We start from the raw sequence: 41,145 nt of genomic DNA, 5'->3' as shown, positions 1-41,145 counted from the left end.
GTACATCACAAGGCGGAACCCACCGCCCTGGAGGCTACCCCGTAAAGCACAAAGCGAGCAACTTTCAATTGCTCGCTTTATTTTTACCAGTAAATGCGCTGTCAGGGTATGCCTACGCCTTCTCCTTCTCAAAATCGGCCTTCATGGCCTCAAGTTTCTCGGGATGGCTTTTTGCCAAATTGTTTTTTTGTCCGGGATCGTCCTTTAGATTGTAAAGTTGGTATTCTGTATCCCTTCCCGTCTCTATGTTTACCAATCGCATTAGCTGGGTACCATTATGTGGTGGAATAAGCACCCAGTCTCCTTGACGGAAGGCAAAAATATTCCGCTGCCCCAAAATAAGCTGCTCCCTACCCTGCTCCGATTTTCCTAAAAAGGCATCCAAGATATTCTTACTGTCTGGCGTAGCGTTCTCTTGTCCGGTAAGTGCAGCAAAAGAAGCGGTAAAATCCATTTGCGATACCAAGGCATCGGAAACGCCAGGCTCAATAGTTCCTTTCCAACGCAGCATAAAAGGCACATGGGTCCCTGCATCAAACAGGCTATACTTGCCTCCCCTAAGCGGACCCGCTGGGGTGTGGTTCCCGTTTTTGGTTACCGCATCATCGTGATACCCATCATCCAACACCGGTCCGTTATCACTGGTAAAGACAACAATCGTATTTTCTGCCAACCCAAGCTCGTCCAAGGTGTCTAGGAACTGACCTACGGACCAATCTGCCTCTACAATAACATCGCCACGCGGACCCAAACCAGAGGCCCCTACAAAACGGGGATGCGGTACCCTGGGAACATGGGGCTGATGTAGGCTATAGAATAAGAAAAAGGGCCTATCCTTGTTTTCGGTCACAAACTTTATGGACTCCCTAAGGAAATCGTCGTTCATATCCTCATCTATAAACAGGGCCGATTCTCCCCCTTTCATATAGCCAATCCTGGAAATTCCATTGTGGACACTCATATCATGGCCATGGCTGGGATGCATTTTTAAGAGTTCTGGGTTTTCTTTACCCGTGGGCTCCCCTTCAAAATTCTCGGTATAGCTCACCTCCAAGGGATCATCGGGCGATAGCCCTACCACCCGGTGGTTCTCTACATATACGGAGGGCACCCTATCATTGGTAGAGGCCATGATAAAAGCATGGTCAAAACCAACTTCCAAGGGGCCTGGTTTAATTTCTCCATTCCAATCCAACTCTTCACCGCCAAGGCCCAAATGCCATTTACCTACTACCCCAGTGGTATAGCCGGCCCCTTGCAACATGGAGGGAAGGGTTTGCTTCCCAAGATCGAACAACAAGGGGGCATTGCCCGGTAAAATTTGTGCTTTGGTATGGCGAAAGGGATAGGTTCCCGCAAGTAAGGAGTACCTACTAGGGGTACAGGTGGGGGAAGTGGCATAGCCATTGGTGAATTTAATACCTTCATTGGCAATCCTATCCATATTGGGCGTTAAGAGTTCTGTAGCCCCGTAACTACTAAGGTCCCCAAACCCTAAATCATCTGCATAGATGATTACTATATTGGGGGTTGCCGCTTTACTGGAGACCGCTCCTTCTTCCTTTTTCCCTGGTTTGCAGCCAACAACTAACAGCAGTAACACCAGGGACCATAAACTAATCACTCTCATAGATCGTATTCTAATTGGTTAAAATTTGTTTGGTTTAGTTCAAAATAAGCAGACTAATCTAAGGAATTAAAATAAATCCAGTTTAAAAACCTGGTGGGGTTCAAAGTTTGTTCACAGCGGACACCCTGAATAAACACTCCCGATACTAGTTCATCGGGAGTATTTAAATTATATGGATTTTTTAACCTGTTAGCTTATCTTATAGGTAACCGTATTTGCGAAGGATATCGTTTTGAGTGATGCACTTTGTTCCTGGCTACCACTCCTTCTGTTTCGTCAAAATTATTTCCACCGGTATTCAAATTACGAGCAAATCGTGGAAAATTACTACTTGAAACTTCTATTCTGATGCGATGGCCCTTTTTAAAATAATTACTGGTTGCCATTGGTGTTAGATCCACTTTGTACACCTTCCCCTCTTCCATAAACACCTCTTTATCGTATCCTTCCCTATAACGCACTCGTTGTATGGTTTCGTCCAAGTTATAGGCAGTACCATCTGGATGCACATCAATTAGTTTAATGGTAAAATCCGTATCCTTAGCATCCGAAGAAACGAAAAGGGTAGACTCAATAAACCCGGTCACTTCTGTTCCTTCTTTAAGAACGTCCGAAGTATAAACAAGAATATCGGGGCGTTCTTCCATCTTCCGCTGATCAAATGCACCTCCTTCCACGGCATTCCCAGTGCAGCATACATTTCCGCCCAAAGAACTTACAGGATTCATTGGATCATAAACAAAGGAATCTGGGTTGTCTCTAGATGGTCTCTTTTTTGTTAATGTCCCACTGCCATTAAGGGTATTTGCATTGCCATCACTGTCTAAATAATAAGTTACCATGTTCGTATCTGCTGGCGGCCACTCCTCGGCAGACTGCCATTGATTGCTACCCATTGTATAGTATTGTACCCTAGGGGTATTTTCCTTAAAGTCGTTACTTTCTCCTTTTAGCCACAGATCCCACCAACCAAAGATCTGCTCCGCGTAATTTAAACGGGCATCGCCAACGCTACGTTGACCAACTACCGTGTTTTCCGTAGCACGTGTAAATGCACAATGTAAGGTAGGTGCAATAACCAAATATTGATTTTCCCGGATTTGGGCGTCCCTGGAATTATTACGTACATGATTAAACAAAGCCAAATTAGGAGTGATTGAAACATCGTACCAAGAAGCAAACCAAAAACTAGGTGCACTAATTTCCATGGTATCATGATAAAGGCCCCCTTCATACCATGCCGGATCGTTCGGTTTTCGAACTACCATTTTATCGAATATTTCTCGCTTCCCTTTGATATTCTTTACAATATCCTTTAGCGGTAAATGCTTTAGGGCTTCAGCCATATCTATGGGTGGATTTTTAGGAGCGAGGTCATAAAATCTAGAAATTCTGATTAAATCCTCTTGCGTAGCCCCTTCGGGGATCCGAGGTTTAAACTTATCATGTTCTACACCATATAGCCATGAGAAAAACAAAAGCTGTTCTACCCCCCCACGATACCAGTTTCCCTGTTCCTGGATACTACCAACCGTGCCAATACCTGCCCCAAATCCCTGTGGTACCATGGCCGCATGGGAAGGATGATCAAGAGCGGACACCGCCATTTGCCACTCGGCTGTTGAAGAACAGCCATAAGTGCCTATTTTTCCATTAGACCAAGATTGATTGGCCATCCATGAAAAAGCGTCATATCCATCGGTGAGCGGAAGTCCCAAAATATCCCATTCTCCTTCGGAGAAAAACCTTCCACGCTCATTTTGTACCACATAGGCATATCCACGTTTAACCGCTTCATAAGCTTGTTCGGCTGTTCGGGTCCGGCGTTCGCCATCTACCCATGTATTAAAATTATACGGGGTACGTGAAAAAATAATGGGCACTTTTTCCTTCGTCTTCGGCCTATAAATATCGGTGGCAAGACGTACACCATCCCGCATGGGCATCATTACCTTTTGATCTACAATAGCGATTTCATCCAGTTTTGAAAAAATGTCGGACGCCTCTTGTCCAAAAAAGATTTGAAAAGAAAATAAAAGGAAAAATACGTAAGGAATTCGATAAAGCTTCATAGGCTAAAGTTTTGCTGGTGGTTTTACCCGTCTTCACTTCCAACGGAATTGGGTGTTTTTAATTGATATATTGCGTTAAAACATTATGGCTGTAAAAGTAAATTTCCTCATTACATGAATAGACTAATTTAAAGAAATTAAATTTCCTAAACACATATACTCCTGAAACTCCATAAAAAAGCCCGACAACAATTCATCGGGCTTTAATTAGGGGCTATTTTATCCCTGTACTATTAAAATTGAAAGATGTGTTAATTGTTCTCGGGCAATGGTATTGGCATTACATTAAACACCTGATCTCCGACTCTATCGATAGGCAACGTATTAGATAGTCCATAACGCCTTAAGTCGAACATCCTATGATTCTCCGACCATAGCGAATACCTACGTTGTTTAAGCAATTCTGCAGTTAGCGCCTCTACGGTCTGTGCACCTGAATAATCTGGTAGGCTGGCCGAATTACGTATTACATTAAGGGCATCTTCGGCATCCTGTAAATTATTCGCCAATATACTTGCTTCTGCATAAACCAATATTAATTCCTCATTGCGAAGAAAATCTATAGGACTTGTATTAGATTCATACAATCGGGATTCATGGGTACCGTTAAGTTCATCTTGAGAGGTTGGATCTGGCCTTAATGCTGCCTTTGCCGCAACTCTTGCGTCTCCAGCCTCTGCCTCTGTAATCCAGCTATTATGGACTATTATCTGATCTCCATTGTTGGGCTTATCATCCGTAGAAGGAACTCTAAACACCGGGTTACTCTGGTCACCACCTCCTAAGCCAAATATGTGTTTTGGTCCCACTTCCAAGTCGCCATCAAGATCTAAATAGGAGCTTGATAAGGCCGTTAATGCGGCATTCCCATCTTTGGCGTACACTGCTGCCAACCCAGCTAGGGCCCTATTGAATTTAGCAAAGGTAGCTGGGGTGTCAAACCCGGTAAAACCAGTACTTAGTTCAAAGTCAAAGTCGCTTCCTGCATTGGAGAGATGTTGTTGGCCTTCCTCCAATAGGGAACGGACCCTGGCCAAGCCTTCGTCGAACTCTACGATTGGCCCCAATTCGTCCGAATTGGCTACGTCTAACCGAGCCTTTCCGTACGACTTTAGAATCTGTATCAACTCCTCAGCCATCATGGTCTTAGCAAAACCCTGATAGCCATTCCGCTCAGCCTCAGTAACTGCATCTGTATTTTCGGCCGCCTCCAACAATAAGTTTATATTTTTTATACACCTGTAATTTCCGTTCCATGAACCTACGCTATAGAAGGAGTTATTATCTAGGGGAATACCGTCTTTTCCCAATACATCACCTGTATTTCGGGGATCGGCATTAAATAGATACAACTCCCTTGCCATAGATCCATTAGCAGTAACCTCTGTTCCCATTCCATTACGGGAAGTAGATTCTATGGCAACTACTAATTCGTTCAACTGTCCCTTAGAAGCTCCCTTTAGAACTCCATCGACACTAGGCCCGTTAGGATCTATTACTTCCTCGAAAGTACAAGAAACCATAAGCGAGACTATTGGAATCATGAGAACCCTGATCGCTAAATATTTTATATTATTTTTCATTTTTTATTTTTTTTAGAAATTAACGTTTAGGCTAAAGAAAAATTGCCGTGAACTAGGGAATGGAGCTACTTCTATACCCGTAGAAAGTCCAGAGCCCCCATTTACGGAAACCTCGGGATCGTAGCTACTATAATCGGTAATAGTGAAAAGGTTTTTTCCCGATATTCCGAATTTAACACCCTCTACCGTACTTCCGAATACATTCTCTACCGTATTCTTTGAGAGAGAATAATGAATTGCAGCCTCACGCAATCTTAGGTACCCGGCAGGTTCCACAAAACGGATAGCATTAGCAGGCATCTCCAATCGTTCCTGACCCCTTGGGGTACCTAAATCAGGAGAAACCTGTCCTAAGTCGGTAAGAAAAGTAGATAGATTTAGGTTCTCCCCGCCATTTTTCCATTGAAATAGGAAAGACACGTCTAACTGCTTATATATTGTAAAATTATTACTCCATGCCATTTGAAAGTCGGGTTCCACATCCCCAACCTTCGTTGGCTTTGTACCAGTACCATCTAAGTTTAGGTTACCCACCAACTGGGTAGCCGACTTGCCTTCCTGAATAAAGAATGTTCCAAGTCCTAAACCAAAACCGGCGCCAGGCTGTGGAAATGCAGGTACTTCCAAACGTGTAATCTCAGAGCGGTTCCTATACCATTGAACCGCTGAATTCCAGCTAAAATTTTCATTGTCGAACACAAAAGCTTTCAAGGCTAATTCTATCCCACTATTTTTTAAATCTCCTAAGTTGGTGGTTTCCTGAGTAAATCCAGAGGAAGCGGGTAGTGCCCTCGTCAAGATTAAGTCCTTTACCTTTTTATCATAATAGGTAGCTTCTAATGAAAGTCTATTATTGAAGAATCCAAGGTCAAAACCAAATTCCAATTCGCTCGCCGTTTCAGGTTTAACCAGGGCATCTCCCTTAATTCCCAATACAGATTGCCCAATGTTCCCCCCTATATTGCTAGCACCCAAACTAGTAAAGGTAGAACCATAATTCGCCGGACTTCCAGTTTCCCCATATGCGGCCCTTAATTTCAGCTGGGTAACAGACTCCATAGTCCAAAAATCAAAATTTGTCATATTAAGCGCTAAGGAAGCCTTTGGAAATCCATAGAACTTATTAGGATCCCCATTTCGGGTAGATTTGTCAAGTCTGTAGCCAACAGTAGCAATTATTTGATCTTGATAATTCCCCTCTATCTGACCAAAATATCCAAAATCTTTTTCCTCCGAACGAAATTGATCGATGACCTGGTTAACGGATTGATCAACACTGGTCTGACCCGCTGCTAATAAGGAGCCTCGGCTATTTACAAGGTTAGATTCTTGATATAGGTACGCTACACCCAATTGGGTAGTAAGATCTAGATCGCCTTCCATAGCATTACGGTTCCACACCCCAATAGCTTGCGCATTGAATTGGGTGAAATTGTTTTTGCCTACCGCTATAAAACCACCAGGTCCAGGCGGCACTTGCGACTGATGCGTTTCGGGCACATATACATTGGTTTGATTCGCTAAATAATCTAGTCCACCACTTGTTACCAATTTTACCCTATCCCTGTCTGCACGTAAAATATGTGTATTCAACGTAATCCCCTGTACCAAACGGTCATTAGAATCATCGTTCAAAGCTTTGTCTCTCACGAAAATCGGGTTCCCAGAATAATTTGGGTTCACCGGATAATTACCATTGGCATCAGGGAATAGATTTACCCAAGGCCTAGTGAAAGCCAAGGTGTATCCGTAACTTAAACCTCCGTCGTTTTCGTTACCAGTAAAACTTCTGCTCGCATTACTTCTACTATAACTTGTGGTTGAGGTAAAATCAAAAACATCCGAAATTTGATGGTCAATATTGGTCCTCAAGGAGAGGCGATCGAAACCAGTATTCTTTATAATACCGCTTTCGTCCCTAAAAGAGCCACCCAAATAAAACTTGGTTTTATCACTACCACCGGTAGCACTTAATCGGGTTTCGGTTATAAAACCAGTTTCCCCGTAAATAATATCTTCAAAATCGTAAAGTTTCCCACGTTCTGCTATGGTTGCCTCATACTTTGCCCTTTCGGCCGCATTGAATACGCTTTCTACGGTATCTGCCGTCCAAGGTCGCATTCCCAAACGATTTGAAATGGTGTTTATGCCTATGTCTTGGCTGAAACTAATTTTTGTTTTTCCTGTCTTTCCACGTTTTGTGGTTATCAAAACTACCCCCGCATTTCCACGCTGTCCATATATTGCAGCTGCTGAAGAACCCTTCAGCACTTCTATGTTTTGAATGTCGTTGGGGTCTAAATCTGCCAAACGGTTTCCAGAATTCTCCTCATTCCCACGGTTAGCACCAGAAGCAAACCGAAGCCCGGTAGGGATTTCTACGTTATTATAATAAACACCATCCACAATAATTAAGGGCTGGTTGTTGCCGTTAATCGATGATATACCACGCAATCTTAATGCAAAACCACCCCCTGGTGCCCCTGAAGTAGAGGTTATATTTACACCTGGTATTTTTCCGTAGAGAGCGCCATCTACCGTAGACTGACTGGTAGTTCCTACTAATTCCTCGGAAGAAACCGTAGCAACCGCATTAGCCAGGTTTTCTCGTTTTACGGAACTGGCCAATCCAGTGACGACCACCTCTTCCAGTCCGGTTGCTGACTCCTCCAGGGTAACATTAAGGCTAGTTTCGCCTGTCACCCTTACTTCTGTATTGGCATATCCAAGAGAAGAAAAGACTAATGTTGCAGGAAAGGAACTAACCCCTATTTCAAAGTTTCCATCAAAATCCGTAGTTGTCCCTGTCGTTGTTCCTTTTACAACTACGTTTACGCCTGGCAGGGGCAATCCCTGCGTTGCTTCAGTTACGTTTCCCGTTATGGTTCCTTGTGCGGCCATGGTGATGGGGACGGCAAAAAGCACAAAAAAAAACGCACTTTTCCAAAAAGTCAATTTTAGTTTCATAAGGTTTGAGTTAGTTATTTGAAGGTCAAGGTAATGAAGATTTTAAATTTTAAAAACTTTTTTTCTCTTTTTACTTATAAAAAATTAACACATTCCTAATTATATAGGTGCTTAATGCCCACTTCAATAATTTAACTATCCATAAATTACACAAATCTCAACCAACTATAGTTATACCAACATCGAAATAGGAGGCTAATTGAATATTTATACGTACAATTATAAAAAGCAGGCATGCCAAGGAGGATTTAAATAATCTAGTTATCATCCAAGAATGTTATCTAAACTCTATACAAGTTAAGGCTTAGATAAAAATTCACCCGCAGAAATTTTAGTCGATAACCCCATTACTTCTTACATTTGCGTTTTCATAGATCAAGTATAACATGTATAGAAGTCATAATTGCGGGGAATTAAGGGAAGCCCATCAGAATACAGAGGTTACCCTATCAGGTTGGGTACAAACGGTAAGAGACAAAGGATTTGTAATTTGGGCCGACCTAAGGGATCGGTACGGAATTACACAACTTATCTTTGATGAGGAGCGCTCTTCCAAAGAGATCATGGATACGGCCAAGTCCTTGGGGCGCGAATTTGTGGTTCAGGTAAAGGGTACCGTCTTAGAGCGAAGTTCCAAAAATCCTAATATCCCAACAGGTAATGTGGAGGTCTTGGTCTCGGAAATAAAAATCCTAAATAAATCCATCACCCCTCCTTTTACCATTGAGGACCAAACCGATGGTGGGGAGGATCTAAGAATGAAATACCGCTATCTAGATATTAGAAGAAACCCGGTAAAAAACAATCTCATTTTTAGGCATAAGGTAGCCATGGAAGTAAGGAAATACCTTTCCGATCAGGACTTTATAGAGGTAGAAACCCCCTATCTAATTAAATCCACTCCCGAGGGAGCTAGGGATTTTGTGGTTCCAAGCCGCATGAACCAAGGTCAATTCTACGCCCTTCCCCAGTCGCCCCAGACCTTTAAGCAATTATTGATGGTTGGCGGCATGGACAAGTACTTCCAAATTGTAAAATGTTTTAGGGACGAGGACCTTAGGGCAGACAGACAACCAGAATTTACCCAGATAGATTGTGAAATGGCCTTTGTAGAGCAAGAAGACATCCTAAATGTCTTTGAGGGTCTTACTAAACACCTATTACAGGAAATAAAAGGGATTACCGTAGACAAATTTCCAAGGTTAACCTACGAGGAGGCCATGAGAAAATATGGTAACGACAAGCCCGATATCCGATTTGGAATGGAATTTGGCGAATTAAACGCCGTGGCCCAGCACAAGGATTTCGGAATATTTAACGAGGCCGAATTAGTGGTGGGAATTGCGGTTCCTGGTATAGCCTCCTATACTAGGAAGCAGTTAGATGCTCTAGTAGATTGGGTGCGCCGACCCCAAGTAGGTGCCAAAGGCATGGTTTATGTAAAGTACAACGAGGACGGATCCTTTAAATCTACCGTAGACAAATTCTTTGACCAGCAAGACCTGGCCAAGTGGGCTGAAGCTACTGGCGCAAAACCGGGCGACCTTATCTGTGTCCTTTCTGGTGATGCCAACAAAACCAGAGCACAATTGAGTGCCCTGCGAATGGAAATGGCAGAACGCCTAAAACTTCGAAACAAAGAAGAGTTTGCCCCGCTTTGGGTGGTAGACTTCCCATTGTTGGAATTGGATGAGGAAACGGGGCGTTACCATGCCATGCACCACCCTTTTACCTCTCCTAAGCCAGGACAAATGGAACTTTTGGATACAGACCCCGGTGCGGTTAAGGCCAATGCCTACGACCTGGTATTGAACGGAAACGAAATTGGTGGAGGATCTATCCGTATCCACGATAAGCAAATACAGTCTACCATGTTTAAACACCTTGGGTTTACCCCCGAGGAGGCCAAGGCTCAGTTTGGCTTTTTAATGGACGCCTTTCAGTACGGAGCTCCCCCTCACGGTGGCTTGGCATTTGGATTGGATAGACTGGTGGCCATATTAGGAGGGCAAGAGACCATCCGTGATTTTATCGCCTTCCCAAAAAACAATAGTGGTAGGGACGTAATGATAGATGCCCCGGCCGCTATAGATCAGGAGCAATTAAACGAATTGTCCCTAAAATTGGATTTAAAAGCATAGTACCGGAGAGAGCAATGGGAAAACAGCTCCACTCTTCAGCATAGATTCATTTAAAAAGGTTGGTAGTGCCTATGGCGCCTCCAACCTTTTTACTATCTTAACCGTTAAGATATTATAAAGCCATTAAAGTTCTTTAGCAAGGGTTATAATAAGCATAGTTGACAATATGGTGTCCCATAAAAACACTTTCTTTAGAAAATTCCTAAGATGGAGATATCGAAATATTTCCGAAAAGAATTTTATTATCATCTTAGGGGTAATTGTCGGTTTACTGGCTGGTTTGGCTTCCGTTACCATTAAAAACCTCACCTTTAGCGTAGCATCCTTGTTTGAGCAAGGGATCGTTTTCTCCCAAAACCAACTGTATTTCATTCTGCCCTTTATTGGCCTCCTCTTGGTTTTTTTGGTAAAGAAGCTACTTTTTCGCAATGGATTTCGCCCCCCAATACCGTCCTTTCTAAAAAGAGCCATCCCCACTTTATTATACGCGCTGCTAAGACAGAACGGAATGCTTTCTTATAAACTAATCTACCACCCTATAATTATGGCGCCACTTACCGTAGGGTTTGGGGGATCTGTGGGATTGCTGGGGCCGGCCATTACATCGGGATCGGCCATAAGCTCTAATCTGGGCCGTTTGTTGCACGTAGATAGTAAAACACGGACGCTGCTTATCGCCTGTGCCACCTCCGGGGCCGTGGCCTCAATGTTTAAAACTCCTATTGCCGCCTTGGTACTGGCCATAGAACTCTTTAGTCTAGACCTCACTTTTGCCTCCCTCTTACCCCTGTTAATGGCGTCCATTTCCTCGGTGCTAACGTCCTATTTTTTTCTAGGCGATGAAACTATCTTTAGCTTCAATATCGTAGACAAATTTGTCATCAACGATGCTGCGCCCTATATCCTCTTAGGCGTGGGAACTGGAATTGGCTCTATTTATTTTACCAAGATTTACTTTGCCGTCTATGCCTTTTTCGATCAATTTAAAACCCCCTTCCTAAAAGTCCTTGTTGGCGGACTTATTATTGGGGTGATGTTGTATTTTATCCCCCCCTTATACGGGGAGGGACTGAGTTTTACCAAGGATTTGTTCGATGGAAACCATTTGCATGCCTTGGGAACCACCCCTTTTGACGATGTTATTGATAATATCTGGGTAGTCATTGCCCTTTTGGTGGGCTTTACCATTTTTAAAGCCTTTGCCATGACCATTACCTTTGCCGCGGGAGGAGTAGGCGGGGTCATTATTCCTACTATGGTGATGGGAAGCGCCCTAGGTAATGTAGTCGCCAAAATCCTCAATAATTTAGGGCTGGGAATAACGGTATCCGAAGCCAATTTTACCTTGGTGGGCATGGCCGGACTAATAGCAGGGGTAATCCACGCGCCTTTAACAGCTATCTTCCTTATCGCGGAAATTACTGGGGGTTATGATCTTTTTATTCCCCTTATGATCACCGTTGCCATTTCCTATTTTATTACCAAACAGGTTATGGAACACACCATTTACACCAAGGAATTAGCAGAGCGGGGCGATCTGCTAACCCATGATCAGGATCAAAATGTGCTTACCCTTATGAAATTGGAAAGGGTGATAGAAAAAAACTTTATACCGGTACACCCAGAAATGACCTTGGGAGAAATGCTGCACAATTGCGTTACCAAATCTACCCGAAACCTTTACCCGGTGATAGACGATAACCAAATTCTGGTGGGCATTGTACTCTTGGACGACATTCGAAAATTTATGTTCGACGCCTCTTTGTACGACAGCATGAAGGTGGAAGATTTTATGCACAATCCGCCTGAACATATTATTTTTGAAAAAGATAATATGAAGACGGTCATGAAAAAGTTTCAACATTCGGAAGCTTGGAACCTCCCCGTCATAAAGGACGGAAAGTACCTGGGCTTTGTTTCCAAGTCTAAACTATTAACGGCCTACCGCAGAAAATTGATTAATTTTACAAGATAATTACCCCATATCATGAAATACCTTATCGTCCTAGTGCTGCTTGCATCCCTAGCCTCAATTATTTACGGCTTCACCATTCAGGAAACCGATGTAATTTTTGCCAATAAATGCATTGGTTTTGGCACAGTAGGCATTTTTTTAATTGCCATGCCCCTATTTCTTATAAAAGTTAGCAAAGGCAAAAACATGAAGGATTATATGCTGAACGAGGAGAACATACGAAAAATGCAGGGAAAGGATAAAAAACAAGAGAAAAAGGAATAAGCTACCGGCAGCCCCCATTTTATTGCATTTTCAAAAAACTATAAGTAGCGAGTACGGCCTTTAGTCCAGTCGTGGTCCTACACTAATTAAGATTTCTTCTCTGAATAAAGAAGCGCTTTAAGATTTCCGAAGCCTCTTCTTCCATAACACCACCTACCACGGTTGTTTTAGGGTGTAGTTTCGTATTCATGGTCTTAAATCCCCTGTCCATATCCCTAGCCCCATATACAATCTTGGAAATCTGACTCCAGTATAGGGCCCCCGCACACATTTGGCAGGGCTCTAAGGTTACATACAAGGTACAATCCTGCAGGTATTTCCCTCCCAAGAAATTGGAAGCGGCCGTAATGGCCTGCATCTCGGCATGGGCAGTAACATCTACCAACTGCTCGGTTAAATTGTGTCCGCGGGCAATGATCCTATTATTAACTACCACAACCGCACCTACAGGAATCTCCCCTTTTTCAAAAGCCATCTCCGCCTCCTGTAAGGCTTTCTTCATAAAGTAAGTATCGTCAAAGGGCGTTATCATAGTCCGGTTTTTAGACTACAATAGTAATCAATAATTAAATTCAATGTAAAGTAAAACCCAATTTATCCCTTAACTCAATTCCTTCAAAACCGCATTTCTACACTTCAAGAAGAAAAAACCAATGCTACTACAAAAAGATAAAACGGCGATGTACCTTGCCATCCCCTTGCCCTGCATTCCTCTAAAATGATTTTACCCTTCCCTAGGTCAATAATCCCATAATGCACCATTCGTAGCGCTCTAATGCAACAAGGGATACCTAAAAACCTTAGTTTTGTACTTTATCTTTATTACATGTCGAAAGCTATATTACCACATATCAACGATCCGCACGACCTTCGGCAAAGAAGCTTGGAAGAATTACCCCAATTGGCCAAGGAATTGCGAAGTTTCATAATAGACATTGTAGCCACCAAAGAAGGGCATCTTGGGGCCAGCTTAGGCGTTGTAGAGCTTACTATTGCCCTACATTATGTATTTAACACCCCCTATGACAAACTTATATGGGATGTTGGCCATCAAGCCTACGGACACAAGATACTTACTGGCCGAAGGGATGTTTTTCACACCAACAGACAACTAGGAGGTATTAGTGGATTCCCTCATCGGGAAGAAAGTGAATATGATGCATTTGGCACCGGGCATAGCTCCACCTCTATCTCGGCCATCTTGGGTATGGCCATGGCCTCCCATTTAAAAGGGGAAAAAGACAAGCAGCATATTGCTGTGATTGGGGATGCCTCCATTGCCAGCGGAATGGCTTTTGAAGGACTAAATCACGCAGGGGATACCAATCCTAATATTCTTATCGTATTAAATGACAATGCCATTGGCATAGATCCCAGCGTTGGGGCCCTAAAAAAATACCTAACCAATGTAAAGAAGGGCACAGCCAAGGATGAGAATCTTTTTGAGTGTTTAAACTTTAACTATACCGGACCTATAGACGGCCATAACCTCCCGCTTTTGATTAAAGAATTGGAGCGACTTAAATCTGTGCCAGGTCCTAAATTATTACACTTGATAACCACTAAAGGCAAGGGACTAAAAAAGGCGGAAGAAAACCAAGTGGTATACCATGCCCCGGGAAAATTTGATAGTATCACCGGCGACCTTTTACCCAAGGCCAATAAAATGGAACCGCCAAAGTATCAGGATGTATTTGGATATACCCTAGTTGAACTGGCCAAAAAAAACCCCAGGATTGTAGGGATTACCCCTGCAATGCCTACGGGTAGCTCTTTAAAGTATATGATGGACCGGTTGCCGGAGAGGGCCTTTGATGTGGGTATTGCCGAACAACACGCTGTAACCATGGCTGCGGGTATGGCCGCAGAAGGAATGGTTCCCTTTTGCAATATATACGCTACCTTTTTACAACGGGCCTATGATCAGGTAATACACGATGTGGCCCTACAAAATCTCTCTGTCATCTTCTGTCTGGACAGGGCCGGAATAGTGGGTCAGGATGGTGCCACTCATCACGGGCTGTTCGATATGGCCCAACTAAGAACCATCCCAAACCTAATTGTTTTTGCACCGATGAACGAGTTGGAGCTAAGGGATATTATGTACACTGCCCAATTGGGGCTACCACATCCCATTGCCATCAGATACCCCAGGGGCAGAGGAGTGGTATTGGATTGGAAACGCAAATTTTCTAAAATCATGATAGGAAAGGCAGAAGAACTGCAAAAGGGCACGAAAATTGCTGTATTGTCAATCGGCCATATCGGAAATATGGTGGCCGACCTATTGCCAACCTTAAAAAATAAAAATGAAATTGGCCATTACAATATGCGATTTGTAAAACCATTGGACCAAGATATGTTACAGACCATATTCCAGGACTACACCCATATCATTACGATAGAGGACGGGTGTAGTGCCGGAGGTTTCGGCAGTGCCATTGTGGAATATGCCAACGAAGTAAATTGTGGGATCCCTATTCGCGTAATGGGGGTCCCCGATAAGTTTCTAGAACATGGAACCGTGGAAGAACTACATCATATTGCCCAAATAGATAAACAAGCCCTAAGAAAACAAATTAATAATCTATTGAACATCGTTTAACATGCGCAGTAAATTTAGCTTCATTATCCTTTTGTTTCTATGTATCATTCCTCTAAACGCACAAGTAGCACCTACCCAAAAAACAGCATCGGACACGCTTAGGGTATCGCCTATCCCGGTAGATACCATGAGGATAGACACTATGCGCGTAGACACCATAGTGATAAGAACACTGCACCAAAAAATTAAAAACGTTGCACGCGGGGCTAATTTAAGCGGACCGGTCATTACCTTTAATAAAACAAAGGCCTTAGACGAGGAGTACCGCCCCTTTAGGATTCCCTCTTTTTGGGATAAGGAAAACAAGCTGAGCGTAAATTTTAACGAGGTAGCTTTTATCAATTGGAATGCCGGGGGAAACAATTCCGTATCGGCCCTAGCAAACATAAAGTTTCTACGTAACTATAAATTCAGGTACGTAAAATGGGACAACTTATTGGAACTCCGTTACGGTTTAAACTCACAGGAGAAGCAAAAATTGAGAAAAACGGACGATGCGATCCGCATCAGCACCAACTTTGCCTATAGACGGGATACCATAAGCAACTGGTACTACTCTATAAGGGCAAACTTTAGAACTCAATTCTCTAACGGTTACAAATACCCCAACAGGGACAATCCCATCTCGAGGTTTATGGCCCCGGGCTACGGATTTATTGGTGCGGGAACCTCGTACATCCCCGAAGGAAAGAAATTTGACCTCTACCTCTCCCCCTTTACGCAAAAGGCAACTTTTGTATTGGATCAGGAATTGGCAGATAGGGGATCTTTTGGAGTAGAACGGGCGCAATACGATGCGGAAGGAAATAAAATAAAAGATGGAGAAAACGTCATCATGGAATTTGGGATTCTAGTGACGAATAACTGGGAGACCGAAATTTTTGAAAACGTATTATTAAAACATCGTTTAAGCCTATATACGGACTACCTCAACAGCTTTGGAAATGTGGATATTGACTCGGAACTCAATATCTCCCTAAAGGTCAATAAAAATATAACAACCAATTTGGGGACCCATATAATTTATGACGACGATATTAAATTTGACCCTATAAAAGCGGATGATGGGACCATTATAAGTGATGGCACCCCAAAAATTCAGTTTAAACAGCTCTTTGGGGTGGGCATCAATTATAATTTTTAAACAGGGCTACAGCTGCTTCCCCATAATCTTGTTGTGGATGTGTACGGCGGCACTGTCCGAAAGACTGGCCACATAGCAGCAGGCATTCAATAATATATTATAAATAGATCCCTCGGTATCTCGGTACAACTCTGGCAGGGTAGAAAGTATCAAGGCGTCGTAATTGGACCTTTTATTTTCTTTCTGCCTCATTAAAGCGGTGGTATAAACTTCCAAAATGTCCGAGATAATCTTGTACCCAGCAATTTCCTTTTCTATAACTTCCTGTGACTGATATACCTTGTCTTTACTTATGGATAAAATATCTTGAATTTGCGCTTTAAACTTACTTTTCTCCAATAAGGAAACGCTAAACTCCCCTTTTAAAATAGCGTCTTCGCTGGCAATAAAAGTAGCTATGGCATCAGAAATTAAGGTGTTTATGGCCAATGCCCGCAAATAACTCATACGATCTTCCATATAGACCAACTCGTTATATTTCTTGACGTTGATGCTGTCTTTTACCAATTTAATCAGATATTCCAAGGCAAAATCCTCTGGAATTAACCCTAGGTTAATCCCATCTTCGAAGTCTATAATGGTATAGCAAATATCATCTGCAGCCTCCACCAAATAAGTTAAGGGATGCCTACAATAGCCAACATCCCCACTTTGGGAAGTTGAAAGCAACCCCAATTCTGCGGCTACTTGTTTAAAGGAATCCACATCTGTCTGAAAAACCCCAAATTTTTTATCCGCTATATGCTTGGTGGGCTTTTTGGGCAGTGATTCCTTGGGATATTTCATAAAGGCGCCCAGGGTAGCATAACTAAGTCGCAAACCGCCTTCTACACCTTTTCTAGATTCGGTTAACAATTTATATCCATTAGCATTCCCTTCAAACTCCAAGATATCCTGATACTCCTTATCGCTAAGTTGCTCCTTAAAACGCTGACCGTTCCCATTCTTAAAATACTCCCCAATGGCCTTTTCGCCACTATGCCCAAAGGGAGGATTCCCTATGTCGTGGGCCAAGGCTGCCGCTGCTACAATAGCTCCAAAGTCGTTAAACCTATACCCATGAATCTCACTTAAATAAGGGTGTTTCTCCAATACTTTTTTCCCAGCAATTCGCCCCAAGCTTCTGCCCACCACGGAAACCTCCAAGCTGTGGGTTAGGCGGGTGTGCACAAAATCTGTCTTGGACAAGGGGATTACCTGGGTCTTGTCCTGCAGGCTCCTAAAAGCCGCAGAAAAAATAACCCGATCATAATCTACTTCGAACCCCAAACGGGTTTCATCCTGTTCTTTTCGCAATCTTTTACTGGTATCCCCAAATCGTCTCAGAGAGAGTAATTGTTCCCATTTCATAGTACATAATTAAAACCCGCAAGATACATTTTTCAGGAATGGCCTTCCCACCAAACCTCCCCCAAATTCTCTTAGCCCCCTATTTTGCTTAACCATTCCTTAATCCCAACTTTACATTCGTCACAAAAGGATTTCCTAATTTAGCAGTTGTTTATAAACAACCTTGTTTCATTATTTTGTTAGTTTTTGTCGACTATAATCTTGAAACTCAGCTACCTTTGGCCAAGGTAGCTTTTCTATTTAAACTAAAATTGTTCTTCAGTTAACGTTAAATTAACGTACAATCCTGTAATTTGCAGTCGACAAAAACTAATGATTACACTTATGAAACAATTAGCATGTTTGCTATTTATTCTATTATTGGCACCCGTATATTCCCAAACCGAAGCCCCGGAGTTTGGTAAGGGATTATTAAATCTGGTGGGGAAGGATAGCAGTTGGACGATGAACCTTGCTACCCGATTTCAGTTTTTGACCACCACTACTTGGGATCAAAACGCCGATGACAAATGGGCAGATCCCCATACCACGGCCTTGGTCCGCAGGGCACGATTAAAATTTAAGGGATATGCCTATTCCCCAAAACTAAAGTACAAGGTAGAACTAGGACTATCTAACCGAGATATGTCCGGAGCCTCCATTTACACGAGCAATGCCCCTAGGTTTATTCTAGATGCCTTTGTTATGTGGAATTTCTATGAAAACTTTGAATTGTGGATTGGGCAGACCAAGTTACCCGGCAATATGGAACGGGTAATATCTTCCGGGAACCTACAACAGGTAGACCGATCGCGCTTAAACAGTAGGTTCACTTTAGATAGGGAAACAGGAATACAGCTTAGGCACCAATTCTACCTCTTCAACAATTTCTTGATTCGCGAAAGGTTTGCACTATCCCAAGGGGAAGGCAGAAATGTCACCAATGGCAATATAGGAGGCGCCCAATTTACCAGTCGTTTAGAACTACTCCCTTTTGGTGAGTTTACCAAAGGAGGGGAATATTCCGGAGCCGATATGGCCCGTGAAGAAAGTCCAAAGCTTATGCTTGCAGCTACCTATGACCATAACAAAAATGCGGTTAAGACTAGAAGCAATCAGGGGAGTTATATGACCAATGATATTGGATTCCATCATACGGATATAAATACCGTTTTTGTGGATGCCATGTTCAAATACCAGGGCTTCTCCTTTATGGGGGAATACGCCCATAGAACTGCCAAAGATCCCATCGCAAAAAATTCTGATGGCAGTCTAACAGGAGATATTGTACAAGTGGGCGATGGCCTCAACCTACAGTCGGGCTACCTTTTTAACAATAACTGGGAGGTTTCCGGTAGGTATACCCATATCGCCTTAGACAAGCTTATAACAGGCAATCCTAAAGAAAATCAATATACCTTAGGCCTTTCCAAGTACATAGTGGGCCATAAATTAAAAGTTCAGACAGATCTAAGCTATATGTCGGTAAATGGAGGAACCGATGAATTAATGTATAGATTACAGTTCGATATACATTTTTAACCAATAACATAACCTTTTCATAACATTAGTGACCAATTCACTTTGGATATTTGCAAACATTTATCTTAACAACTATGGATGATATTTACTTTTTGATGATAATAGCCCTTGTCTTTTTGGCAATTGCCGATTTGATAGTAGGGGTGAGCAATGATGCAGTGAACTTTTTAAACTCTGCCATTGGTTCTAAAGCGATTTCTTTTAGGACTATTATGGTGGTAGCGAGCATTGGAATTGCCGTAGGGGCCATTTTCTCCTCAGGAATGATGGAGGTAGCCCGAAAGGGGATCTTTAATCCCAGCGAGTTTATGTTTAACGAGATTATGATCATTTTTATGGCGGTCATGATTACAGACATCCTACTGTTAGACTTCTTTAATACCATAGGGATGCCCACTTCCACTACGGTTTCTATCGTATTTGAACTATTGGGGGCCTCGGTAGCCATGGCGCTTATAAAAATAGGGGCCGCTTCTGGAAGCTATGTGGAAGTATTCAACTACATTAATACCTCCAAAGCCACAGAAATTATCCTGGGAATTCTGCTCTCGGTGGTCATCGCATTCTCGGTGGGTGCCTTTGTACAGTATATTTCCCGCTTATTGCTCTCCTTTAATTTTAGGAGAAAGGCAAAATGGATAGGCGCCTTATTTGCCGGAACAGCACTAACGGCCATTACCTACTTTATATTGATCAAAGGATTAAAGGGTGCTTCCTTTGTAAGCGACAGTGTATTAGAATTTACCCAAAACCACACTGCAGGCATTATAATTGGGAGCCTTGCGTTATGGTCCCTAATTTCTTACCTATTAACTGCCTTCTTTAAATACGACAGTTACAAACTTATTATTATTGCAGGTACCTTTGCCCTAGCGCTTGCCTTTGCGGGGAACGACTTGGTGAACTTTATTGGGGTACCAATAGCCGCTTGGCAATCTTTTGAGGCTTGGCAGGCATCTGGAATAGCGGCCGATCAATTTAATATGGGTATTCTTGCCAACAAGGTTGCTACCCCTACCTACCTCTTGTTCGGGGCAGGAATAACAATGGTGCTTACCCTTTGGTTTTCTAAAAAGGCGCGCTATGTTACCCAAACAGAAATTAACCTATCCCGTGAAGGGGAATCCAAAGAGCGTTTTCAACCCAACTTTTTGTCAAGAAGTATTGTAAGGGGAGCCATGCTAATATCTGCCGGTGCAGATGCTATTACACCTGCTTCCTTAAAGAAAAAAATTGATGCCAATTTTGAGAAGCCAGTCATAGCCCTTTCTAAGGATAAGACCTTTGAGATGCCCGCTTTCGATATTATTAGGGCAGCGGTAAACCTTATGGTAGCCGGGGTATTAATCTCCATTGCAACCTCTTACAAATTACCGTTATCTACTACTTACGTAACCTTTATGGTGGCCATGGGTACTTCCTTGGCCGATAGGGCGTGGGGTGCAGAAAGTGCTGTTTACCGGGTTGCCGGAGTACTAAATGTAATTGGCGGTTGGTTTTTTACTGCATTGATGGCATTCGTCTCAGCGGCGGTCATCGCTTACCTAATCAATATTCACGTCCCTTCTATGCTGGCCATCCTATTGTTGATTGCGGTACTTTTATTGGTTCGCAACTATATTTCCCACAACAAAAAATCCAAGGAAATTAGTGCTGAGGATAGCTTGAGAAAAGCGGAAAGCAGCTCGATACAAGGAGTTATTGAAGAAAGTGCCAATAATATATCTAATGTTGCCAAAAGAGGTAATAAGATATACACCAATACCATCAACGGTTTAGCAAAGCAAGATTTAGACTTGCTTAAGAAAAACAAGAAGCAGGTGGTAAAACTATCCAACGAGGTAGATGAATTAAGAGACCACATCTTCTTCTTCATTAAAAACCTAGATGAGGCAAGTGTTGGTGCAAGTAACTTCTACATTAATATTTTAGGTTATTTGCAGGATATGACCCAATCCCTGGAGTACCTGTCCAAGATTAGCCACAAGCACATCAACAACAACCACAAGAAGTTGAAGTACAACCAGATAAAGGAAATTAAGGAAATAGATCAGAAGTTAGACTTATTGCTTAGCGAGACCAAGGAAGCTTTTGAAACCCGTAATTTCACCCAGATAGGATCTATATTAGGTAGTAAGCAGACGCTGTTAGATATGGTCTCCCAGAAGATTGAAAAACAGATCGCAAGGACTCGTACAGAAGAATCGAGCCCCAAGAACACTACCCTTTACTTTACCATTCTCTTGGAAACAAAGGATTTTATAAACGCCACTATGAATTTATTGGAATTATACTACCAAGAACATGACAGTACGGTGAAGCCCGCCAAAGTAGAAGTGTAGGCTTCCCAATTTTAAATCAAAAAGGCAACCTGTGCAAGCTTAGCATGGGTTGCCTTTTTTTTATCAACTTCTCTACAGTCCCCCTTTTTTCTTTCTTTGTTTCTAGAAAACTCCAACCAGTCTATACCTTATATAAAATCCTTTTGAGTATAATGGCAGGTTTCTCCTAAACCACCCGCCACTTTTCCCTATATCCTAACTCCGATTACCAACCACAAGTCCCTCCTTAACATTCCCTCAGTATTTTTAAACAATACCTCCGATTACAGCAATAATCCTATTATCTATCCGCAACATTCTCATTATTGGAGTCAAAAAAATACAAAAAAGTGAAAAAATAATATTGCCGTATTAAATCTTTTTCTAACTTCACTTAGTCTTAATTATTTGTTAAAAACTAAAACCAACCACACCCAATGTACTCAAGACCAGCTTTTAACAAAGTAGTTGTAGCAATTATTGCATTGGCGACCCTTACCAACTGCTCGGGCCCCAAACGAATAAAATTCCCAGAGCCGGTAGATACTGAAACCAGGCCAATTACCTATCAAAAAAAGCAGTTGTTAGCAATACCTGAGCTGGGGCTGTATTTGGACAACACTTTTGCTGGGGCAAGACTCAATGGATTTCAAAAAACCAATGATTCTACCATCACCCTATATATTCAACCAGAAAACCAACCTATAAACAATAGTCCCTATTATGCATTTAAAACATGGGCAGACCATCAAAAACCGGTCTACTTTACCTTTCATTACCCAAAGGGATATAAACATCGGTACATCCCAAAACTTAAACAAAACGGAGCACCATGGACCATAGTAGATTCGTCCCAGTACTCCTTTAGGGATTCTATTTTCACCCTTAAAGTGAAGGTATCCCCAGACACCACACTTATCGCCGCACAAGAAATCTATAACAGTAAGCTTACCAAGGACTGGTATACGGGGCTGGCAAATACAAACCCCACCGCGGTACGTTTAAAAAGTGCAGGAAGCACCCCAGGAAATAGAGACATCCCCTATCTAGATCTCTACCAAGGCAGTGCTAAGGGAAAAGACGTTGTAATACTTATAACACGGCAGCACCCACCAGAGGTCACCGGGTTTATGGCCTTTCAAAGTTTTTTGGAAACCATTTTAGACCATTCTGCCCTTTCCAAGTCCTTCCTAAACAAGTATCGGGTCCTGGCCTTTCCCATTATGAATCCCGATGGGGTAGACCTAGGCCACTGGAGACATAATGCCGGCGGGGTAGATTTAAATAGGGACTGGTCCAAATACCGACAACCAGAGATAAGACAGGTAGTCTCTACCATTGAGGAAGTCCTAAAAAAAGACCAAGGAAAGGTACTTCTGGGTCTCGATTTCCACTCCACCTGGTATGATGTATTTTATACCAATGACCAGCGGGAAGGCACTACCATTCCCAATTTTCTACCACAGTGGTTTGCTGGTTTGGAAAATAACATTCCCAATTATACGGTAAATGAAAAAAGTAGCACCAGCACCAAGCCAGTATCCAAGGGCTGGTTTTTAAACAGATTTAAGGCTATAGGAATCACTTATGAAATTGGGGATGATACCCCACGGGACTTTATCGCCTTAAAGGGTAGGGTATCTGCCCAGGAAATGATGAGAATACTAGTAAACATGAATAACTAAAACCATTTCAATGAAAAAACAATTAATTTTTCTAATCGCTACACTATTCCTTGTAGGACTGGGCCAGGCCCAAGTGACCGTAACAGGAAATGTAGGTGATGGAGCAGGCCCCCTACCTGGGGCATCCATCATTATTAAAGGCACCGACCAAGGGACCACCAGTGACTTTGATGGAAATTATTCCATTGATGCAGCAACAGGGGATATCCTGCTCTTCTCCTATGTGGGTTACAAATCCCAGGAAATTGCCGTTGGAACCAACACCACTATCAATGTGGTATTACAGGAGGATGCACAAGCCTTGGACGAGGTAGTGGTATCCGTACTGGGATTTAAGGAAAAACGGGACAATGTGGCCTCTACCTATTCGGTTATTGGAGCAGAAAGCGCCCTGCGCTCTAAGGAACCCACCTTGGTAAACAGTTTGGCCGGGAAGGCTGCAGGTTTAAGCATAACAGGCACCAGTGCCGATCCTGGTGCAGGATCTACCATACAGATCCGAGGAGTGAGTTCCATTAATGGGAGTGCGCCGCTTATTGTAGTAGACGGTATTCCCATTAACAATAGCAATTTGGAAGGCTTGGGGAGTGATTCGGACGGTGGAGTATCCCAGCAATCGCGTTTAAACGACATTAACCCAGACGACATAGAATCTATCCAAGTCTTTAAAGGGGCCTCCGCAGGTGCCATTTACGGCTCTAGGGCACTAGGTGGAGTGATAGTGATCACCACCAAAAGGGGAAAAGAAGGAAAGATGGCGGTTTCTTTGAGCTCTTCGGTCTCTATTGATAAAATAAATAGAAGGCACCCCTTACAGAAAAGTTTTGGACAAGGATCCAATGGCAACTATAGCCCAACCAGTGCCAACTCTTGGGGCGATCGTATCTCGGACCGGTCTGGAGCAGCCGATGTATTGGACACTAGCGGTCAATATTTTGAGGCACAGGACGGCACCTTATATTACCCCATCACCCAAAAGAATAGCAACGCCATCTATTCCGATAGGAATTTTGACAGGGTATTCAATGATGGAATCGCCCAGGACATTAAGCTCAATGTTTCCGGTGGTAGTGAACGCGCCACCTTTTACTTTAGCGTTTCCCATTTAAACCAGGAGGGAATCATAAAAGCCTCGGATTATTACAAGAATACTTTTACCATTGGAAATACGTATAAGTTTAATGATTGGCTAAGCTCCTCGGCCAAGGTTTCCTATACCAACAGCAAATCCAACAGAATACAACAAGGCTCCAACACAGCTGGTATCTACTTGGGATTGTTACGCACCCCACCAGATTTTGATATTTCGGACTACATAGGCACTTATTATGACAGCAACGGGAATCCGGTACCGCTTCGCCACCGATCCTATAGAAGATATTTAGGAAATACCCAAAATCCCACGTACAACAACCCCTTATGGACGGTGAACGAAGTAACTAGTGAAACCGCAGTAGACCGCGTCTTTGGTTCCGTTGATTTTAATATCAAGGCCACTCCTTGGTTAGCCTTTATTCTACGGGGCGGCCTGGACACCTACAATGATGATCGGGTATATTTCTTCCCTATGTTTTCGGCAGATGGAGCCAATAACGGGAGGTACCAAAACGAAATTTTCAACAATACGGAGATATCCGCCGATCTTATCTCCATGCTAAATTTTTCCCTAGGGGATAAAATAACGAATAAAACCACCTTAGGCGCTGCCATAAACGATAGGGACAGAAAGCAGTTGTATGTAGAGGCAATCGATTTCCTCTACAACAGCCGACTACAAAATCCGTCCATAGCCGCCAACAAGGATGTTATAGAAAGGAAAACCAAAATAAGAAACGTACGCTTTTATGGGCAGACCAGTTTTGACTATGACGATCTGTTAAACCTAAATTTGGGACTTACCCATGAGGACGCTTCTTCCAGTTCCGAAGCATTGGTTTACCCCAGTGCAGAATTGGGCTTTAAATGGAGTAACTTACTTAACCTAGAACCTAGTAGCGCCCTTTCTTTTGCCAAGCTTAGATTGGCCTATGGAGAGGTAGGATTGGCACCCGATGCCCATGGTTGGGAAACTGGGTACGAGACCGCCACCTACTCTTCCTATTCCGATGGTATTTCCCTTACTGCCTTTGGTGGGGGCTTTAGATTGAATGACGACCAGGGAAATCCACTGCTGAAATTTGAAAGAAAGAAGGAGTACGAATTGGGAATGGATCTTCGTTTCTTTAGAAATCGCATACGCCTATCCGGAACCTATTATTACAATGAGACCAATGACATGATCTTGAACCTAGACCTTAACCCCTCCTCTGGCTTTGACACCTTCTCCGGGAACGTAGCTTCCTTGGAGAATAGGGGGTATGAAGTGGAATTTGACTATAATTTCCTGAAAAAAGAGCACCTTTCCCTCAGTATCTACGGGAACGTCTTTGGCAATAAAAATGAAGTAACAGACCTGGGAGGAGTTGCTTCCGTAGACCTCACCCCAGGATCTTCCATTAAATCCAGCGCCGTATTGGGAGAGCCCTTGGGCGTTCTCTTGGGAAGTGCGGCCCTAAAAAATCCGGATGGTAGTCTAAACCTGGATGAAAACGGTTTTCCGCAGTTAGATACCTCTGGGGATAAGGTGCTGGGCGACCCCAACCCGGATTGGCGTGGCGCTGCAGGGCTACGTGCAAATTGGAAAGGCCTATCCCTTAATGTATTGTTCGAAACCAGTCAGGGTAATGATATAGGGGAAAGGACAAAGTATGTTCTATACGGTTTTGGTACCCATGCAGATGTTGGCAACGACGTTACCCTTTCCCAAAACCTACTGAATGCGGACGGGGACCTTATTACGGCCGGAAGCACGGTACGGGGCAATGTAATGGACTTTGGCGGCGGGCCGGTACTATTGGACCAAAGCTGGTATACCTCCCTGGGAGGAGGCTTTGGAGGGTCTGTAATTAACGAGTTTGCCATAGGCGATGCCAGCTGGACCAGGTTAAGGGAACTAAGCCTAGCCTATAGCCTGGAGGGCGACTTAATGAAGCGGATAGGACTGGAATCCGTACAGTTCTCCCTCACGGGAAGGAACATTGCCTTGTGGACCAAGGTTAAGGGGATAGACCCAGATGTAAATCAGTTTGGTGCAGGCGTGGGAAAAGGCCTGGATTACTTTACCAACCCTAGCTCTAAATCTGTGGTTATTGGAATTAATATCAATTATTAAAAATATTAGCGATGAAAAAATATATAAAACAGCTAGTGAGCATAACATTGCTTCTATCCCTTGTAGGCTGCGAAAGTTATTTGGATGTAAACGAAGATCCCAATGTAGCCACCGATGTCCCGCCAGAACTACTCCTAAAGGGTATGGAGCTGGCCAATGTACAGATCCAATCCGGACACCTCATGAGAATTTCCCAATTTTGGACGGGCCAGATGAGGGGTGTGGACAACCTCTATGGTAGAATCAACGATTATATTATCTCTCCCGAAGATTCTAACGGCATATGGGCTTTTATGTACCACGGAGTGATGACCCAAAACGACATCATTCAGGAAACCTCCAATGACAACCTTTTAAAAGGAATTTCCAATATTCTGGAGGCACATGCCATAGGTAGTTTTACCTCCATGTTTGGAGATGTTCCCTATAGCGAAGTAGGCGTAGCAGAAAATCCAATTTTTGACGGACAGCAAGCAGTGCTGCAGGCGGCACAATCCGTCTTAAACACTGCTATTTCCCAATTAAACATGGTACCAGAGTCCAGAAGATTTCAGGATGACATCTTTTTGGGAGGAAATCCAAAGGCATGGATACAAGTAGCCCACAGCTTAAAGGCGCGTTATTTTTTAATGACAAGACAATACGACCAGGCCTATCAAAGTGCCCTGTTAGGCGTGCAATCTGCGGAAAACTCCCTACGGTATGCCGCAGCGTACAGTGATTACGGTTCCACGGATGAGAATAGTAGCCTCTACAACCTAATTTTGAGAGGAAGTAGGGCGGGCGACCTTACATCCAATGGTTCATTTCTACAGGACTTGCTGGATAAAGACAACCCCAATTCCCGGAACAATCCCAAGACTGATGAAAGTAGAAGGCGCGATTATCTTATTCTGGATAATGCCGCAATTAATGACAACAGACTAAGCGCCGCACATGCCACCATGCCCTTGGTGACCTATGAGGAAAATTTAATGATCCTAGCGGAAACCGCTTATAGAACGGTGAGTTTTGAGGAGGCTCTAGGCCATTTAAACACCTTAAGACAATATTTAAATACCGGCAATGCCTTTAAAGGAGATCCCGGCCTAACCTTTCAATACGATGCCTATGTTGCGGCCGATTTTGATGCCGGTGGCATGATGAACTCAGACAATATAGAGGCAGGAAAGGCCCTTTTACGCGAAATTATGGAGGAAAAATACGTAACGGGCTTTGGCACCTTAACTCCTTTTGATGATTTTAGACGCATACGGACTACCGATCCGGATATCGCCATGCCGCTTCCTATAAATGCAGGCAATGCTTATCCAGAAAGGTTTTTAATTGCACAGGACGAGATCGATGGGAATCCCAATGCCCCAAGCCCCATACCAGACCTTTTCCAAAAAACTTCGCTAAATCAGTAACCAAAAAAGTAGAACCTAAAAGGCTCCCAAAACCTAGGTTTTGGGAGCCTTTTTATTATGGTTGATAGGAATAGAATACCTTTTCCGGAGGTTGTTTAGCTCGCTGCTACGCCTAGCGATAAAAATTCATATGATCGATATATTTCCAAACAGCTTCAGTTAGCATAGGCCGTATATTTTTACCCTCTTTTATTTGTTTACGAATAAAGGTAGAGGATATCTCCATAATGGGAGCTGCAATATGATGTATCTTGGGATGTCCCTGAAATTGAGTATCCGTTTTCCCTTCAGAAACTCTTGGGTAAACATAGATGTCGTGATTCTCCAGAATAACCTCATAGTTTTTCCATTTATGGAACCCTTTTAGGTTATCCTCGCCCATAATAAGGGAAAAGTGATATTTATCCCCGTACTTTTCGGATATATGAGCCAGGGTATGCACGGTATAATTAGGTTGCGGTAGATTAAACTCGATATCGCTGGGCCGCAATTTGGGATAATCGGTAACTGCCTCATAGATCAATTGGTACCGATGGTGGTTCTCCAATAAGGTCTTTTTGGTTTTAAATGGACTTTGGGGGGTAATTACAAACCACACCTCATCCAAATCCGAAAATTCTGCCATATGGTTCGCAATTACCATATGGCCTATATGTATGGGGTTGAACGTCCCAAAAAACAAACCCACCCGTTTCTGTTTCATGTGTGCTATAAGTCCTTTATCATTTTAAAATAACCGGTTATACCCTCTCCAGTACTAACAGTACTGAGTAATCTATGTAGCTTTTGGGGTTACCCCTACAAAATCGGCCACCAACTGATGTGCTTCCTCCAACGCTACCTCTAGGTCGTAATTCTTTATAATACGGTCAAATTGTGGTGCCGTTGCCAGTTCTACAGAAGCCTTGGCAACTCGCATATTAATTTTGTCCTCGGATTCCGTACTTCGTTTCTTTAACCTTATTTTTAGTTCATCCACGCTAGGGGGCTTTACAAAAACGGCAAGGGTCTGTTCCGGGAACTTCTTTTTAATCCGTAAGCCCCCTACCACATCAATATCAAAGATTACATTCTTTCCTTCGGCCCAGAGACGCTCTACCTCACTCTTTAGGGTACCGTAAAAGTTATCTCGGTATACCTCTTCCCATTCCAAAAAATTGTCCTCCTTTATATGTTGCTTAAACTCGGACAAGTCCATAAAATAATAGTGCTCCCCGTGTTTCTCCTCACCTCGCCTTGGTCTGGAGGTGGCAGATATGGAAAAAGCCAAATTAAGTTCTGGTTGCTTTAAAAGGTGTTTTACTATAGTAGTCTTACCACTCCCGGATGGTGCTGAAAATATAATTAACTTTCCTCCTTTCATTATAATACGTTGAGCATTTGTTCCTTAATTTTTTCCAATTCGTCTTTCATCTGCACCACCAACTGTTGCATGGGCGCAAAGTTAGCCTTGGACCCAATGGTGTTTATTTCCCTACCGATTTCTTGTCCAATAAAGGCTAATTTTTTACCGTTAGAATCCACAGAATTAAGGGTAGTAGTAAAATAATCCAAGTGGTTTTGCAATCTTACCTTTTCTTCGGTAATATCATATTTCTCCAAATAATAGATCAACTCCTGCTCAAAGCGATTGGCATCTACATTTTCCTTTATATCTGCAATCGCCTTCTCCAATCGCTCCCTAACGGTTTGCAATCTATCCTTATCCATTTCCGTGACCTGGGAAAGCAACTCCTTTAAATTGGTGATACGGGCTTCAAAATCGTTTTCCAAGACCCTTCCTTCCTCCGTTCTAAAGGCATTAATTTCCTTTAAGGCCAAGACCAATCCCTCTTTTATAACCTTAAACTCTTCTTCATCTATATCTTCCCTTTCCGTTTTCATGGTATCGGGCATACGCATTGCGATTTCCAACAATGCCATATCATTTCCAGGTACAATTCCACCTAACTGCTGCATATACTGCTTCACTACGGCCTCATTAACCACCGAAGAAGTCTCTACACCCGTGTTTTCAACATATAGACCAAAGTCTACCTTCCCTCTCACTAGTGAACTAGCGATGGTTTTACGCAGCTCTAATTCCTTTTCCCGGTAAGCCGAAGGAATCCTGGTGTTTAAATCTAGACTTTTGCTGTTAAGGGATTTGATCTCTATGGTGATCTTTTTGGATGGAAGTTGTATCACATGCTTCCCAAAACCCGTCATGGATTGAATCATAAAATAAATTTAAATTTTGACAAATGTAATCAAATTAGATTTTTCATCCTCCATTCCAGGGTATAATCAAGGATTGTGCTACTTGTGATACGTCTATCACATGGAACGCTAACAGCCCTATAGATTATGCTTTTAGCAGATTTACAGGGATACCTGGGGGGACCTTCACAAATGCCGTTAGACGCTACCCTCCAAATTTGCCCCACAGAAGCAATGGTAGGTACAGGGCATAAGACTATTAGAAGTAATAACACATACTAAAGCAAAGTAGGTACCTAGGCATGAACAACCTGAAGCACCCACTTCACCTATAACCACTTAAATTCTATACTTATACAAGTCGTTAGGAGGCTAGCGACTTGTAGTATTTTGACCATTATTTGGGAAGGAGCTTTTTACAGCATAACTTTATTTACACTTGTCGGCTATCAAAAAAGCCTAGTTGTTGCTATAAAAAGCTCCCTTATAATTGAATTACAATTCCCTAACCCAAATATTTCTAAAACTTACCCTACTGTTATCCCCATGGTCTTGTAGTCTTAGGGGGCCTTTTCCATGTGGTGGATTTTTAGGCCATCCCACATAAGGAGTAGTTCCCTTTATCTCTACATGGTCTTGTATCACCACCCCGTTGTGGATAACGGTAATAGTGCCAGATTTTGTTTTATCGCCCTGCTCATTAAATTCCGGAGCATGGTAGATGATATCATAACTATTCCACTCCCCACTAGGTACCGATGCCATGGCTAGGGGCGTATGTTGTTTATAAATGGAGCCTACTTGCCCGTTTACATAGGTGTCATTATCGTTATTATCCAATATTTGAACCTCATACAAGCCTTGTAAAAACACCCCACTATTGCCCCTACTCTGTTTTTCACCCTGGATATCCTTGGGAGATTTCCACTCTAGGTGCAATTGAATGCTTCCAAAATCCTGAACGGTCTGAATGTCCCCAGTTTTATCGGCAACCGTCATGCTCCCATCCGAATTCACGTGCCATTTGGCTTTGGAGCCATCCTTGGTACTCACCCAATTATCTAAGTTATCGCCATCAAAAAGCACAATGGCATCACTTGGGGGCTCTAGAAAAGCAGGGGTAGACTTTACCACAGGGGGTATAGGCTTGTACACTTCCGTTTCTTCGGGTGTGGTAGGCTCGGCACCCTTATATTCCTCATGAACCACTCGCTCATTGGATTGCATATTAGATGCAATGGGTTCCATGGCATCTACCGTTACCTTTTCCTTGCAGGCGACGGTAAGCAATAAAAAAAGTGGGATATACGTAAAAGTAAGTTTCATAAAAGTATGGTTATTTGACTTAGTCCAAAGATTTGATCTTTATATTTCTATAGGCAACGATATCTCCATGGTCTTGCAGACCAATTTTTCCGGTTGGATATTTCCCAAAATGATCGGAGCCCTTAAATTTGGATTTATCCACTAAGGCTTCCCATCCTTCCCCATTTACCGGGAAGTTAATAATCTCCTTGCCATTGAGGACCACACTGCCTTCATTGGTTTTGTGGTTTACTGTAAGCACGCAGGTATTCCATTCCCCAGCCGGCTTGGTAACATCTTCACTAGGCCCAACCATATCGTACAAAGCGCCTGCCTGACGGATAGGTCCGTTTTTGGCATCGGGGTGTTTTTTATTGTCCAAGACTTGAATCTCTGGTCCAGAAAGGTAGGCCTCGTTCAAGCTCTCTATTTCTTTCACTCCCCAAAAGATTCCGCTATTTCCCCCTTCAGAGATTCTCCACTCTAGGGAAAGAACAAAATTGGTAAAGCTCTCCTTGGTCACTAGGTTATACTTCTCCCCTTTTTTACGCTCTTTAGGCGGATAGAACACCATTGCGTTATCCTCTATTTTCCAAGCCTCACCAACGCCTTCTTCTAAATATCGCTTCCAAGAATCAAAATTGGTCCCGTCAAAAAGCACCTGCCATTCTCCCGAGTTTTCGGATGCACTGGCAGCTGTTTCCGTATTTGTAGTGACGTCCGAATCTGGCAACGCCCCGTCTTTTTCCTTTTTTTCCTTGCAGCCCATCACCAAAACAGCAATTAAGGCAGTATATAATAAGTTTTTCATAGGTAGATTTTTATAAGTTTTTAATGACCCTATGTAAACTCGCCTAGCGGCAATGAAGTTCACATAGCTTTATTCGCATCCCGAATATATTCCGATACGATTATAGTCCCAATATTTGTTTAAGCATTTCTTTGTCTGTTTTGGCTCCTGCAAAATCATCAAATGTTTTTTCGGTGGCCTCAATAATATGGTCTTGGATGAATTTAGCACCTTCCCTTGCTCCTTGCTCTGGACTTTTTATACAGCATTCCCACTCCATTACTGCCCACACATCACATCCGTACTGGGTAAGTTTGGAAAAAATGGTTTTAAAATCTATCTGTCCATCCCCCAAGGAACGGTATCTCCCAGCTCGATTTCCCCAATCGTTATAGCCCCCGAACATACCTTTCTTTCCTGTAGGGTTAAATTCGGAATCCTTCACGTGGAACGATTTTATAAACTCGTGGTAGTGGTCTATATACGCGATATAGTCTAGTTGCTGAAGCACAAAATGACTTGGATCGTAAAGTATATTTACCCTTTTATGGTTTCCGGTAGCTGCCAAAAAGCGCTCAAAGGTATCCCCATCGTGAAGGTCTTCCCCTGGATGGATCTCATAACAGACGTCTACCCCCTCCTTATCAAAGTGGTTAAGAATGGGAAGCCATCTATTGGCCAATTCCTCAAAGCCCATTTCCACCAAACCGGCAGGGCGCTGTGGCCAAGGGTGCATGGTATGCCATAATAGGGATCCGGAAAAAGTAGCATGCGCTTTTAATCCCAACCTACGGCTGGCGGTTGCCGCCTTTTTCACTCTATCTATTGCCCATTCTGTACGAGCTTTGGGGTTATTCCTCATGTTCTCTGGCGCAAAACTATCGAACATCGTGTCATAGGCAGGATGTACTGCTACCAATTGCCCCTGCAAATGCGTAGACAATTCGGTAATTTCCAACCCATAGGAGTTGATCTTTCCTTTAAGCTCGTCACAATAAGTCTGACTCTCTGCTGCCTTATCTAGGTCTATCAGAAAATCTACCCAGGTAGGTATCTGTATTCCCTTATACCCCAGATCGGATGCCCATTTACATATACCATCCAAAGAATTGAACGGCGCTTTTTCATCTATAAATTGTGCCAAAAATACGGCTGGCCCCTTAATTGTTTTCATGTATATTTATCTATAATTAATTGTTTCCAAAAGCATTGAAGCGAATATGTCCCTTAAGTGAATAATAAGGATGCAACCCAATAAGCTCCCTAATTTACTTCTTAACGCACATCTCCACGATCCAATAATGAGTTTGCCAACATTTCCTTCCGCCTATTTTCTCTTCCCTCTTTATTGTTCTTATCAACTATTAAATTGCCTTTTTAGGTTAATATATTTAATATTTTAACCCTATATTTAAAGAACAATAAACAATTGTTTCGCCAAAGCGAAGTCATAAATATAAGGAAACCCCAAGAATAATCAGAATAATAAAGCATGGAATCAACCAACGATAAAAGTCGGCTTAACACCCACCATGGAAACCAACAGGGTCTTCACACCAACAACCTCCCCCATTAAACTGAACAACAAGACTTTAAACACCTAGGGAGTAAGCGCAATTTATCGATGAAATAAAAAGAAGTGATGCATACAACGATGGAAAATAGATCAGCTAGAAATTTATGGGAAACTTTTGTGGAAGCCCATCCAGAATTTGCCGGTTTGGAAGCAGAGGGCACCCTTCAATTTTTTGAAAACGAACAGGACGCCGACAGGCACGCCTCTTTAGTACTCAATCACGGCAAAACAGCTACTTCGTACTCCTTAGTGGGACTACAATGTAGGCAGGAGTCATTGCCAAAAACCGGATCGTTTTTAATTGTAGTCGATGGCCGGGGCAGCGCCCAATGTGTAGTGCAAATTACGGGCTTCACGCTAAAACCGTGGTACAGTATTACAGCGGACCATAGCAGGCGCGAAGGATTTAGCTCCCTTGAGGAATGGAAAAAGACCTATTGGGATTATTTTTCCGAAGAACTAGCGCACCATGGCCGCTCCCCACAGGAAAGCATGATTATAGTCTGTGTAAATTTCGAAAAAATATATGGGTAAGCGCACAAGTTTGCACAAAAAAAAGGCTGCCTAGTTTGGCAGCCTTTTTTGGTTTTTGAGTGGTAATCCTTATTTAAGATCTACCCAAACATTTCCTTTTTTATTAGATTCCACGGTACTTTCTATAAAATCCATTCCACGGACCGCATCCAACATTGGAGGGAACTCTCCATCATTGTATTCTTCTCCGCGGATAGCCCTAGCTACCCCTTTATAGATATTACCCATAGCATCGAATATTCCTTCTGGATGCCCTGGAGGTAACTTAGTACCGTCCAAGGACAGTTCAGAGTTATAGGCGTGTCCTGGTTTAAAAATCTGCAAGGGCTCCGTATCGCTCTGTACCTTCAGGTAATTTGGATTCTCCTGCTCCCATCTTAATCCGCCTTTGTCCCCGTAGATGGCAATGGCAAGACCATTCTCTTCTCCGGTGGCAACCTGACTAGCACGTACAATTCCCTTTACGTGCTTGTCCATACGCACTAAAATAGTACCATCTACATCCATTTGATTATCATCGTACAGATAATTAAAGTCGGCCAAAATAGACTTTATTCTCAATCCGGTGGTATACTCCACCATATTAAAGGCATGCACCCCAATATCTGCAATACAGGAACTGATACCTGCTTTTTTAGGATCTAAGCGCCAAACAGTGGATCGCTTTTCCTTATCGTGGATAATAGAATTTATCCATCCCTGATAATAACGCACATCTACCTTATGGACTTTTCCAATGGCTCCTGCCTTAATCATTTCTCGCATCTGACGCACCATAGGATACCCCGTATAGGTGTGGGTAATAGCCAATATAGCGTTGGTTTTTGCCTGGGCCTCCTGTAAAACTAGCGCCTCCTCATAGGTGGTGGTAAAAGGCTTCTCACAAATTACATGAAAACCGTTCTCCAATAATTTTTTGGCCATTGGAAAATGCAGGAAATTTGGTGTAAGGATAGAACATACCTGGATACGCTCTTCCTTGGGCAATTTTAATTCTTCCTCCACCAAGGTGTCAAAATCCTTATAAATCCTATTGGTAGGAATATCTATCTCCCTGGCAAAGGCAAGACTCTCTTCGTGGTTGGGGTTAAAAACCGCTCCCACAATTTCATAATTATCATACATTTGAGAAGCTACCCGGTGCAATATTCCGATAAGGGAATCGCCCCCTCCTCCTAAAATACCTAATCTTATTTTTTTAGCCATATGATTATTTTTACTGATTTATTCTTTATACTCAACTTCTTCGTTCTTAAAAAATATGGTGAACAAGATCATCACCCCAAATGCAAAAATAGCAGGAAAGGTCCAAATATCAACCCAGCTATGCACTCCTTCTTCTATAATATAACTATCGGTAATTTCTCCTGCAACCCAGAACCCTATCAACATACCCACTCCGTAGGTAGCCAAGGTAATTAGGCCTTGTGCGGCACTTTTATATCTTTCTCCTGCCTTGGAATCCGTATAGATCTGCCCGGAAACAAAGAAGAAATCATAACAAATTCCGTGTAACGCAATTCCTATAAGCAACATATACGCTTGGTCTCCCGCATCCCCAAAGGCAAATAACAAATACCGAACGGTCCATGCCAACATTCCGGCAATAAGCGTCTTCTTAATTCCAAACCTCTTAAAAAAGTAAGGAAGTAATAACATAAACAATACTTCCGACGCCTGTCCGATGGTCATTTTCCCAGTAGGGTTTTCCATCCCAATTTCGGATAAGAAAGGGTTGGCATTTTGATAGTAAAACGCAAGCGGAATACATATTAAAATAGAAGAGACGAAGAAAATTAAAAAGTTTCTATCCTTTAATAGTTTTAAGGCATCCAACCCCAAAATTTCGGATAGGGAAGGCTTTTCGTTCTTATTAACTTTTGGGGGCGTTTTTGGTAAGGTAAAACTGAAAAGCCCCAACACGGCCGAAGCAATAGCTACCATTAGGAAGGTATTCCTTAACATCCCCGCTTCCCTAGCGGCTTCGGAATCCCACACAAACACATAACTAATAACCAAACCTGCAACAATCCACCCTATGGTACCAAAAACACGAACAAAGGAGAATTCCTTGGCCGGATTTTTCATTTGGTTAAAGGAAATGGAGTTCACCAACGCCAAGGTAGGCATATAGACGATCATATACCCCAGCACATAGGGATAAAAAGAAGCAAAGTCTACCGACGTATACATTTGATACATCAATACCGCCCCCAACAAATGCAGAATCCCCAGGATACGTTCCGCATTAAAATACCTATCTGCAATTAGACCGATAATAAACGGCGCAATTATGGCCCCCCAGCTCTGTGTGGAAAATGCCATGGCCGTTTCGGCACCAGTGGCGTTGAGATTATTGCCCAAAAAGGTGCCCAAGGTAACAAACCAGCCTCCCCAGATAAAAAACTCCAGGAACATCATAAAAGAGAGCTGTGACTTAATTCTTAAATTCATACGTTAATATTTATTAATTTAAATGACGGTCTTAATTTGCCCGCGTCTAACTGCATAGGTTAAACCGGGCTATGGCTGGTTAATTATGGTCCAGGCATGCACGCTCCCCTCCCTATGGAAGCCACCTCTTTAAAACCAAAGAGCGCAATGACCGTTTACGAACTATAATTCAGGTCATTGCACTCCTTAAATTTTATTTTGGTTGCGAACAAACCCCTTAACGGAGTCTACATACCTACTAGGAGTGCTTAATTAAGCTCACTCCCTGCTTTTATAAGCAGATCCCTAGTGGCCAATATACCTTCTTCTTCACTTAATTCACCACCTTCGTACTCTACACCAATATAACCGGTATAGCCAGCATCCTTCACTATCTTCAAAATTCTGCGATAGTCAAGATTTCTCTCGTTCCCCTCCTCGTCAAAAACGTTGGACTTGGCACTTACCGCTAGGGCATGTGGCATTAGTTCTTTCATTCCCTTGTAAGGATCGTACATGTCGGCACATCCAGAAGCAGTTCTTTCGATACAGAAATTTCCAAAATCTGGAAGTGTTCCACAGTTTTCCATACCAACTTTGGTCATTACCTCGGCCAATAAAGCCCCATTGGAAGAAAGTCCGCCATGGTTCTCTACCAGCACGTTGATGTTCTTATCTTTAGCATAAGTAGCCAATTGGGTAAGTCCGTCTACAGAACTAGCTACCCACTCTTCGGGATCGTTGCTTCCAGCAAGATTTACCCTAATAGCATGGCAACCCATGGCTGCAGCAGCATCTACCCACTTGTAATGATTTTCTACTGCCGCTTTTCTCTCTGCCGCATCCGGTGTAGCCAAATTACCTTGACCATCTATCATAATCAGCAGGTTCTTTAAACCGTACTTTTCACTTAGCTCATTATTTTTTGCAACAAAGGCATCCATCGCCTCTTGGGAGAAATTGGATTTTTTCAATTCATCATAATACAATCCGCTTACATACTCCAAACCAGAAAACCCCCATTCCTTCGCTTTTTCGGCAAAAGAGTAAGGATCTACTCCTTCGTTTCTGATCATTCTGTGCATTGACCATTGTGCTAAGGAAAGTTTAAAGAATGGCTCTTCGGAGCTAGCGGTCGCCGCTACGCTATCCTTATCCTTTGCCTGTTCTTTTGGAGCATCTTTACAAGATAGCATCCCTACGAACAATAATGCCATCACTAATTTAAACCCATTGAGCTTCAAGTTTTTACCTTTCATTTTCTTTTATTATATTAAATTTAAGATTCATCGATAACTACAACGTTGTAGTACCGATCTATTAACAAATACAAGGTTTAAATGTAGAAAATTAATTCTATATTTAACAACTATATTAAACAAACAATTTTCCAGATGAGCAAATTTTATTATAACGAAGAGCAAGAGTCTTACGACGCTATCGTCGTAGGTACGGGGATTAGCGGAGGTTGGGCTGCTAAGGAGCTGTGCGAGAACGGACTTAAAACACTGGTGTTGGAAAGAGGGAGAATGGTCAATCACATTGAGGATTACACCACGGCAAATATGGACACTTGGGATTTTCCAAACAATGGGGAACTGACCCCCGAGGAAAAGGCCAAGCAACTTAAACAAGCCCGTACCGGTTATACGGTAAAGAAACCACACAACCATTGGTTTGTCAATGATTTGGAACACCCTTACAATGAAACCAAGCGATTCGACTGGATGCGGGGCTACCATGTTGGGGGGCGTTCCCTCACCTGGGGAAGGCATAGTTACCGCTGGTCGGACATCGATTTTGAAGCCAATAAGAAGGATGGCATTGCCGTGGATTGGCCCGTTAGATACAAGGATATTGCCCCTTGGTACGACAAGGTGGAATCTTATATAGGCGTCTGTGGTGAAAACCTGGGCTTGCCGCAACTTCCGGATGGCCAGTTTTTGCCCATGATGGATTTAAACTGTGTAGAACAACACTTTAGGGAAAAAGTTGCCGAAAATTTTGACGGCAGAGTGGTCACTGCAGGTAGGGTGGCGCATATTACGGGCGACAAAGAGTTTGAGGGCCGTACTAAATGTCAATTTAGGAACCGCTGCATACGTGGGTGTCCTTTTGGCGCTTACTTCAGCAGCAACTCCTCTACGCTTCCGGCCGCCGAACGCACTGGAAACCTTACCTTAAGACCAGATTCCATCGTTACCGAGGTAATCTACGATCCCAACACCAAGAAGGCCAGTGGGGTAAAAGTTATTGATAGAGTGACCAAGGAGACCTATGAGTTTAAAGCCAAGGTGATCTTCCTTTGTGCTTCTGCCATAGCCTCTACAGCAATATTAATGCAATCCAAATCGGACCGCTTCCCCAATGGACTGGGGAACGATTCGGACCAATTGGGAAGAAACATTATGGACCACCATTTAGGTGTTGGAGCAAGCGGTAAATTTGATGGATTTGACGATAAATACTATAAGGGTAGAAAACCAAACGGCATTTATATTCCAAGATTTAAGAATCTCGGCGGAAAATCCAATGCCAAGGATTATATCCGTGGTTTTGGTTACCAAGGAGGTGCCAGCAGGGGGAACTGGGAAGAAACCATCGCCGAGGTTTCCCACGGTAAAGATTTAAAGGAAGCCATTTTGAAGCCAGGGGGCTGGACCTTTGGAATGATGGGCTTTGGAGAAGTACTTCCCTACGAGGACAACCGTATGACCTTAGATTACGATAAGCTGGATGGATGGGGCCTACCCACCGTTACTTTTGACGCGGAGTTTAAGGAGAACGAGTGGAATATGCGTAAGGAAATGAAGGAGCAGGCCGTAGAAATGCTAACCAAAGCGGGGCTGCGGGATGTACAATCGTACGACAACCCGGGAGCGCTAGGGCTGGGCATCCATGAAATGGGAACCGCCAGGATGGGCAGGGACCCAAAAACATCGGTGTTAAACGGCCACAACCAAATACATGCCGTTCCCAATGTATACGTAACGGACGGGTCTTTTATGACTTCTGCAAGTTGTGTAAACCCCTCTTTAACCTATATGGCCTTTACGGCCAGGGCTGCTAACCACGCCGCCCAAGAACTTAAAAAAGGAAATCTATAATGGATAGAAGAAAAGCATTACGGAACATGGGGCTGTCACTAGGATACGTAGTGGCCACCCCCACATTATTGACCCTAGTACAAAGCTGTAAACAAGATACCGCCTTGGTATGGACCCCAGACTTCCTAAGTAAGGAAGAGGGGACGGTACTCACCACTTTGGTAGACATCATTCTTCCAAAAACGGACACGCCTTCGGCCTCCGAAGTGCAGGTGCATCTTTTTATTGATCGCTTTGCAAACGAAATTATGGAGCCCGAACAAAAGGAACTCCTTAAAATGAGCATGGGCAAGTTTATAGACAAAGCCCTAGCAGATTCTGGAAAAACCAGTAAGGACAACCTTAGCGCCGAAGATTTAGAACCGGTATTGGCTGCTGCTCTCAGCACTCCTAAGGAAGAGCAGGCTAAATATTTTGAATTGATCTCTGCCTATACCGAGGCCGTTCGGGAACAAAAAACCGCTTCCTTAGACGACGAAGTATCCAGGTTTGCCTTTGCCAACAATTTACGAGGGTTAACCATTTGGGGGTATAAGACCTCCGAATATGTAGGGGAAAACGTGCTGGCATATATGCCTGTTCCAGGTGAGTATATCGCTTGCGGAGACTTAGAGGAATTAACCGGTGGCAAAGCATGGTCGCTCTAAAATATATTGCAAATTGAGAAGAAGAGATTTTATACAAAAAACCGCCCTCAGCAGTGGGGCGGTTACCTTAGGGGGATCCTTAGCTTACGGTTCCCCGTTTGGCCAAGGACAAAATAAACATACGTTTAACCTTAAATACGCCCCACACTTTGGCATGTTCAGGAACGTTGCTGGCAACGATCCCATTGACCAATTGCATTTCATGGCCGAGCAGGGTTTTACCGCGCTGGAAGACAATGGAATGATGGGTAGGGATGTGGCCCTACAAACCAAGATTGGGGATACCCTGGCAAAGCTTAATATGACCATGGGAGTTTTTGTAATAGACAAAGGAGGCAACATGGCCAATACTTTGGCGGCCGGCAAAAAGGAAAATGTAGATATTTTTCTGGATGGCTGTAGAAGGGCGGTAGAGGTTGCCAAACGCGTTAATGCCAAATGGATGACCGTAGTTCCTGGCGCCTATGACCGAAGCCTTCCCATAGGAATACAGAATGCCAATGTAATTGAAGCCCTAAGAAAAGGCGCCGAAATACTGGAGCCCCATGGTTTGGTGATGGTATTGGAACCTCTTTCAGATTCTCCGGACCTTCACTTACAGACTTCAGAACAAACCTATTTAATCTGTAAAGGAGTAAACAGTCCCTCCTGTAAAATTCTGTACGACATATATCAT

General features: G+C 43.0%; 29 protein-coding genes (1 of these 29 running past the window's edge). 14 read left to right on the top strand and 15 right to left on the bottom strand.

The window, feature by feature from the left end:
* Positions 1-112 precede the first annotated feature (112 nt).
* From F1E73_RS02610 to F1E73_RS02595, 4 genes are all read right to left on the bottom strand, one after another.
* Positions 113-1,630, bottom strand: a complete 1,518-nt coding sequence (locus F1E73_RS02610) for a sulfatase family protein (protein ID WP_150451030.1) — start codon at positions 1,628-1,630, stop codon at positions 113-115.
* A 194-nt stretch (positions 1,631-1,824) separates the two neighbouring features.
* A complete protein-coding gene (locus F1E73_RS02605; RefSeq protein WP_150451029.1) occupies positions 1,825-3,702 on the bottom strand; it encodes a CocE/NonD family hydrolase in 1,878 nt (625 codons plus the stop codon).
* 251 nt (positions 3,703-3,953) lie between these two features.
* Entirely contained in the window at positions 3,954-5,285 is a 1,332-nt protein-coding gene (locus F1E73_RS02600; RefSeq protein WP_086476380.1) for a RagB/SusD family nutrient uptake outer membrane protein, read from the bottom strand.
* Positions 5,286-5,297: 12 nt separating this feature from the next.
* Positions 5,298-8,252 (bottom strand): SusC/RagA family TonB-linked outer membrane protein, encoded by a 2,955-nt coding sequence (locus F1E73_RS02595; RefSeq protein WP_086476381.1) that lies wholly within the window; start codon positions 8,250-8,252, stop codon positions 5,298-5,300.
* 386 nt (positions 8,253-8,638) lie between these two features.
* Between F1E73_RS02595 and aspS the strand changes: the two genes are divergently transcribed.
* From aspS to F1E73_RS02580, 3 genes are all read left to right on the top strand, one after another.
* Positions 8,639-10,393 (top strand): aspartate--tRNA ligase, encoded by a 1,755-nt coding sequence (gene aspS / locus F1E73_RS02590; protein ID WP_150451028.1) that lies wholly within the window; start codon positions 8,639-8,641, stop codon positions 10,391-10,393.
* 166 nt (positions 10,394-10,559) lie between these two features.
* Positions 10,560-12,368, top strand: coding sequence for a chloride channel protein (locus F1E73_RS02585; protein ID WP_086476383.1), 1,809 nt, complete (start codon positions 10,560-10,562; stop codon positions 12,366-12,368).
* A 12-nt stretch (positions 12,369-12,380) separates the two neighbouring features.
* The gene (locus tag F1E73_RS02580; RefSeq protein ID WP_086476384.1) at positions 12,381-12,632 is read left to right on the top strand and encodes a hypothetical protein; all 252 of its coding nucleotides are present in this window, start codon (positions 12,381-12,383) and stop codon (positions 12,630-12,632) included.
* 82 nt (positions 12,633-12,714) lie between these two features.
* Here the strand turns inward: F1E73_RS02580 and F1E73_RS02575 are convergent, their stop codons facing one another.
* Positions 12,715-13,164, bottom strand: a complete 450-nt coding sequence (locus F1E73_RS02575) for a nucleoside deaminase (protein ID WP_086476385.1) — start codon at positions 13,162-13,164, stop codon at positions 12,715-12,717.
* A 294-nt stretch (positions 13,165-13,458) separates the two neighbouring features.
* Between F1E73_RS02575 and F1E73_RS02570 the strand changes: the two genes are divergently transcribed.
* Both F1E73_RS02570 and F1E73_RS02565 read left to right on the top strand, forming a co-directional pair.
* Positions 13,459-15,237, top strand: a complete 1,779-nt coding sequence (locus F1E73_RS02570; protein ID WP_150451027.1) for a 1-deoxy-D-xylulose-5-phosphate synthase — start codon at positions 13,459-13,461, stop codon at positions 15,235-15,237.
* Between the two features lies 1 nt (position 15,238).
* The gene (locus F1E73_RS02565) at positions 15,239-16,381 is read left to right on the top strand and encodes a DUF3078 domain-containing protein (RefSeq protein ID WP_086476387.1); all 1,143 of its coding nucleotides are present in this window, start codon (positions 15,239-15,241) and stop codon (positions 16,379-16,381) included.
* A 6-nt stretch (positions 16,382-16,387) separates the two neighbouring features.
* Here the strand turns inward: F1E73_RS02565 and dgt are convergent, their stop codons facing one another.
* Positions 16,388-17,731, bottom strand: a complete 1,344-nt coding sequence (gene dgt, locus F1E73_RS02560) for a dGTP triphosphohydrolase (protein ID WP_150451026.1) — start codon at positions 17,729-17,731, stop codon at positions 16,388-16,390.
* 324 nt (positions 17,732-18,055) lie between these two features.
* On the opposite strand from dgt, the gene F1E73_RS02555 reads away from it, so the two are divergent.
* The 5 genes from F1E73_RS02555 to F1E73_RS02535 all read left to right on the top strand — a co-directional run bounded on the left by F1E73_RS02555 (position 18,056) and on the right by F1E73_RS02535 (position 27,878).
* Positions 18,056-19,252 (top strand): porin, encoded by a 1,197-nt coding sequence (locus F1E73_RS02555; RefSeq protein WP_086476389.1) that lies wholly within the window; start codon positions 18,056-18,058, stop codon positions 19,250-19,252.
* 74 nt (positions 19,253-19,326) lie between these two features.
* Positions 19,327-21,594 (top strand): inorganic phosphate transporter, encoded by a 2,268-nt coding sequence (locus F1E73_RS02550; protein WP_086476390.1) that lies wholly within the window; start codon positions 19,327-19,329, stop codon positions 21,592-21,594.
* Positions 21,595-22,010: 416 nt separating this feature from the next.
* Positions 22,011-23,258 (top strand): M14 family metallopeptidase, encoded by a 1,248-nt coding sequence (locus F1E73_RS02545; protein ID WP_150451025.1) that lies wholly within the window; start codon positions 22,011-22,013, stop codon positions 23,256-23,258.
* 10 nt (positions 23,259-23,268) lie between these two features.
* Entirely contained in the window at positions 23,269-26,469 is a 3,201-nt protein-coding gene (locus tag F1E73_RS02540; protein ID WP_150451024.1) for a SusC/RagA family TonB-linked outer membrane protein, read from the top strand.
* A gap of 11 nt (positions 26,470-26,480) precedes the next feature.
* Positions 26,481-27,878 (top strand): SusD/RagB family nutrient-binding outer membrane lipoprotein, encoded by a 1,398-nt coding sequence (locus tag F1E73_RS02535; protein ID WP_086476393.1) that lies wholly within the window; start codon positions 26,481-26,483, stop codon positions 27,876-27,878.
* Between the two features lie 112 nt (positions 27,879-27,990).
* Here F1E73_RS02535 and nadD read toward each other — a convergent pair whose 3' ends face one another.
* The 6 genes from nadD to F1E73_RS02505 all read right to left on the bottom strand — a co-directional run bounded on the left by nadD (position 27,991) and on the right by F1E73_RS02505 (position 33,346).
* The gene (nadD, locus tag F1E73_RS02530) at positions 27,991-28,581 is read right to left on the bottom strand and encodes a nicotinate (nicotinamide) nucleotide adenylyltransferase (protein ID WP_086476394.1); all 591 of its coding nucleotides are present in this window, start codon (positions 28,579-28,581) and stop codon (positions 27,991-27,993) included.
* A gap of 72 nt (positions 28,582-28,653) precedes the next feature.
* Positions 28,654-29,241: a guanylate kinase gene (gene gmk, locus F1E73_RS02525; protein WP_086476395.1), complete on the bottom strand. Its 588-nt coding sequence runs from the start codon at positions 29,239-29,241 to the stop codon at positions 28,654-28,656.
* Positions 29,241-30,098: a YicC/YloC family endoribonuclease gene (locus F1E73_RS02520; RefSeq protein WP_086476396.1), complete on the bottom strand. Its 858-nt coding sequence runs from the start codon at positions 30,096-30,098 to the stop codon at positions 29,241-29,243. The genes gmk and F1E73_RS02520 overlap by 1 nt, the downstream gene beginning before the upstream one ends.
* 474 nt (positions 30,099-30,572) lie before the next feature.
* Positions 30,573-31,403, bottom strand: a complete 831-nt coding sequence (locus tag F1E73_RS02515; RefSeq protein ID WP_394349896.1) for a 3-keto-disaccharide hydrolase — start codon at positions 31,401-31,403, stop codon at positions 30,573-30,575.
* A gap of 19 nt (positions 31,404-31,422) precedes the next feature.
* On the bottom strand, positions 31,423-32,193 hold the full coding sequence (locus F1E73_RS02510; RefSeq protein WP_086476397.1) for a 3-keto-disaccharide hydrolase: 771 nt from the start codon (positions 32,191-32,193) through the stop codon (positions 31,423-31,425).
* A 100-nt stretch (positions 32,194-32,293) separates the two neighbouring features.
* Positions 32,294-33,346, bottom strand: coding sequence for a sugar phosphate isomerase/epimerase family protein (locus F1E73_RS02505; RefSeq protein ID WP_086476398.1), 1,053 nt, complete (start codon positions 33,344-33,346; stop codon positions 32,294-32,296).
* Positions 33,347-33,814: 468 nt separating this feature from the next.
* On the opposite strand from F1E73_RS02505, the gene F1E73_RS02500 reads away from it, so the two are divergent.
* On the top strand, positions 33,815-34,282 hold the full coding sequence (locus F1E73_RS02500) for an ASCH domain-containing protein (protein ID WP_086476399.1): 468 nt from the start codon (positions 33,815-33,817) through the stop codon (positions 34,280-34,282).
* A gap of 69 nt (positions 34,283-34,351) precedes the next feature.
* Here F1E73_RS02500 and F1E73_RS02495 read toward each other — a convergent pair whose 3' ends face one another.
* From F1E73_RS02495 to F1E73_RS02485, 3 genes are all read right to left on the bottom strand, one after another.
* Positions 34,352-35,488 (bottom strand): Gfo/Idh/MocA family protein, encoded by a 1,137-nt coding sequence (locus tag F1E73_RS02495; RefSeq protein WP_086476400.1) that lies wholly within the window; start codon positions 35,486-35,488, stop codon positions 34,352-34,354.
* Between the two features lie 18 nt (positions 35,489-35,506).
* The gene (locus F1E73_RS02490; RefSeq protein WP_086476401.1) at positions 35,507-36,736 is read right to left on the bottom strand and encodes a nucleoside permease; all 1,230 of its coding nucleotides are present in this window, start codon (positions 36,734-36,736) and stop codon (positions 35,507-35,509) included.
* Positions 36,737-36,984: 248 nt separating this feature from the next.
* The gene (locus tag F1E73_RS02485) at positions 36,985-37,974 is read right to left on the bottom strand and encodes a sugar phosphate isomerase/epimerase family protein (RefSeq protein WP_150451023.1); all 990 of its coding nucleotides are present in this window, start codon (positions 37,972-37,974) and stop codon (positions 36,985-36,987) included.
* Between the two features lie 135 nt (positions 37,975-38,109).
* On the opposite strand from F1E73_RS02485, the gene F1E73_RS02480 reads away from it, so the two are divergent.
* The 3 genes in view from F1E73_RS02480 to F1E73_RS02470 are tightly spaced (at most 13 nt apart) and all read left to right on the top strand, a layout consistent with a single transcriptional unit that may run on beyond the window.
* Positions 38,110-39,822: a GMC oxidoreductase gene (locus F1E73_RS02480; RefSeq protein WP_086476403.1), complete on the top strand. Its 1,713-nt coding sequence runs from the start codon at positions 38,110-38,112 to the stop codon at positions 39,820-39,822.
* Complete coding sequence (locus F1E73_RS02475) at positions 39,822-40,469, top strand: gluconate 2-dehydrogenase subunit 3 family protein (protein WP_150451022.1); 648 nt, start codon at positions 39,822-39,824, stop codon at positions 40,467-40,469. Before F1E73_RS02480 ends, F1E73_RS02475 begins: the two co-directional genes overlap by 1 nt.
* 13 nt (positions 40,470-40,482) lie before the next feature.
* On the top strand, positions 40,483-41,145 hold the 5' portion of the coding sequence (locus F1E73_RS02470; RefSeq protein ID WP_086476405.1) for a hydroxypyruvate isomerase family protein. It continues 255 nt past the right edge of the window; only the first 663 of its 918 coding nucleotides appear in the window; its start codon is at positions 40,483-40,485; its stop codon lies beyond the right edge, outside the window.

The organism is Arenibacter lacus (assembly GCF_008711145.1).
Lineage (GTDB): Bacteria > Bacteroidota > Bacteroidia > Flavobacteriales > Flavobacteriaceae > Arenibacter > Arenibacter amylolyticus.
Note: the sequence above shows the minus strand (reverse complement) of the source record. Positions and strands in the feature narration are given on the sequence as shown.

What these genes read in the sequence shown, in the direction of transcription:
- F1E73_RS02610 (WP_150451030.1), bottom strand. Translation starts at nt 1,630, where the DNA reads ATGAGAGTGATTAGTTTATGGTCCCTGGTGTTACTGCTGTTAGTTGTT.
- F1E73_RS02605 (WP_150451029.1), bottom strand. Translation starts at nt 3,702, where the DNA reads ATGAAGCTTTATCGAATTCCTTACGTATTTTTCCTTTTATTTTCTTTT.
- F1E73_RS02600 (WP_086476380.1), bottom strand. Translation starts at nt 5,285, where the DNA reads ATGAAAAATAATATAAAATATTTAGCGATCAGGGTTCTCATGATTCCA.
- F1E73_RS02595 (WP_086476381.1), bottom strand. Translation starts at nt 8,252, where the DNA reads ATGAAACTAAAATTGACTTTTTGGAAAAGTGCGTTTTTTTTTGTGCTT.
- aspS (WP_150451028.1), top strand. Translation starts at nt 8,639, where the DNA reads ATGTATAGAAGTCATAATTGCGGGGAATTAAGGGAAGCCCATCAGAAT.
- F1E73_RS02585 (WP_086476383.1), top strand. Translation starts at nt 10,560, where the DNA reads ATGGTGTCCCATAAAAACACTTTCTTTAGAAAATTCCTAAGATGGAGA.
- F1E73_RS02580 (WP_086476384.1), top strand. Translation starts at nt 12,381, where the DNA reads ATGAAATACCTTATCGTCCTAGTGCTGCTTGCATCCCTAGCCTCAATT.
- F1E73_RS02575 (WP_086476385.1), bottom strand. Translation starts at nt 13,164, where the DNA reads ATGATAACGCCCTTTGACGATACTTACTTTATGAAGAAAGCCTTACAG.
- F1E73_RS02570 (WP_150451027.1), top strand. Translation starts at nt 13,459, where the DNA reads ATGTCGAAAGCTATATTACCACATATCAACGATCCGCACGACCTTCGG.
- F1E73_RS02565 (WP_086476387.1), top strand. Translation starts at nt 15,239, where the DNA reads ATGCGCAGTAAATTTAGCTTCATTATCCTTTTGTTTCTATGTATCATT.
- dgt (WP_150451026.1), bottom strand. Translation starts at nt 17,731, where the DNA reads ATGAAATGGGAACAATTACTCTCTCTGAGACGATTTGGGGATACCAGT.
- F1E73_RS02555 (WP_086476389.1), top strand. Translation starts at nt 18,056, where the DNA reads ATGAAACAATTAGCATGTTTGCTATTTATTCTATTATTGGCACCCGTA.
- F1E73_RS02550 (WP_086476390.1), top strand. Translation starts at nt 19,327, where the DNA reads ATGGATGATATTTACTTTTTGATGATAATAGCCCTTGTCTTTTTGGCA.
- F1E73_RS02545 (WP_150451025.1), top strand. Translation starts at nt 22,011, where the DNA reads ATGTACTCAAGACCAGCTTTTAACAAAGTAGTTGTAGCAATTATTGCA.
- F1E73_RS02540 (WP_150451024.1), top strand. Translation starts at nt 23,269, where the DNA reads ATGAAAAAACAATTAATTTTTCTAATCGCTACACTATTCCTTGTAGGA.
- F1E73_RS02535 (WP_086476393.1), top strand. Translation starts at nt 26,481, where the DNA reads ATGAAAAAATATATAAAACAGCTAGTGAGCATAACATTGCTTCTATCC.
- nadD (WP_086476394.1), bottom strand. Translation starts at nt 28,581, where the DNA reads ATGAAACAGAAACGGGTGGGTTTGTTTTTTGGGACGTTCAACCCCATA.
- gmk (WP_086476395.1), bottom strand. Translation starts at nt 29,241, where the DNA reads ATGAAAGGAGGAAAGTTAATTATATTTTCAGCACCATCCGGGAGTGGT.
- F1E73_RS02520 (WP_086476396.1), bottom strand. Translation starts at nt 30,098, where the DNA reads ATGATTCAATCCATGACGGGTTTTGGGAAGCATGTGATACAACTTCCA.
- F1E73_RS02515 (WP_394349896.1), bottom strand. Translation starts at nt 31,403, where the DNA reads ATGAAACTTACTTTTACGTATATCCCACTTTTTTTATTGCTTACCGTC.
- F1E73_RS02510 (WP_086476397.1), bottom strand. Translation starts at nt 32,193, where the DNA reads ATGAAAAACTTATTATATACTGCCTTAATTGCTGTTTTGGTGATGGGC.
- F1E73_RS02505 (WP_086476398.1), bottom strand. Translation starts at nt 33,346, where the DNA reads ATGAAAACAATTAAGGGGCCAGCCGTATTTTTGGCACAATTTATAGAT.
- F1E73_RS02500 (WP_086476399.1), top strand. Translation starts at nt 33,815, where the DNA reads ATGCATACAACGATGGAAAATAGATCAGCTAGAAATTTATGGGAAACT.
- F1E73_RS02495 (WP_086476400.1), bottom strand. Translation starts at nt 35,488, where the DNA reads ATGGCTAAAAAAATAAGATTAGGTATTTTAGGAGGAGGGGGCGATTCC.
- F1E73_RS02490 (WP_086476401.1), bottom strand. Translation starts at nt 36,736, where the DNA reads ATGAATTTAAGAATTAAGTCACAGCTCTCTTTTATGATGTTCCTGGAG.
- F1E73_RS02485 (WP_150451023.1), bottom strand. Translation starts at nt 37,974, where the DNA reads ATGAAAGGTAAAAACTTGAAGCTCAATGGGTTTAAATTAGTGATGGCA.
- F1E73_RS02480 (WP_086476403.1), top strand. Translation starts at nt 38,110, where the DNA reads ATGAGCAAATTTTATTATAACGAAGAGCAAGAGTCTTACGACGCTATC.
- F1E73_RS02475 (WP_150451022.1), top strand. Translation starts at nt 39,822, where the DNA reads ATGGATAGAAGAAAAGCATTACGGAACATGGGGCTGTCACTAGGATAC.